Annotated in this window: 55 protein-coding genes and 2 pseudogenes (2 of these 57 only partly in view); 25 read left to right on the top strand and 32 right to left on the bottom strand. The window is 61.5% G+C overall.

Going from position 1 to position 56,374, the window contains the following annotated elements; all coding sequences use genetic code 11:
* From MBENS4_RS02800 to MBENS4_RS02785, 4 genes are all read right to left on the bottom strand, one after another.
* Positions 1-338: the beginning of a glutaredoxin family protein gene (locus MBENS4_RS02800; RefSeq protein ID WP_051051475.1), read on the bottom strand. The gene continues 394 nt to the left of window position 1, outside the view; only the first 338 of its 732 coding nucleotides appear in the window; its start codon is at positions 336-338; its stop codon lies off the left edge, out of view.
* A 130-nt stretch (positions 339-468) separates the two neighbouring features.
* Positions 469-1,821, bottom strand: coding sequence for an APC family permease (locus tag MBENS4_RS02795; RefSeq protein WP_009823996.1), 1,353 nt, complete (start codon positions 1,819-1,821; stop codon positions 469-471).
* 286 nt (positions 1,822-2,107) lie between these two features.
* Positions 2,108-2,572 (bottom strand): DUF411 domain-containing protein, encoded by a 465-nt coding sequence (locus MBENS4_RS02790; RefSeq protein ID WP_008603937.1) that lies wholly within the window; start codon positions 2,570-2,572, stop codon positions 2,108-2,110.
* A complete protein-coding gene (locus MBENS4_RS02785; RefSeq protein WP_039388616.1) occupies positions 2,569-3,273 on the bottom strand; it encodes a class I SAM-dependent methyltransferase in 705 nt (234 codons plus the stop codon). The genes MBENS4_RS02790 and MBENS4_RS02785 overlap by 4 nt, the downstream gene beginning before the upstream one ends.
* 133 nt (positions 3,274-3,406) lie before the next feature.
* On the opposite strand from MBENS4_RS02785, the gene MBENS4_RS02780 reads away from it, so the two are divergent.
* The 12 genes from MBENS4_RS02780 (at position 3,407) to MBENS4_RS02725 (ending at position 12,147) form a co-directional block, all read left to right on the top strand.
* Positions 3,407-3,703 (top strand): hypothetical protein, encoded by a 297-nt coding sequence (locus MBENS4_RS02780; protein WP_039388615.1) that lies wholly within the window; start codon positions 3,407-3,409, stop codon positions 3,701-3,703.
* Positions 3,704-3,706: 3 nt separating this feature from the next.
* A complete protein-coding gene (locus MBENS4_RS02775; RefSeq protein ID WP_008603940.1) occupies positions 3,707-4,141 on the top strand; it encodes a Spy/CpxP family protein refolding chaperone in 435 nt (144 codons plus the stop codon).
* A gap of 6 nt (positions 4,142-4,147) precedes the next feature.
* Positions 4,148-4,708: an RNA polymerase sigma factor gene (locus MBENS4_RS02770; protein WP_039388614.1), complete on the top strand. Its 561-nt coding sequence runs from the start codon at positions 4,148-4,150 to the stop codon at positions 4,706-4,708.
* Between the two features lie 55 nt (positions 4,709-4,763).
* Positions 4,764-6,572, top strand: coding sequence for a copper resistance system multicopper oxidase (locus MBENS4_RS02765; RefSeq protein WP_039388613.1), 1,809 nt, complete (start codon positions 4,764-4,766; stop codon positions 6,570-6,572).
* A complete protein-coding gene (locus tag MBENS4_RS02760) occupies positions 6,569-7,882 on the top strand; it encodes a copper resistance protein B (protein WP_039388611.1) in 1,314 nt (437 codons plus the stop codon). The genes MBENS4_RS02765 and MBENS4_RS02760 overlap by 4 nt, the downstream gene beginning before the upstream one ends.
* Before the next feature lie 24 nt (positions 7,883-7,906).
* A complete protein-coding gene (locus MBENS4_RS02755) occupies positions 7,907-8,425 on the top strand; it encodes a YybH family protein (RefSeq protein WP_082836112.1) in 519 nt (172 codons plus the stop codon).
* Positions 8,426-8,452: 27 nt separating this feature from the next.
* Positions 8,453-9,184 (top strand): PepSY domain-containing protein, encoded by a 732-nt coding sequence (locus tag MBENS4_RS02750; RefSeq protein ID WP_039388610.1) that lies wholly within the window; start codon positions 8,453-8,455, stop codon positions 9,182-9,184.
* A 223-nt stretch (positions 9,185-9,407) separates the two neighbouring features.
* Complete coding sequence (locus MBENS4_RS02745) at positions 9,408-10,079, top strand: DUF2231 domain-containing protein (protein WP_039388608.1); 672 nt, start codon at positions 9,408-9,410, stop codon at positions 10,077-10,079.
* 14 nt (positions 10,080-10,093) lie between these two features.
* Positions 10,094-10,501 (top strand): hypothetical protein, encoded by a 408-nt coding sequence (locus MBENS4_RS02740; RefSeq protein ID WP_039388607.1) that lies wholly within the window; start codon positions 10,094-10,096, stop codon positions 10,499-10,501.
* A 283-nt stretch (positions 10,502-10,784) separates the two neighbouring features.
* Positions 10,785-11,138, top strand: a complete 354-nt coding sequence (locus MBENS4_RS02735; protein WP_010240464.1) for a hypothetical protein — start codon at positions 10,785-10,787, stop codon at positions 11,136-11,138.
* A gap of 71 nt (positions 11,139-11,209) precedes the next feature.
* Positions 11,210-11,479 carry a hypothetical protein gene (locus MBENS4_RS02730; RefSeq protein WP_039388605.1) on the top strand — a complete coding sequence of 90 codons (270 nt, stop codon included), beginning with the start codon at positions 11,210-11,212 and terminating at the stop codon, positions 11,477-11,479.
* A gap of 269 nt (positions 11,480-11,748) precedes the next feature.
* A complete protein-coding gene (locus tag MBENS4_RS02725; protein ID WP_039388602.1) occupies positions 11,749-12,147 on the top strand; it encodes a single-stranded DNA-binding protein in 399 nt (132 codons plus the stop codon).
* 66 nt (positions 12,148-12,213) lie between these two features.
* On the opposite strand, the gene MBENS4_RS02720 is transcribed toward MBENS4_RS02725, so the two are convergent.
* Positions 12,214-12,612: a DUF6437 family protein gene (locus MBENS4_RS02720; protein ID WP_242404750.1), complete on the bottom strand. Its 399-nt coding sequence runs from the start codon at positions 12,610-12,612 to the stop codon at positions 12,214-12,216.
* Positions 12,613-12,825: 213 nt separating this feature from the next.
* On the opposite strand from MBENS4_RS02720, the gene MBENS4_RS02710 reads away from it, so the two are divergent.
* The 5 genes and pseudogenes from MBENS4_RS02710 to MBENS4_RS02690 all read left to right on the top strand — a co-directional run bounded on the left by MBENS4_RS02710 (position 12,826) and on the right by MBENS4_RS02690 (position 20,365).
* Positions 12,826-13,047, top strand: a complete 222-nt coding sequence (locus tag MBENS4_RS02710) for a hypothetical protein (protein ID WP_039388595.1) — start codon at positions 12,826-12,828, stop codon at positions 13,045-13,047.
* Between the two features lie 729 nt (positions 13,048-13,776).
* A complete protein-coding gene (locus tag MBENS4_RS02705) occupies positions 13,777-14,109 on the top strand; it encodes a hypothetical protein (protein WP_039388593.1) in 333 nt (110 codons plus the stop codon).
* Entirely contained in the window at positions 14,099-16,411 is a 2,313-nt protein-coding gene (locus tag MBENS4_RS02700) for a type IV secretion system DNA-binding domain-containing protein (protein WP_039388591.1), read from the top strand. The genes MBENS4_RS02705 and MBENS4_RS02700 overlap by 11 nt, the downstream gene beginning before the upstream one ends.
* Before the next feature lie 58 nt (positions 16,412-16,469).
* Positions 16,470-19,384, top strand: a pseudogene (gene mobF / locus MBENS4_RS02695) (MobF family relaxase).
* A gap of 72 nt (positions 19,385-19,456) precedes the next feature.
* Entirely contained in the window at positions 19,457-20,365 is a 909-nt protein-coding gene (locus MBENS4_RS02690) for an HNH endonuclease (RefSeq protein ID WP_039391634.1), read from the top strand.
* Between the two features lie 10 nt (positions 20,366-20,375).
* Here MBENS4_RS02690 and MBENS4_RS02685 read toward each other — a convergent pair whose 3' ends face one another.
* The gene (locus MBENS4_RS02685) at positions 20,376-21,011 is read right to left on the bottom strand and encodes a S24 family peptidase (protein ID WP_006832465.1); all 636 of its coding nucleotides are present in this window, start codon (positions 21,009-21,011) and stop codon (positions 20,376-20,378) included.
* A gap of 707 nt (positions 21,012-21,718) precedes the next feature.
* Here MBENS4_RS02685 and MBENS4_RS02680 point away from each other — a divergent pair.
* The 4 genes from MBENS4_RS02680 to MBENS4_RS02665 are packed head-to-tail and all read left to right on the top strand — an operon-like array spanning position 21,719 to position 26,563.
* The gene (locus MBENS4_RS02680) at positions 21,719-21,901 is read left to right on the top strand and encodes a hypothetical protein (RefSeq protein ID WP_039388589.1); all 183 of its coding nucleotides are present in this window, start codon (positions 21,719-21,721) and stop codon (positions 21,899-21,901) included.
* A 2-nt stretch (positions 21,902-21,903) separates the two neighbouring features.
* Complete coding sequence (locus MBENS4_RS02675; RefSeq protein ID WP_039388587.1) at positions 21,904-23,925, top strand: AAA family ATPase; 2,022 nt, start codon at positions 21,904-21,906, stop codon at positions 23,923-23,925.
* Positions 23,922-24,395: a DNA phosphorothioation-associated protein 4 gene (locus tag MBENS4_RS02670; RefSeq protein ID WP_052321967.1), complete on the top strand. Its 474-nt coding sequence runs from the start codon at positions 23,922-23,924 to the stop codon at positions 24,393-24,395. Before MBENS4_RS02675 ends, MBENS4_RS02670 begins: the two co-directional genes overlap by 4 nt.
* A gap of 8 nt (positions 24,396-24,403) precedes the next feature.
* Complete coding sequence (locus MBENS4_RS02665; RefSeq protein WP_052321966.1) at positions 24,404-26,563, top strand: DEAD/DEAH box helicase family protein; 2,160 nt, start codon at positions 24,404-24,406, stop codon at positions 26,561-26,563.
* Positions 26,564-26,612: 49 nt separating this feature from the next.
* Here MBENS4_RS02665 and MBENS4_RS02660 read toward each other — a convergent pair whose 3' ends face one another.
* From MBENS4_RS02660 to MBENS4_RS02650, 3 genes are read right to left on the bottom strand one after another with little or no spacing between them, the layout of a single operon-like run.
* Positions 26,613-27,446: a phosphoadenosine phosphosulfate reductase domain-containing protein gene (locus MBENS4_RS02660; RefSeq protein ID WP_039388585.1), complete on the bottom strand. Its 834-nt coding sequence runs from the start codon at positions 27,444-27,446 to the stop codon at positions 26,613-26,615.
* On the bottom strand, positions 27,443-30,784 hold the full coding sequence (locus MBENS4_RS02655) for a hypothetical protein (protein WP_039388583.1): 3,342 nt from the start codon (positions 30,782-30,784) through the stop codon (positions 27,443-27,445). Before MBENS4_RS02655 ends, MBENS4_RS02660 begins: the two co-directional genes overlap by 4 nt.
* Positions 30,781-31,749 (bottom strand): DUF4007 family protein, encoded by a 969-nt coding sequence (locus MBENS4_RS02650; RefSeq protein ID WP_205444464.1) that lies wholly within the window; start codon positions 31,747-31,749, stop codon positions 30,781-30,783. The genes MBENS4_RS02655 and MBENS4_RS02650 overlap by 4 nt, the downstream gene beginning before the upstream one ends.
* A gap of 137 nt (positions 31,750-31,886) precedes the next feature.
* On the opposite strand from MBENS4_RS02650, the gene MBENS4_RS02645 reads away from it, so the two are divergent.
* Entirely contained in the window at positions 31,887-33,029 is a 1,143-nt protein-coding gene (locus MBENS4_RS02645; protein ID WP_039391628.1) for a cysteine desulfurase family protein, read from the top strand.
* A gap of 168 nt (positions 33,030-33,197) precedes the next feature.
* On the opposite strand, the gene MBENS4_RS02640 is transcribed toward MBENS4_RS02645, so the two are convergent.
* Positions 33,198-34,493 (bottom strand): type II toxin-antitoxin system HipA family toxin, encoded by a 1,296-nt coding sequence (locus MBENS4_RS02640; RefSeq protein WP_039388581.1) that lies wholly within the window; start codon positions 34,491-34,493, stop codon positions 33,198-33,200.
* A complete protein-coding gene (locus MBENS4_RS02635) occupies positions 34,490-34,849 on the bottom strand; it encodes a helix-turn-helix domain-containing protein (RefSeq protein ID WP_034921371.1) in 360 nt (119 codons plus the stop codon). The genes MBENS4_RS02640 and MBENS4_RS02635 overlap by 4 nt, the downstream gene beginning before the upstream one ends.
* A gap of 149 nt (positions 34,850-34,998) precedes the next feature.
* Here MBENS4_RS02635 and MBENS4_RS02630 point away from each other — a divergent pair, with 149 nt between their 5' ends.
* Positions 34,999-35,202 (top strand): hypothetical protein, encoded by a 204-nt coding sequence (locus MBENS4_RS02630; protein ID WP_445321499.1) that lies wholly within the window; start codon positions 34,999-35,001, stop codon positions 35,200-35,202.
* On the opposite strand, the gene MBENS4_RS02625 is transcribed toward MBENS4_RS02630, so the two are convergent.
* The 18 genes and pseudogenes from MBENS4_RS02625 to MBENS4_RS02540 form a co-directional block, all read right to left on the bottom strand.
* Positions 35,199-37,910 carry a conjugal transfer protein TraG N-terminal domain-containing protein gene (locus tag MBENS4_RS02625; RefSeq protein ID WP_039388577.1) on the bottom strand — a complete coding sequence of 904 codons (2,712 nt, stop codon included), beginning with the start codon at positions 37,908-37,910 and terminating at the stop codon, positions 35,199-35,201. The two genes, MBENS4_RS02630 and MBENS4_RS02625, sit on opposite strands and share 4 nt — an antisense overlap.
* A 12-nt stretch (positions 37,911-37,922) precedes the next feature.
* On the bottom strand, positions 37,923-39,359 hold the full coding sequence (locus MBENS4_RS02620) for a conjugal transfer protein TraH (protein ID WP_039388575.1): 1,437 nt from the start codon (positions 39,357-39,359) through the stop codon (positions 37,923-37,925).
* Positions 39,349-40,179, bottom strand: a complete 831-nt coding sequence (locus MBENS4_RS02615) for a conjugal transfer protein TraF (protein ID WP_039388573.1) — start codon at positions 40,177-40,179, stop codon at positions 39,349-39,351. Before MBENS4_RS02615 ends, MBENS4_RS02620 begins: the two co-directional genes overlap by 11 nt.
* Positions 40,176-41,906 carry a conjugal transfer protein TraN gene (locus MBENS4_RS02610; protein WP_039388571.1) on the bottom strand — a complete coding sequence of 577 codons (1,731 nt, stop codon included), beginning with the start codon at positions 41,904-41,906 and terminating at the stop codon, positions 40,176-40,178. The genes MBENS4_RS02615 and MBENS4_RS02610 overlap by 4 nt, the downstream gene beginning before the upstream one ends.
* Positions 41,903-42,655, bottom strand: coding sequence for a type-F conjugative transfer system pilin assembly protein TrbC (gene trbC, locus MBENS4_RS02605; protein WP_039388569.1), 753 nt, complete (start codon positions 42,653-42,655; stop codon positions 41,903-41,905). The genes MBENS4_RS02610 and trbC overlap by 4 nt, the downstream gene beginning before the upstream one ends.
* Complete coding sequence (traU, locus tag MBENS4_RS02600) at positions 42,652-43,665, bottom strand: conjugal transfer pilus assembly protein TraU (RefSeq protein WP_039279362.1); 1,014 nt, start codon at positions 43,663-43,665, stop codon at positions 42,652-42,654. The genes trbC and traU overlap by 4 nt, the downstream gene beginning before the upstream one ends.
* Complete coding sequence (gene traW / locus MBENS4_RS02595) at positions 43,662-44,300, bottom strand: type-F conjugative transfer system protein TraW (protein ID WP_084591924.1); 639 nt, start codon at positions 44,298-44,300, stop codon at positions 43,662-43,664. The genes traU and traW overlap by 4 nt, the downstream gene beginning before the upstream one ends.
* Complete coding sequence (locus tag MBENS4_RS02590; RefSeq protein ID WP_039388566.1) at positions 44,297-44,818, bottom strand: S26 family signal peptidase; 522 nt, start codon at positions 44,816-44,818, stop codon at positions 44,297-44,299. The genes traW and MBENS4_RS02590 overlap by 4 nt, the downstream gene beginning before the upstream one ends.
* Positions 44,815-45,159, bottom strand: coding sequence for a TrbI F-type domain-containing protein (locus tag MBENS4_RS02585; protein WP_242404749.1), 345 nt, complete (start codon positions 45,157-45,159; stop codon positions 44,815-44,817). Before MBENS4_RS02585 ends, MBENS4_RS02590 begins: the two co-directional genes overlap by 4 nt.
* Positions 45,160-45,193: 34 nt before the next feature.
* Positions 45,194-45,574: a hypothetical protein gene (locus MBENS4_RS02580; protein WP_039388558.1), complete on the bottom strand. Its 381-nt coding sequence runs from the start codon at positions 45,572-45,574 to the stop codon at positions 45,194-45,196.
* A pseudogene (gene traC / locus MBENS4_RS02575) lies at positions 45,571-48,113 on the bottom strand (type IV secretion system protein TraC). Before traC ends, MBENS4_RS02580 begins: the two are co-directional and overlap by 4 nt.
* Positions 48,110-48,682: a hypothetical protein gene (locus MBENS4_RS02570; protein WP_052321964.1), complete on the bottom strand. Its 573-nt coding sequence runs from the start codon at positions 48,680-48,682 to the stop codon at positions 48,110-48,112. Before MBENS4_RS02570 ends, traC begins: the two are co-directional and overlap by 4 nt.
* Entirely contained in the window at positions 48,679-49,551 is an 873-nt protein-coding gene (locus MBENS4_RS02565) for a DsbC family protein (protein WP_039388554.1), read from the bottom strand. The genes MBENS4_RS02570 and MBENS4_RS02565 overlap by 4 nt, the downstream gene beginning before the upstream one ends.
* Positions 49,548-50,864 (bottom strand): TraB/VirB10 family protein, encoded by a 1,317-nt coding sequence (locus MBENS4_RS02560; protein ID WP_039388552.1) that lies wholly within the window; start codon positions 50,862-50,864, stop codon positions 49,548-49,550. The genes MBENS4_RS02565 and MBENS4_RS02560 overlap by 4 nt, the downstream gene beginning before the upstream one ends.
* The gene (locus MBENS4_RS02555; protein WP_039388550.1) at positions 50,864-51,679 is read right to left on the bottom strand and encodes a type-F conjugative transfer system secretin TraK; all 816 of its coding nucleotides are present in this window, start codon (positions 51,677-51,679) and stop codon (positions 50,864-50,866) included. The genes MBENS4_RS02560 and MBENS4_RS02555 overlap by 1 nt, the downstream gene beginning before the upstream one ends.
* Positions 51,676-52,245, bottom strand: a complete 570-nt coding sequence (locus tag MBENS4_RS02550) for a type IV conjugative transfer system protein TraE (protein WP_039388549.1) — start codon at positions 52,243-52,245, stop codon at positions 51,676-51,678. The genes MBENS4_RS02555 and MBENS4_RS02550 overlap by 4 nt, the downstream gene beginning before the upstream one ends.
* 12 nt (positions 52,246-52,257) lie before the next feature.
* Entirely contained in the window at positions 52,258-52,545 is a 288-nt protein-coding gene (gene traL, locus MBENS4_RS02545) for a type IV conjugative transfer system protein TraL (protein WP_006834208.1), read from the bottom strand.
* A gap of 34 nt (positions 52,546-52,579) precedes the next feature.
* Positions 52,580-52,912, bottom strand: coding sequence for a TrbC/VirB2 family protein (locus MBENS4_RS02540; protein WP_039388547.1), 333 nt, complete (start codon positions 52,910-52,912; stop codon positions 52,580-52,582).
* 376 nt (positions 52,913-53,288) lie between these two features.
* Here MBENS4_RS02540 and MBENS4_RS02535 point away from each other — a divergent pair, with 376 nt between their 5' ends.
* Together MBENS4_RS02535 and MBENS4_RS02530 are read left to right on the top strand one after the other, a co-directional pair.
* Positions 53,289-53,771 (top strand): hypothetical protein, encoded by a 483-nt coding sequence (locus MBENS4_RS02535; RefSeq protein WP_242404748.1) that lies wholly within the window; start codon positions 53,289-53,291, stop codon positions 53,769-53,771.
* The gene (locus tag MBENS4_RS02530; RefSeq protein ID WP_039388545.1) at positions 53,764-53,979 is read left to right on the top strand and encodes a helix-turn-helix transcriptional regulator; all 216 of its coding nucleotides are present in this window, start codon (positions 53,764-53,766) and stop codon (positions 53,977-53,979) included. The genes MBENS4_RS02535 and MBENS4_RS02530 overlap by 8 nt, the downstream gene beginning before the upstream one ends.
* A 186-nt stretch (positions 53,980-54,165) precedes the next feature.
* Here the strand turns inward: MBENS4_RS02530 and MBENS4_RS25210 are convergent, their stop codons facing one another.
* The 3 genes from MBENS4_RS25210 to MBENS4_RS02515 form a co-directional block, all read right to left on the bottom strand.
* Positions 54,166-54,636 carry a DUF7282 domain-containing protein gene (locus MBENS4_RS25210; RefSeq protein ID WP_120107341.1) on the bottom strand — a complete coding sequence of 157 codons (471 nt, stop codon included), beginning with the start codon at positions 54,634-54,636 and terminating at the stop codon, positions 54,166-54,168.
* 82 nt (positions 54,637-54,718) lie between these two features.
* Positions 54,719-56,146 (bottom strand): YncE family protein, encoded by a 1,428-nt coding sequence (locus MBENS4_RS02520; protein ID WP_240623684.1) that lies wholly within the window; start codon positions 56,144-56,146, stop codon positions 54,719-54,721.
* Between the two features lie 22 nt (positions 56,147-56,168).
* On the bottom strand, positions 56,169-56,374 hold the 3' portion of the coding sequence (locus MBENS4_RS02515; protein ID WP_039388542.1) for a DUF305 domain-containing protein. The gene runs 73 nt beyond the window's last position; only the last 206 of its 279 coding nucleotides appear in the window; its start codon lies beyond the right edge, outside the window — the gene reads right to left on this strand; the stop codon is at positions 56,169-56,171.

Genomic DNA, 56,374 nt, shown 5'->3' with positions numbered 1-56,374 from the left:
ACCGCTTCCACCGTGAAAATCGTGTCGAAAACGTACCAGCTAATTGCCAGACCCAGGAGGAAAGCGACGCCGAAAATGGCAATGACGGGCTGGTAGCTGGTCTCGTCATCACCGGCTTGCGTTCTTTTCTTGCCGACATGCTCACGGACATCGTCGTAACCTCCGATGCGCTTCCCGCCGATGAAGGTTTGGGGGGTGGTTTCTACCCCATGCTGCTCTTTGAACGCATCGGTCTCCTCGCGCGTTTTCAAATGGTGGTCGTCCACCTCGAAACCTTCGCGTTTGAGCAAATCGACCGTTTTCAATCCATACGGACAAACGTGGTCCGGCATGACCATTCGGTAAACGGTGGCAGTTTTAGTCGTCACGATATGCTCCGTCTTGAATTTCTTTTGATCCGCGAACTTGGCGCCTCGATCCTCGTCGGCTTTTGGTCGCTGCCTTTGCGCTCGTGTTCTACTAACGGGGTCACCGCCTCTCTTCCGCCGGTCTTTCTGAAGCGGAGTCCATCGCTTGCGAACGCCTGGACAAATAGAACCATTCGGCGATGAAAACGGCGGCAATGCCTGCGACCGCATAGGCGACGACCGCAGGGTCGGTTTTGAGCTTGGCGAAGGCAAAAGCTGTCAGGACTACGCTGTCCGCCACGAGTGCCGACCATAGCACCCAGGCACGCGCACCGATCTCTTCCCGCAAACCGCGCAGCACGCCCCAATGCACAAGCATGTCCATTACGAGATAGAAAAATGCTCCGAGCGAAGCGATCCGCGACAGATCGAACAGGACCGCGAGCGTGCCGGCAATCACTACGGTATAGACCAGCATGTGACTGCGGATCGGTCCGCTCATGCCGAAATGGCTATGCGGGATCATCTTCATCTCGGTCAGCATCGTCAGCATTCGCGAAACGGCGAAAACACTGGCGATGACACCCGAGGTCGTGGCTGCGATCGCGATTGCGACTGTGAAATAGAAGCCAAGCTCTCCGAGCGCGGGGCGCGCAGCTGCCGCAAGAGAGTAATCGCGCGCCTCGGCTATTTCTGAAGTGCTGAGGCTGGCGCCGACCGCCACCGCGACGAGAAGGTAGACGACCACGCATACTGCGATCGAAATGATAATGGTTCTGCCGACATTCCGATGCGGATCGATGATTTCGCCGCCGCTGTTGGTGATGGTGGTGAAACCCTTGAAAGCGAGGATCGAGAAAGCGACCGAAGCGAGCAACGCGTCGAGGCCCGAAAGCGCGACCGGCTCTGCGAAGGCACCGCCTGAAAATCCGGTGGCCCAGATCGCCGCAATTGCGAACAGGGCGATGCCGCCGATCTTGATTGCCGACATAATGAGCGAAAACCCGCTGACCGATTTGTTGCCGGCAGCATTCACGAAATAGGCGAAAACGATGAGGGCCAGTGCCGCGACGGAGACCAGAATGCCGCTGCTTTCGAGCCCAAAGGGCCGCAAGGCATAGGTCGCGAAGGTCCGAGCGACCAGGCTTTCGTTGATGACCATCGACAGCGCCATCAGGAGCGATGCCGATGCTGCAACGACGCCCGGTCCGTAAGCCTTCTGAAGGATCATCGCGATGCCGCCAGAGGAGGGCCAGCGGTTCGACATCTTGATGTAGCTGTAGGCGGCAAGCGAGGTAACCAGCGCGCCGACTATGAAAGAAAGCGGAAATAACGGTCCAGCCAGTTCGGCAATCTGGCCGGTCAGTGCGAAGATACCTGCGCCAATCATGACGCCGGTCCCCATCGCGACACCGCCCAGCAACGTTATCGAGCCCGCATTCTCGCTATGTTGATCGTCGCCATCTGTCTGCAAGTCTTTCCCCTGTCTATGTCATCCCGTCCGAGAAGCATCACGACAAGCAGTACGTTGGGCAGAGGTTCACCCCTTAAAAAGATCCAGCATTTCTGACCGAGCTTTTGACTATCGCATTTCTCCTATTTCGTGCGTGCTGCAATCATACAAATTGGAAGGGTCCGGGACTGTGGGGGCAGCCAGCCCGGACCCGGCGAGAAGTTCGACAGGCTTCTGTGTCGCTTCCCGCAATTAGTCCTCATCGCCTGCAACCTTTCATGCCGACGCATGGAGTGGCTTCACACCCTTACGGAAAGGACGCGAAGACGCTCTGTCCGGTTGGGCCAAAGGCGATGACGTCGTAAGGCTGGATCCGGTTTCCGGCCTCCATGCCGGGCGATCCCAGAGGCATTCCCGGAACCGCGAGGCCGGCAACGCCGGCGGGCCGTTCGCGCAAAAGCTTGGCGACGGCTTCTGCAGGCACGTGACCTTCGATGATGTATCCATCGACCTCCATCGTATGGCATGACCATAACTCTTGGGGTACGCCCCGCGCGGTCTTGATCGCCGCCATGTCGTTGCTGTCGACCGATGCCACCTTCGTGTTCATCCCGTCTTCGACATGGCCTGCCCAGTTGAGACAGCACCCACATCCTGGATCCCGGAACATCGTATAGGTCGCTGCCTGAGCCACGTTCGAACAGGCTGCCAGCACGAGCAAGGCCGCGCCGCTAATCGATCGCCGGAGCAGCGAAGGCTTTTTCAAATTCATTGTGCAATTCCTTTCTTGTATCCGCGCCATAGCGAGATCGTCCCGGTTGCCGTCGGGAACCGTTGGAGCAGGCATGGCTCGGTGAAGATTTCGGCGAACAGTTTTTCGACTTCGCCGTCGGCGCTGGGCTGCGTGTCGCTTATGCCGTCAAGAGACTGGACGGTCGCCCGGAAGAGGCTCCGCATGAGTGGGCTATCCTGCTTCATATAATCGGAGATCAACACGGTTCCGCCTGGCACGAGCAAGCTTTCGATGGTTTCCAGGATTGTCTGCTTCTTGCGCAAGGGGACCTGGTGCAGGACGAGGCTGCTGACGATCTTGTTCGGCTGCCACCCTGCGGGTAGCTTGAGGCTTTCGAGAAAGCCATTGTGCCATTTCACGAGATCGGCTCCCGCGCCAAACTTGCGCCGCGCAAGCGCGAGCGCATCCGGGTCGGGTTCGACACCGATCAGACCCGCTTCCGGACAATCCGTCATCAAGGCCTTGAGAAGAGTGCCGGTTCCGCTGCCAACATCGATCACCCGGTCGCCGGGGACAAGGTGCAGCTCTTCGACAATCCTTTGGCGCCAGAGATGTTCGCGGGTGAACAGACCGATCGCCCGGTCGTAAAGCGGCGTCAGAAAGCTCTTGCCAAGAAGAGGCGTAAATTCGCCGTGATCTTCAGGTGCGGTGATATTGCTCACGGGTTGGTTTCCATTCATCCCGGTTTCGACCCGATTCTGACAGACCCGTCTCGATTACGTATGGTGGTGGACATTCCCTCAAAAAAAGAAGTTTAAGGGATTGTGCAGGCGAGCGCGTATAGGACACGTGCAACCCACAGGAGTTTTTCGGATGCGTGACAATCACTCTCTTGATGCGGTGCTCGGAACCCTTTCCGCCACCGGCACCAGCGAGGTCCCCGCCGACTTCATGGATGGCGTTTGGCAGCGCGCCGGACAGCTTGGCGAAATCGCCGACCGACGCCGCCGGACGGCTCTGTTCGTCGGTCTGTTCGTCGTCGGGCTTGGAGCTGGCGCCGGAACGAGCGGTTGGCCCGGCGGCTATGGCACGTCTTCCGCGCCACTGGGCGAGAGTCTTATCCTCGGCGAACAGCTGTCCCCATCGGCACTCCTCCATGTGGAGCAATAGGGTTTGAAGACGACACATATCGTTCTCGCGGTGCTTCTCGCAGCGCTCGCAGGATGCCTCGGCGCGATTGCCGCGGACCGCTGGGCCAATCACGAGGCAGGCTCCGGCCTTCACGATTTCGTGCACGACGAGCTCACCCTGACGGCCGACCAGGAGCAGCGTCTCGATGCGCTCGAGGCCCGTTTCGCTGTCGAAAGGGCACGGCTCGAAGGATCGGCGCGCGCAGCCAATGCCCGGCTCGCCCAGGCGATGGAAAATGAGCACGAGTACGGTCCCGAGGTTTCGGCCGCGATCGACGAGGTGCATGCGCGTATGGGCGATCTGCAGAAAGCAACGGTACGGCATGTCTTCGACATGCGTGAAATTCTCGAACCCGAGCAGCAACGCCAGTTCGATCGCAAGGTCTCCGACGCCCTGACCCGCGACCCACGCGACTGAAGCGCCATGTCGGGGGCGGGCGACAATCCGGATGAGGCTCTTGTCTCGCAGGTGAGGGCCGGTAACAAGCGGGCTTTCAGCAAGCTCGTCGAGCATGAAACCGGTCGGCTTCTCGCGCTCGCGACACGCATGCTTTCCTCTCCTTCTCAGGCGGAGGACGTTGTTCAGGACAGCCTCGCTTCGGTGTGGCTGACGCGCCATCGGCTCGATCCGGACAAGCCGATCGGACCCTATCTGACAACCGTCGTCCTCAACCGCTGCCGGGACCGTTTGCGCAGGCGCAAGGTCGCGGGCTTTTTCGGACTGTCAGGCGATGCCGAACTCCATTCCATCGCCGACGATTTGCCGGGTCCTGAAACGTCGGCCGTTTCCAGGGAAGAGCTCAATCTCGTTCAGGCCGAGATCGCGCGAATGCCTGTAAGGCTGCGCGAAGCCATCGTGCTCGTGACCATCGAGGGGCGTAGCCAGGCCGAGGCGGCCGATCTTCTCGGAACGACCGAAAAGGCGATCGAAACCCGCGTATACCGCGCGCGCAACAGGCTGAAGGAGCGCTTCGAAAAACTTTGAGGGGTTGGGTGGGCGCGCGCGTAAGTAACGGTAAACGCCAAGTCAGGAGCCCTTTATGATCGCCGTCAATCGACGCAAGTTTCTCGGAGCCGGAGCAGGAGGAATGGGTCTGCTCGGCCTTGCCGGGGCGATGCCTGCTTGGGCACGCGGCGCGGACATCCTCGCAGGTAACGCCCGCAAGGGGCTGGACGAGGTATCCGGCCCCAATATCGACCTCACCGTTGCCCGATCGGCCTTCGCGACCGGTAACAGGCGCGGGGGAGCGATCGCCGTCAACGGCACTATCCCCGGTCCGCTGTTGCGATTGCAGGAAGGCACGACCGTCCGGCTCAATGTCCATAACCAGCTCGAGGAAGATACTTCGATCCACTGGCACGGTCTGCTCGTGCCGTTTCAGCTCGATGGAGTGCCCGGCGTGAGCTTCCCCGGTGTCAAACCGGGAGAGACCTTCACCGCCGAGTTTCCGGTTCGCCAATCGGGCACTTACTGGTGGCACTCGCATAGCGGCCTGCAGGAACAGGCCGGGCATTACGGCGCGATCGTGGTCGATCCCGCCGGACCCGATCCGGTTCAGGCCGACCGCGAATATATCGTGGTGCTGAGCGAATTCAGCGAAATGTCGCCCCACACGATTTTCGACAAGCTCAAGAAGGGCGAAGGCTACTTCAACTACAACCAGAACACCTGGACCGACGATTACCCGCTTTCGGGCGAGGATCGCCGGATGTGGGCGAAAATGCGCATGATGCCGACGGACATCCTCGACGTGTCGAGCGCGGCTTATACCTATCTTCTGAACGGCCATGGCCCGCTCGACAATCTGGAATACCTCTTCCGCCCGGGCGAACGCGTGCGGCTGCGCTTCATCAATGCCGGCGCCATGACCTTCTTCAATATTCGCATTCCCGGCCTGCCGATGACCATCGTTCAGGCGGACGGGCAGAACGTCGAGCCGGTGGAGGTCGACGAGTTCCAGATCGGTGTGGCCGAGACTTACGACGTCGTCGTGACGCCGGGCGCGCAACAAGCCTACACGCTGGTCGCGGAGTCGATGGACCGCTCGGGCATGGGTATTGCCACACTCGCGAGCGCACCCGGCGCTCGCGCCGCCATTCCGCCGCTGCGCGATCCGCCGCTTCTGACCATGGCCGACATGGGCATGAGCGGCATGGACCACGGCTCGTCTGGCGATGCCGGCATGTCGGGCATGGACCACGGAAGTGGCGGCGACATGGCGGGGATGGATCATGGTTCGTCCGGCCAATCCGAGATGGCAGGCATGGCCGGCATGTCGGGGATGCAGATGCGCGACACGTCGCTTCTGCCGCCCGATGTGAAGGTCGGGCCCGGTCTCGACATGGTCTCGATGAACCCGGTCGACCGCATGGGCGATCCCGGCATCGGTCTCGCCGATGTGCCGCATCGTACGCTCGACTATCGCAAGCTGCGCGCTCTGACTCCACACCGCGAGGGCCGCACGCCGTCCCGGCGAATGGAAATTCATCTGACCGGCAATATGGAGCGCTACATGTGGTCGTTCGACGGCAAGAAGTTCTCCGCCGTCTCAGACGAGCCGATCCGTTTCGCCTATAACGAGCGCGTGCGCGTGAAGCTCGTCAACGACACGATGATGGCGCACCCCATTCACTTGCACGGTCATTTCTTCGAGCTGGTCAATGGCGCGCCGGCCGATCGTCAACCGCTCAAGCACACGGTAATCCTGCAGCCGGGTGGCAGCGCGCAGTTCGACCTGACGGCGGACGAGCCGGGCGACTGGGCCTTCCACTGTCACCTTCTCTACCACATGCATGCCGGGATGTTTCAGATCGTCACGGTCGCCAATCCCGACGGGAGCGAAGCATGAAAATTCGTATTGTCAGCCTGCTCGCATCGGTCGCAGCCGGCTCAGTTCTCGCCTCCCCCGCGGCGGCGCAGCATGCCGGTCATTCGCCGGCGGAGCCGCAGCAAAGCGCCGAGGCGCAGGCTGACGCGAAGACAAAGTGCGAGCAAGAAGCCGAGCGCCATCGCGCGATGGGGCATCCGGTTGCAGATGGAGCATGCGAACCGGCTGCTCAACCTGAAGCCGCCATGGACCGCTCGCAGATGGATCACTCAACCATGGATCATGGTGCGATGACCGCTCAGGATGGCCATTCTGGCATGACAATGCCTGTGGACGCTGCCCGTCCACAGGCATCGCCCGAAAGTCATGAAGGAATGGATCACGGCTCGATGCCGCAGGGCAAGCCCGCCGAAGGCGCGATGGATCATTCGCAGATGAATCACGGCGAGATGGGTCAGGCGGAGGCCAGTTCGTCGATGGACCATGGGCAGATGGATCACAGCCAGATGAACCATGGGGAGACGCCTTCGCAGGACAGGCAGGGCATGGACCATTCGGCGATGCAGATGGGCGCGGACGATGATATCCCGCTGCTGCCGCCTCCTCCAGAAGCAGGGAGCGGCCCCGCGCGCGCGGCGGTCGCCATCTGGGGCGAGGAAGCCATGAACGAAGCGCGCCGCGAGCTTGTCCGCGAGACCGACGGAGGAATGCGCTTCTGGTTTCAGGGCGACCGGCTCGAATACCGCGCCCGCGAGGGGAAGGATGGATATCTGTGGGACATCCAGGGATATTATGGCGGCGACATCGACAAATTCTGGTTCAAGTCCGAGGGTGAGGGCAGCTTTGGCGAACCCATAGAAGGCGCCGAGGTCCAGGCGCTCTGGAGTCGCGCCATTGCGCCCTTCTTCGATTTCCAGGCGGGTGTTCGCCAGGACCTCACCGGTCCGGAGCGCACGCACGCGGTTATCGGTATCCAGGGTCTCATGCCGTACCGCTTCGAGGTCGATGCCGCGGCCTTCGTCTCCACCAAGGGCGATGTGACCGCGCGTATCGAGGGCGAACTCGATCAGCGCATCATGCAGCGGTTGATCCTCCAGCCCAGGGCCGAACTCGCGCTTTCTGCGCAGGACATTCCCGAGCTGGGCATCGGTGCCGGGCTCGATCGGATCGAGGCAGGTTTGCGTCTTCGCTACGAGTTCGCACGCGAATTCGCGCCCTATGTCGGCGTTTCCCAGGAATGGCGCATCGGCGACAGCGCGGATTTTGCGCGGGCCGCCGGAGAGGATCCGAGCGTCACCAATTATGTCGTCGGTGTGCGATTCTGGTTCTGAAATCTCAAAAAGGATAGAACTTCCATGACCAAGACTTTGACACGCATCGCGGCGACTGCGCTTGTTGCCACGCTGATACCGCTGCCAGCCTTCGCGCAGCAGATGGACCACTCTTCCCATGCGAACCATCAGATGCACGCGATGGACGCTTCGGCGGACGATGTCGCGGGCGCTGAAGAAACCCTCAAGGCCTATCGCACCGCTCTTGAAGCGCGCGACGCGCAGGCAATGCGCGCGCTCTTCGCCGAGGACTCGGCGATCTTCGAGAATGGCAAGGCCGAAGGAAGCTTTGCCAATTACATGGAGCATCATCTCGGACCCGAGCTCGACGCGATCGTGAGCTTCACCTTTACCGACCCCACGCTGACCGTCACCCGGATGGGGCATATGGCCCATGCCTATGAGACGTATGGATATCGTATCGAACTTACCGATGGCCGGGTGATCGAGCGCGACGGCGTGGCGACATCGGTGCTTGCTCACGATGCGGACGGGTGGAGAATCGTCCAGTACCATTCCTCGTCGCGCGCGCCGCGCAACTGATTACGGCTTTCGAAGAGGTAGCACCGGTTGGCAACGCCGTCGCTGAAGCTGCGCCTGCATGTGCTCGGCAGCAAGATCCACAAATGGCTGGCGATTTTCGTCGGTGTCCAGTTTCTCTTGTGGATGGGAACCGGCGCCCTCATGTCGTTTCTCGACCTGGAAGAAGTTCGCTCCGAACATGTCGTTTCGCGTGAACGAGAGGCGCTGCCCGCCGATGCCCCGCTCCCGGCCTGGGTCGCAAGCGACGGTACTCTTGCAGCGGTGACGACACGTTCGCTCGACGGCGATGCCGTGACCGAGGTCCGAAAGGTTGACGGTAGCGTGAGCCTTCACGATCCGGTGACAGGGCGCAAACTCTCCCCCATCTCGGCGGCGACGGCAAGATCCATCGCCTTGCGCGCATGGACCGGACCGCGCACGACGATCGAAGGCGCGCGGCTCGTTCACGAACCGGTGGGGACCGAGTTTCGCGGCCCTTTTCCGGCCTGGCAGGTCACCTATGCTGACGAGGCTTCGACGCGCCTCTACATCGATGCCGCCAGCGGCACGCTCGGGGCGGCGCGTAGTGATACATGGCGCCTGTTCGATTTCATCTGGGGCCTGCACATCATGGACTGGACCGAGCGTGATCGCATCAACAGTTGGTGGCTTCTGCTGTTCGGCATTGGCGGCACGATCATAGCCCTGTCGGGTTTCGTCCTGCTGGCGAACCGGATGCCGAGGCTGCGCCGCCGCGCAAAGAAGAGCAAGCTCGCCTGAGCCCATGGGGCTTATTCGCGTGGGCGCACTGGGCCAGGAGCCCCGAACGGGGCCAGGAGCCGAATGCGTTCGACGATCGCGATCGAGTCGTCAGCAGACGTGATACGGCGGACGCACATCTGTCGCACCAACACCATCAAATTAATGTGAGGGGCAGGCGGCTGCCGTGCGTATCAGGCACATAGGTCGCACTGCAACTGCCGGGCCGGGAGATATACGAGACATGAAAGCCCCCTCATTTTTGGCGCTGCTCGCCGCAAGCCTGCTCTTCGTCGGACCCGTTCAGGCTCATGGCGACGAAAAGCACGGCGAACAGGCGAGCGCCGCGCCTGCTGCCACCAATGGCGATGCGCACGACCAGGCGGCCATGGCGCAGATGGGCGAGACTGCGGATGCTGGCGAGTCGTCCGGCGCGCACGACGAAGCGGGCGGAGGTCATGACGAGGCCGGTGGCCATGCGGATGTGGGCGAGGCCGGACTCATGGCCGTACTGAAGAAGCTGCATCCGGCAACGATCCATTTCCCGATCGCCTTGTTTCTCATGGCTGCGGCCACCGAATTGTTCGTGATGCGCCGGAAAGGAGCGGGCCTGGAAAGTGCGGTGCGCGTGCTTGCCTACGGCGGGGCCATCGGCGCGGTGGTCGCAGTCCTGTTCGGATGGATTCACACCGGGCTGTGGTTCGGCGGCGACACTGTCATGCAGGTGCATCGATGGAACGGTATGCTGATCGCGGTTCTCGGTATTGCGATGGCCTATCTCGCGAGCAGGCCGAGCCAGAGCCGCGCCTGGTTGCGCGCGTCGATCTTCTCCATGGCGGCGCTCGTTCTCATCCAAGGCTTCCTTGGCGGCGAGCTCGCGCATGGGCCGAACCACCTCGGTATTTCCTGGCTCTGAAGGAGTTGAAGAGCATGCGTACTTCCAGATTGAATGTAGCGATCGGGTTTCTCGCGATCTCGCCCTTGATGTCCGCTCTTGCTGCCTGCGACGAGGCGCAGGAGAGCACACCGATCACCGAGGTTTCGACTATGGGCGAAGCTGCGGTGGTGGCTGGTACGGCACCTGAAGCGGGTCTTGCAGACCCGGCAGCCTCTCCCTCCGAAGGTGAGGCAGCGACCGCGCGGCAGGACGCTACTTCGGCAGATGATGCCGCCACGCCCGCCTCACGGCGCGCCGCCTCGCCCGCTTCACGCGCAACTGCCACACCCGCCGCGCCAGCAACGCGCCCGCAACCCGCGAGCGAGGCGACTCCGCCCGCCGATCCCCATACGGGCCATGACATGTCCTCGATGGCCGATCACGACATGGAAGGTATGTGATCGGACGCGTTTCCCGGTGACCCGGCAATTCAGGAGATATCCTCGGCAAGAAATCGCAACGAACAACACAAGATCAGGAAAGGACGGCCCCGCCTCCCCCCGAAGCCCTGCGGGTCGCAGGTGCCCCCAAGGGGTCGTTCAGGAACCCCGCGTGAAGACCAACCCGCGCGGGGTTCCGTTTGCCCGGCTTCGCTGTCGCCGTGCCAGGCGCATCCCGGTAGGGCTTTGTGCTATGTGAGCAGCGTGCAGACGATCGCCTCGTTGGCTATGAAAGGAACCGCATATGTCGGAAACGGGAAAAGCCGGGGCGCTGTCGCGCTGGGAAGACGAAGGCGGGGCATTGCCCTGCGGGCCGCAGGAAGCGCTCGCTGCCGATTGCGAGAAATGGGATATTCCGCCACTTTCCGATGCCGAGATCATCCAATTGCGCATCAGGGTGATCGCCCTTGAGAACATGGTGCTCGGCCTTCTGTCGAAGGCCAGCGCCGATCAGCTTGCAGCAATCGAAGAAATCGCGGAATTCATATCCCCGCGTGCCGATGCGAAGCCGCATCCGCTTACCCTGCATGCCGCCACCCAGATGGAGCATTTCGTCGAGCGCGCCCGGCGGCTTCGCGAGCAACCCACCGCTGATTGAGCGACGCATGACCGGGCCACGAATGCTGGCCTTCCTCGCTGCGGCCCGACCGATGATCCGAAAAGAGTGCGATGGACCTCGATACGCTTCTCATCCGCTATTTTGGCACTGCCGATCCTGGAGCGACTGGCGCAGAAACCTTGGCCTCGGGGATCGAGCGATGCCAGGTCGATCTCGGTCTGGAGCAGGACCGGGGAAAACGCTTTGCCCTGTGGGCCATGCTCTACCTGCTCGGGTCTGCCCCCGACCTCGACGTGGCCTTCGAGAACGAGGAGGACCGGGAGGCCGCGCGCAACTTCATGGATCTCCTGGCGGCATCGGAAGGCGATGGGGCAGGCTGATTGCAGCTGGGTCTTGGCACCTTCAGACCCACACCCGACACCCATCCGGCTTTCTTCGCGAACAGTCCTGAACCAGGTCAGCTGAGGACGGCAACCCGTTCCTTTCCGGCCGTGTGGTCGCGCTTCGCGCGCCTGCCCGCACCACCCGTCAGTAACAGGTTTCCCTTCGGCCCTTCAGGCCTTCGGTGCAGTCCTCTCATGCCCTGCTTCTTCTGGATGTTCGCAAGCCGGAGATGGTCTCCGGTTTGAGGAACTGAAGGAATATCACCATGACCAATATCGCAATCCTCACCGGCCGCATCGCCCGCGATCCGGAAACCCGCGAGACCAAGGGCGGCACCAACGTCACCGGGATCACCGTCGTCACCGATCGCCCCGCACGCGACAAGGACGGCAAGACCTACAAGGACGAGAACGGCTACACCGCCAAGGAAAGCGAGTTCCACCGGGTGACCTGCTTCAACGGCCTCGCCAAGACCGTCGGCCAGTACTGCTCCAAAGGCCAGCTGGTAAGTATCCAGGGCCGCATCCACTACACCCAGTGGGAGGACAAGGACGGGGTCACGCGCTACGGCACCGAGATCCTCGCCGACAAGGTCGACTTTCTTTCCCGCGGCAACGGGTCGAGCGACGACAACGACAACACCGACGCTCCCGAGATCGACTGACATCGATCCCGATCGTCCCCTTACGAAGAGGCTCTGCCGCAAGCGGCAGGGCCTCTTCTTCTGTGGTTACTGGGTTCCCGGCGCTGCATTCGAGGCACGGGTTGAACCGCGCGCCGTCAGTTTCTCGATCGCGGCATCCTCGCCGAGTTTCCCGAGTTCTTCGGCAACCTTCCTCAGGCCCTTCTTCGAGAAGCTTTCCAGGCCGCTTCCCAGGATGATTTCGCCGAGTTCCCTGGCCGCTTGTACTTCGAGTTCGCGTTGCTTGGCGTCGAGCGCCTCGCGGTCCGCTTCGAGTTTTTGCAGGGCTACAATCGCGCTCCTGTTTCGGGACATGTTACTTGTCCTTTTCTCCCCCTTCGATCCGCTCCCCGGTTGTTCCCATGCCCGTTTCACCGGGGTGTAGGAAAGGCAATTCGCACGCAGGAGATGTTTGATATTGGGCGGAGGTGGTGGGTTCTTGCTCACGGTTCTCCCAGCATGATGGCCTTGCGCCTCCCGCCCCAAGGACGGCGGGGCCCCACCATTTTGCCCGCCACCGGATTGGATCCGGCAGCGAACAAAATCGTTACCCCCGCCGCCGCTATCGCGGTCGCCCAGCCGGGCGATCCCTGACCCGGGATGCACAAGACCATCGCGCACGCCTCCTGTCGTCTCACGACAGAAATCAGGAGGATTATCATGACTTATTCGATGCATTGCGCCGTTGCGTCCCGGAGCTATTTTGAGGCTCTGGAAACAGCCGAGAAGAGAGCGTTGCACAGCTACTTCGATCAGCACGTTATCGAGGATGACGAACTCGGGTACTTTGCCCTCGACGAGGGTGACTACAACATATTGCCGGCGCATCTCGCAGCGCGGGTGGTCCACACAGTGCATGGCGGCATGCTCGACGAGTTTTGAGACTACCGACAGGGCGGGAACCGGGAACGGTTCCTGCCTTTTTTCTCGTTCGCCGGGTAGCCCAATCAAGCACAAAAACCCGGTTCGGCCGGTTGCTCTGACGGCCGCCCACCGCATTGCGGCGGCGCCCGATAAATAGAGCGGGGCTGTGGACGCACTCTGTCCCGCGCATCTTGCGATGCGCTCCTGAGGGTGCGGCGTGATTTGTTCTTGGGCCCCGCGCGCACTTGCGAACCGGCACCGGGTCGGGCGGCGGGAAGCTGGGCACGCGACATGCCCCGCTTGCCTTGCTTCCCACGCGCCCTTGGCCGCTGCCTCTTTCGCAGGTGCTGTCTTTGGCTGGAGGCGTCCAACTGCTTTCTATCTGCATGCGGTGAGCTGCCAGGCCCGGTTGCTCGCGCTCCAACGAGGAGGTCGGAAAAGGTCGTCCTTGATCAATCCCCCTCACTGTCTGGACCACCCCGCACACATGGGAACAAGGGAGCACACCGTACCCCGCGATTTCGGGATTTATCTCTCTGTTATTGCTGAAGAATATGGTTTTGGGCGAAATCAACCCGTCTGCGAGTAGAGCGGCTTTGCGCTGATCCGCTGACAACTCACATCCATCTATCACTCTGAAATATCGTCTGAATCTTTCGATTGACTGCGAGTTGTTCACGATTTATTCTCATCAGCACCTTCCGCAAGGTGAGCCAGGTTCCGTCGGCCCGACAAGGAACCTGTTTCATGACCCGACAAGATCGGCTTCAGACATTCGTATCTCTCTCCGTTGGTAACTGGGTTCGCCAGTGGGCCGCGGACCATGGCGTTAGTGTCAGCGTCTTTATTCGTGACCTCATCGTCGCAGCGTGGCAGCGCGATAACGAGGCGAAGGACAGGCCCGCAGGGCTTGATCCCGCGCGCCAGGCGATCTTCATTTCGGTAGCGCTCGATGCGCTTCTGGCCAGCCATTCTGATGCGAGTTTGCGCGATCGTACCCACGAGGCGTACCGGCGACGCCTCGAGCGTCTTGGCCTCCCCGTCAACGCGAGCATGGGAGGCCATTCCCATGAAGCATAATCTCCTGAACTTCACCCGCGGGAGCCAGCTGCTCGGCCACTTCGGTTTTATGTTTGCGGCGGGGCTGAAGGGTCCTCTGATTGTCACCGGCCTGGTTGCCGTCGGCACCTGCTATTGGGAAGTGCGGTCGGCTCTGAGCGATCACCAGATCTACCTGGTCTGGATGCATATCTACGCCAGTCTCTATGCCTTCATGGAGTTCGATCCGGCCAAACTGGTCAACCTTGAATTGCTTGACGGCGAAAGGGTCGGCCTCCCGTTTGGCATCGTTCGCGAGTTCCCGCCGATGCGCGAGGCGGTCGCGGCATTTCGTTCGGCAGTGAAGCAGGGATTGCTCGTCTCGGCGGTGCTGTTGATCCCCGCATTCGTGTTCTTCTGGTGGTTCGCCGAGCGCTTTGGCGGGCGGTCGAAGGAGCGCAAGCACGAGCGCGGCGCAATGCTTGTTTCGCTCGACGAACTCGAAGAGGAAATCGAGCGTCACAACAAGGCATTCCGGGCCGAGGAACTGGGACGCAAGTTCGGCTGGAAGTGGCGGCTTGCGAGCTCGTCGGCGCTCGCCGAAGCGGGCCACTACCAACCCGCACATCTCGCCGGTGTAAGCTGGCCGTGGCGGCTCGAGCAGAGCCACGCCATGCTTATTGGCACAACCGGAACCGGCAAGACCGTGGCGCTCACCGAACTAGTTGCCGAAGCGCGTGAACGCGGCCAGCGCGCGGTCATTTTCGACCTCACAGGGGCTTTCATTGAGGCCTTCTACGATCCCGCGCGCGACAACATTCTCAATCCTGTCGATGTTCGGTGTCCGCTATGGAGCGTGTTCAAAGACTGCACGACGGAAGCCGAGTTTCATGCCGCTGCCGAGGCGCTCGTGCCCCATGACGGGGGTGGTTCAGAACAGTTCTGGGTGCTCGCGGCACGCATGCTGTTCGTCGAGATGTGTCTCCATCTTGCCCGTACCGGCACTGCAACCAACGAGGCTTTGGCGCGGCGGCTGATGACCGCTGACCTGTCCGAAGTGCATAAGCTGATGCGAGGAACGATGGCCGATCCGCTGACCGCCCCGGAAGCGGCCCGCATGGCGGAATCGATCCGCGCGGTGTTCAATGCGAATGCGAAAGTGCTCAAGCTCTTGCCCTCATCCGGACCGCGTTTTTCGGTCCGTGACTGGGTCAAAGGCGACTGCCAGGCAGGCTCGATCCTGTTCCTCTCTGCCCGCTATGTCGACATGAGCATCTCCTCGCAATTGCTCACGCTGTGGCTCGACACGGCGATGAATACGCTGATGACGCTCGAGCGCACGCAGGACCTGCGGATGTGGTTTCTGATCGACGAACTCGGCGCCCTTCACCGACTACCGGCACTCGAAAAGGGGCTGCAAACCGCGCGCAATTTTGGCGGTGCGATCGTCACCGGGGTGCATGCGTTTGCCAAGCTCAAGGAAGTCTACGGCGAGAACATGGCCATGACATTGTCCTCACTTGCGCGAACCAAGCTCATCCTGGCGACGGCCGATCGAGAGACAGCGACCTGGTGCTCCGATTTCATCGGCCACCGGCAGGTGCGCGACATGGAAGAAGGCTACAGCTACGGGTACAACAATGCGCGCGACGCAGTCAGCCTGACGCCGAGGCGGCAGATCGAGCCATTGCTCCTGCCCGACCAGTTTATGAACCTTCCGAGGTTGTCGGCCTACATCAAATTTCCTGACGGATTCCCCGCTGCGCCGGTTTCGCTCATTCCGCAGACGCGTGGCCGTATTGCCGAAGGTTTCATCGCCCGCGAGAAACCGCTCATAAAGCCTGGCCAGGGTCCTGCGGCAACTAAGCTCCAGGCAAAACCGGGTTCGAAACCGAATGACGAGCATCCCGCTTCGAACGATGACGGTGCTGGTAGGCCTGTCGATTCAAAGCAGCTCAAACTTGACCTGGAGGGGCGGCGCCGTGTCGCCGATGGGCCGCAGGATCGACAGGAGCCTGTGCCGCTTGAAAAGCTGAATGCAGGGCGCGCTGCTGGTGATCTCGGTGCCGAAACCCGGTCCGATACGCATCTGGATGCAGGTCCAACGCTACCTCTGGCTGCCGTGCAAACCGGTGAGGATGCACCAGCAATGGGCGCGGAACAGCATCCGTCCGAACCAGGAACCGCCGGCGATGACGCAGCTGGAAAGGGCGGTTCGACGCCCCAAGCTCGCGCAGTGACCAGTGGGCACCAATCTCTCACGCCGGTCGAGAAAGACCTGCGTGAAGGTGCGGTCGCAGATCCTCCGGAAAAGGATTTCGGCGAGTTCGAACCCGACATGTGAAAGGCAAATGGGGAGGGATTACCTGGCCGCGAGGGGAGCCCGACGAGGATTAGACTGGATGCTTTCCGTCGCCAATGTGCGCTCCCCTTCGGCTGCTGCGAGCTATTTCGCGGCAGACAATTACTACACCGGCGCCGATGCCGATCGTTCCGGAACCTGGGTCGGGAAGGGAGCGGAACGACTTGGTCTCGAGGGCCGCGTCAGCGCCGCGCAGTTCGATGCCTTGCTGCGGGGAGAACTTCCCGGTGGTATCCAGGTCGCAACGCGGGCCAGGCCCACAGGCCGGGAACAGACCTCACATTCTCACTGCCGAAAAGCTGGTCGTTGCTTGCGCTGGTGGGTGGCGACCAGCGGATAATCGATGCCTATCGCGAGGCCGTCAGCGAGACCTTGCGCTGGGCAGAAAAGAACGCGGCGCAAACCCGGATGGGCAGTCAGGCTGGCTACGGGAAGGTCGCGACAGATAACCTGACGATTGGTCTCTTCCAGCACGACACCAACCGCAACCAGGAGCCGAACCTGCATTTTCATGCGGTCGTGGCAAATGTCACGCAAGGTAGCGACGGAAAGTGGCGCGCGCTTCGCAATGACAAACTTTGGTCGTTCAACACGCTGCTCAACTCGATGACCATGGCTCGCTTTCGTCTGGCAGTCGAGAAAATGGGCTACGAGGCTGGGCCGGTTGGAAAGCATGGCAACTTCGAAGCAGCGGGCATTGCCCGCCAGCAAGTTATGGCCTTTTCAACGCGGCGCGAAGAAGTCCTCGCAGCCAGGCGCGGGAGCGGACTGGAGGCAGGGATTGTCGCAACGCTGGAAACACGCAAAGGCAAAGAGCCAGTGCGCGATCGCGAGGGCCTTCTTGCGTCCTGGCGCCAGCGAGCCGAAGAGGTCGGTCTCGATCTCGGTGGTCTGATTGACGCATCCCAGATGCGTGCCGCGGCAAAGGTCGCCGGAGGCTCGAAAGAGCAAAACCTCCTTCAGCGCGGGATTGCGAAGCTGAGGGAGTTTGCGCAGCGGATCAAGGGCGATCCGGCTGATCCACTGATCCCTGCCCATGTCCTCAAGCAGGATGCGCCGACCATTGCGGCTGCACAGGCCGTGGCCTCTGCGGTGCGTCATCTCTCGCAGCGCGAGGCAGCCTTTCCCCGTGAGGGATTGCTGAAGGCGGCGCTCGATTTTGGGCTGCCGACGACGGTGGGCCACGTCGAAACCCGTGTGAACGCATTGGTCAGAAGCGGCGCACTTGAGCCCGGCAAAGGCGAACACAAAGGCTGGTTGGCGAGCCGCGAGGCGCTTGAACTTGAAAGCACCATTCTCGCGAACGTCGACCAGGGACGAGGTGCAGTGTCGCCCATCCTGGATCGGAAAGACGCAGCAGAACGGGTTCAGGCAGTTGCCGCGATCAACCACGGAATTTCGCTCAACGAAGGGCAGGAGGATGCGGCGGGCCTTGTGCTCTCATCGCGTGACCGGATCGTAGCGATCCAGGGCATAGCCGGGGCGGGCAAAAGCAGCGTGATGAAGCCGGTCGCCCAGCTGCTCCGCGAGGAAGGCAAGCAGGTGCTGGGGCTCGCCGTGCAGAACACGCTCGTCCAGATGCTCGAACGCGACACCGGCATCCGTTCGATGACCATTGCCCGCTTTCTCGCCCAATGGGGCAGGCTTCTGCACGAGCCGGGAAATGCCACCTTGCTGAGTGAGGCTCGGAGCGCGCTCGGAGACCATGTCCTGGTGCTCGACGAGGCCTCGATGGTGTCGAACGAGGACAAGGCCAAGCTGGTACGGCTGGCGAACCTTGCCGAAGTCCATCGTCTGGTTCTCGTCGGTGACAAGCGACAGCTAGGCGCCGTCGATGCCGGTAAGCCCTTCGACCTCGTCCAACAGGCCGGGATCGAGCGCGCCAACATGGATGTGAATTTGCGCGGCCGCGATCCCGTCCTGCGGCGAGCCCAGGCCGCCGCGCAGGAGGGACGCATCGACGATGCGCTCCAGGCTCTTGCGCCTTCGACCATCGAGGCTTGCGGGGACAGTGCGATTGTTGCTGCCGAAAAGTGGCTTTCGCTCAGCCCGGCGGATCGGGATCGGACGTCGATCTACGTGTCGGGACGGGCCTTACGGTCTGCGGTTAACGAGGCTGTCCAGCGCGGACTCAAGGCCAACGGCGAGCTCGGCCCACGATCGGGCCGGCTGACCGTTCATTCTCGGGTGAATGTGACGCACGAGGAGTTGCGATACCTTCGCACATACCAACCGGGCATGGTTCTCAACTTCCGCTCGCGGGACAGCACCCAGGAACTCTCCAAGGGCGACTACACCGTCAAAACCATCGACCAAGCGCGCAAGCAGCTCGTGCTTGAGGACAGGAAGGGGCGTCTGCGCAAGTTCAATCCTGCGCGTTTGCGGCCGGGTGCAGTCGATAGCCGGCTGTCGCTCTTTGACCGCAAATCGCTATCCATCATCGAGGGTGACAAGATCCGTTGGACCGACAACGACCACAAGCGCGGGCTGTTCAACGCCGACCAGGCGAGGATCGTGGCCATCGACACAAAGGGCGTCTTGGTGGAGACATCAGCGGGCAAGGAGCTCCGCCTGAGCCGCGGCGACCCCATGCTCAAACGCATGGACCTCGCTTATGCCCTCAATGCGCATATGGCGCAGGGACTGACCTCCGATCGCGGGATCGCGGTGATGGACAGCCGCGAACGTAATCTCGCCAATCGGCAGACCTTCCTGGTCACGGTCACCCGGCTTCGCGACGGCCTTACGCTGATTGCAGATAATGCCGAGAAACTTGGCCGGGCCATCAAGTCCAACAGCGGCGAGAAAGCGTCGGCCCTCGAAGTAACGCAAAGGCTCAAGGCGGCAGCTGCCAAGGGCCTTTCGCAAGACAAGGATGTTGGCAACGCTTCGCCTGCAAGTGACAAACCCGAACTCACCAAGGAAAGGGTAAAGCCTTTCGAAATCGGCATTTGATAACCGACAGCCTGGACGATTTTCGCGTTACCAGGCACGATGCCTGTTCGAGAGAAGTGCGGAGCGTTGCCGGTGAAGGGTGTATTCGAGATCAGCGGCAATTCGCGCTACGACGACCTCATCACAGAGCGGTATCATTTCCCCTCGCAATATCTTCCTCAAGCCCGCCAGCTTGAAAACGACTGGATCATTTACCGCGAAACCCGCGTATCGGGCGGTCGGATGGCCTACATCGCGACCGCTTTTGTTGAGCGGATCGATCCCGATGAGGCTGATCCAACCCACTACTATGCGCGCGTCAGGGACTATCTACCCTTCGATGATGCGGTGTCCTACCGCGATAAGGGCGGACGCTTTGCCGAACGCTTCCTGCGCGAGATGGCCCGTCCTGGCGATGCCGGAAGGACGCTGCGCGGCAAATCGGTGCGCACGCTCGATGGCGATGATTTTGTCGCCATCGTCAATCAGGGGCTGAGCGAGACGCTCGACCCGGACAACCGGATCAGGCTCGAGCTAGACGAGCGGTACATCGACGATGCAACCGCCGCGCTGCTGGCCGATGATTTTGGCGAACGCCGGATCGAGCAGATCTTGGTGAACAAGAAGATCCGTGCCGCCAGTTTCCGCAATCAGGTGCTCGACGCTTATGACAGCACCTGCGCCGTCACGGGATTGCGGATCATCAATGGTGGCGGGAAAGCCGAGGCACAGGCGGCCCATATCTGGTCCGTCGCCGATGGCGGACCCGACGTCGTACCCAACGGCGTGGCGCTCTCGGCTACGGCCCATTGGCTGTTCGACCGGCATCTCATCACATTCGACGATAACCTTTGCCTGCTCGTATCGCACAACAAGGTGCCGTCCGACCTGTTGAAGCTCTTCCCCCCTTCAGGACAGAAGATCAGGCTTCCGGTCGATCCGAGGGATCACCCCCGTCCGGACTTCGTTGCCAAGCATCGCGCGCGTTTTGCGGGGTTCTGATTTGGTAGGATCAGACCGCGCGTCCGAACCAGATGACACGGCCGACCACCTGGATCTCGGACCGGTCGACATCATCCCAGCTGGGATAGGCCGAATTGTCGCTGCTGATGGTGATCTTGCGGCCACCAGGCTTGAGCGTCACGCGCTTGACCACCAGCGCGTCGTCGGCGCGCAAGACGTAGATACCGTCGCGTAGCCGCGAGCCCTGGTCTGACGCATCGACCAGCACCTCGTCGCCATCGCTGAGTGTCGGCTCCATGGAATCGCCCAGGACGTGGATGATCGAGAGACTGGCGCTCTTTGCCCGGGTCAGCCGGGCAAGCCAGCGTTCGTCGAAACCGAAGCGGGTATGGGCGGTCTCGCTTTCGGCAATCGCTCCAAAGCCCGCCGATGCATCGACATTGAGCACGGGTATTTCAATCAACCCGTCACGCATGGGGGCGGGCGGTCCGCCAAGCACTTGCTCGTCGACCCCGAAGAAGCTGGCAAGCGTGCGCCGGTCATCGTCATCCAGCTTTCGCGGCGAGCCACGCTTGATGAATTGCTGAATGTAGGACGAGTTTCGTCCGATCATCCGCGAGATCGAGGAATATCCGAGCCGTCGCTGCTGGATCAGGCGATCGAGCTCCTCTCTGACGTGTTCCATCGTGTCGTTCCTTCTGACGGTCTCAGGAGAGAAGGAAATCTCCTAGACTCGATGGAACCTTCCTACTAAGAACAAAACAAGAACACAAGTGCTGAGTGAGTCGAGGAAGGCTATGAAATTGCTGGATCGCATTGAGCGACACCTGAAAGAATCGCACATGTCGGCGACACGGTTTGGTCGTCGCGCGGTTGGCGATCCGCGCTTCGTGCTTGACCTACGAGCTGGCCGCAGGCCGCGTCGCCGAACGGTAGAGAAGGTGGAGCGCTACTTGGCTGATCGGCCAACTTGCTAACGCGGCGCTTGCGCTCATACCCTCGGGCTATGATGGTTGGCAGTTGTCATTGTCTATCAGGCCGAGAACTACCACGTTCTCTAGAACTTTCAGTGCTTTGGATCGATCAAAGACGTCCAGTACTTCCGTATCAATCTCAAGCTTCGACACGACCTCACTGCCTCAGATGCTCGTAAGCTGCTCGACGATGACTGCGACGCGATCAGATGGATGTCACGGACCAGTCGGTTCGAAGAGATCAGAGCCGTTCCGTTGAAACGCGAACGAAGGACAACCGGCACTTTGAGCATGAAGGAGATCGGGACCGCGATCGTATTTGCCCTTCAAGTGTTGAGCGGCTGTATTTCCCTATTTACCAGATCGATAGATTGGTGACACATGTAGCGCTAAGACCGCTTCTGGGGGATGACGAGAAATGCAGGATGGCGACGCGGCCGAGACGCAATCGGATGGAAGCGAAGAACTAGAGAACCGCGTGATCGCGGAAATCGTAGAGCTGCAGCGCGAATTCTACTTCGAAAACCGGAATAAGGACAGCGAGCGCCGCCGGCGCCTTCGTGACATTATCGATCGCGCCACTCCGTTGGGAGGAGACTAATCATGTGGCTCGATGAAATCACTCTGAAGGATTTTCGCTGCTTCCATGGCGAGCATACCATCGAATTCTCGATGGATCCGGATGAAAACGTTACTCTGATTCACGCGGAAAACGGCGTCGGAAAGACCACGCTTCTAAACGCGATGCTTTGGTGCTTCTACGGCACGACCACTGCCAAGTTTGAACGCAAGCAGGACCTGGTTAACCACGACGCTAAGGCCGTAGGGAGAGATTCCTGCTATGTAGAAGTCCTCTTCGAGCACAACGACAAGCGTTATCGTGCCCGTCGCTTCCACGGCAACGGCACCATGGGCGGTCGTGAGTTCTCAATCATGCGGATCGATGATGGCCACAGCGTTTCGATCGACAACCCCGATAGCTTCATCAACACGGTCATACCGAAGACCATGGCGGGACACTTTCTTTTCGACGGTGAACATGCAGAGGTCTTCCTCGGCGAGGAGAACCGGCGCGGAATCCGCAAGGCAGTCCAGGATATTCTCGGATGCAATCTAATCGAGACAGCGATCGAGGACCTTGAAGAGACGGCTGCGTACTATCGGCGGCAAATGCCTAAAGCCAAAGCGACCGACCAGATCGAAGTCCTCTCGAATGAGATCGACCGGCTTACGGACCAGCTCAAGAGCGGCAGGGAAGCACTCGACGGTCTGAAAGGGCAAGCGGAACAGAAGCAACAGCAGATTGCCGACATTGAAGCCAAATTGCGTAACTCGGCCGCTGCGCGAGAACTCCAGGCCAGCCGCGACCGGGCGAACAACTCGCTCAAGCGTGCTATCACCAGAGCAGCGAGCGCACAGGACGAGTTGCTGAAGTGGCTCGGCGACAATGGCCGCTTCCTCGTCTCCTCTCGCATTACCGAAAAGACATTCGATCATCTCGAGGCTCAGGATGTGAAGGGCCGCATCCCTTCGCCCTACAACGAAGAGTTCGTTCAGGACATTTTGGAGATGGAAGAATGCATCTGCGGGACGGAGCTGAAAAAGGGTTCCACCGAATATGAGAAGGTTCGGAGTCTCCTACAGAAGGCAGCGAACAAGACGTTGCGCAGTCGACTTTCGAGCGTTCGCTCCACCCTTAAAGAACTCAAGCGAGAAAGGGAAAAAGCGCCAGGCCGGTTGGACGCAGCTAACAAGCGACTAGCCGAAGCTCGACACGAGATCAGCGCCATCGAAGCAGAACTTGGGGAGATCTCCGACAAGCTCTCTGGTATCGATTTCGATGAGATCGCCGAACGCGAGCGGCGCCGGAATGAGCTGCGAGGCGAACTCGATGGGATAAACCGGCAGATCGGCGCCCTGGAAAACAATCTCCGCAGTTCCGAGGCGTCCAAGGCGAACAAGGAGCGCGAACTCAACAAGCTGCTCGAGAACGACGAGGATGCGAGAATTTTCGTCCGACGTCACGAACTGTGCGAACGGCTCAAGGAGCGGCTCGAAGCTGAACTCGTCGAAGAAGAAGAGGATGCTCGAAAGATACTTCGCTCGCAGATCAGCAAAGTCCTTCAGGCTACCACCCGGAAGAGCTTTAAGCTGAGACTGACCGACGAATACGCAGTGGCTCTCGTCAATGAAGAGGGAACGCAGCTCCCCAAATCCAGTGGCGAAAACCAGCTACTCGGTCTCGCATTCACGGCTGCGCTGGTCGAGTACGCCCGACTTCGTCAGAACGCGCAGGATCACCGACTGCTGCGTGGCACGGTCGCCCCCCTCGTTCTGGACTCTCCCTTCGGCCAGCTCGATGACAGCTATCGCGAGACGACGGGCGAGCATGTGCCACGCATGGCCAGTCAGGTGGTACTGATGGTCTCGGGTTCGCAGGCCAACAACGCTGTGATTGACGTGCTGCGTGCAAGAGTAGGGAAGGAATACGTCCTCGTCCGGACCAACCGTGCTTCCGGAGAAGGGAAGAAAGGCGAGACCCGTCAGTTTAACGGGAAAGACTATGCCGTTGCTCTGTTCGATCAAGAGGCCGATGGCACCCGGATCGAGGAGATCGTTCGATGACCGCCAGAGCACCAAACATCAACCGGTCCAAGATCTACGAGGAGTATGTCCAGAAACTGGCAGCCATACCGCTTCCGGGTTCCGAAAGGAGGCTCTTCCCGACTATCCGTGAGTTGCTCTGCTTCGCAGCTCTTCTTGGATTTTCGGAGAAGCGGCGTCTCCCGCTCGATCGCTCGCAGGGTGTCGAGGATGTCTCCTATCAACAGTTCGAGCGCGGTGACGCAGAGAATCTCATCTACCTGATCGCGCTTGCCGAGACCGAGGATCCCGACATCCTTCGCGAGGGGGAAGAGGGGCGCTGCGCCGAGATCTTCGAAGAATATGCTAACGGGGGTCTTGCCATCATCAAAGACCACCTTCTGCGTGAAGGCGGGGAATATCCTGACAGGGCCTTGATGAGCATGCTTCGGGAAAGAGGCTATCTCGTGCCCGCGCAGGCGGAGCCGGATTTAGCTGCAATATCATTCTGAGGCGCTCGATGGCGCTAAGGAACATCCAGGCCAAGGGGGTCTACAAATCCGACCGGGACAACATCCTGGAGGATTTCTATTTCCCTGCGCTGTCTGCCGCGGTTCGCTACGACCGGGCCGTGGGCTTTTTCTCGAGCTCAACGATCACATACGCTGCCCAAGCGCTCAGCACCTTCACCGCGAACGGTGGAAGAATGCGCCTCATCGTCGGGGCGTTTACCGATGCTCGCGACATAGCCGCTATAAAGCGGGGCGAAGACCAGAAGCGGATCTCTGAGGAGATCGGCGAGCAGTTCCTCGCCGCGATCGAGGATGCGCAAGGGGAGGTATTCGAACAGCGTTTCCAGACCTTGGCGTGGCTTGTGGCCGAGGGAAGGCTGGACATACGCGTGGCGCTCCGGCCACACGGAATGTATCACGACAAGGTCGGGATTATCACCGACGAGGCGGGCGATGCATTCGTCTTCGCGGGGTCAGCGAACGAAAGCGCTCAGGCCCTGCTCCCGACCCACAACTACGAATCCATAGACGTCTTCCCCACCTGGAAGCTCGAACTCGAACCCTACTTCTCCGAACACCGGGCGGCATTCGAGCGCCTCTGGGAGAACAAAAGTCGCGGTACGGCGGTCATCGACGTTCCCACCGCGCTCGAAGACCGCCTTCTCGAAGTCGCCGAGCGAATGGATGCTCCACCAGATCCTGCGCGTGAACTCGCCATTCTGAAACGGCTCAAAAGTCAGGAAGACGAATTAGACGTAACTCCCAAGGAAAGAGGACCGAGGCTCCCCGAGACGATCGGCGGCAACAAGTTCGAGATACGCGCCCACCAAAGGGACGCACTCAATGCCTGGCGCGAGAAAGGCGCGTTCGTAGGCGTCTTCGATCTAGCCACCGGTGCAGGCAAGACCATTACCGCTTGCTACGCCGTAGTACAGTTGGCCAAGAGCATTCCCGGTCTGACCGTTGTAATCGCCGTGCCCTACCAGAACCTCGCCGACCAATGGTGCGAGATACTGGAAATCTTTGGGATCGAGCCGATCCGCTGCTACGTCTCAAAGACGGAATGGGAAGACGATCTTCGCCAGACCATCCACGATGTCGAAATGGCGGCGATCAACTTTGCAGCGATCGTGGTCGTGAACCGGACGATGAAATCTCCGGAGTTCCAGAGCGCAATCTCAAGAATACCGGAAAACCGGTTCCTATGGATCGGGGACGAGTGTCACCACCATTCGTCCGAAAGCTATGCCGGTTTCCTGCCGCAAAACGCAAAGTATAGGATCGGCCTTTCGGCCACTCCTCACCACTATCTCGATGAGGAGCGTAACCGGCGCCTCACAGAATACTATGGAGACATAGTCTTCAGCTACACATTACGGCAGGCGATCGAGGACGAGGTTCTTACGCCGTATGAGTACCACCCGCACATCGTGGAGCTCACGCTCGACGAAGCGAACGAATTCGCCGATCTCTCCAATGAAATTGCCAGACATTTCGCTCGGGAGAAGTCGGCTGGTTCCAAGCCAAGCCAAGGCCTGACGGCCCTTTTGATGCGGAGGGCCCGCGTCATAGCGTCGGCGGTGAACAAGCTGCCTGCTCTTGAAAGCGTGCTGGCGGGTAAGCGGCCACAGAACCATACGCTGTTCTATTGCGGGGATGGCACGGTCGAGACCGATCCCTCCGATGAAGAGGACGAGATTCTCGAGGGGCGACAGATCGAAGTCGTGAGTCAGCAACTCGACCGGCTTGGCTGGCGCATCTCGCGTTTCACATCGAGAGAGCCGCGTCGGGAGCGGGACTCGATTCTCACCAATTTCAAGTTTGGCCTGATCGATGCAATGGTCGCTATCAAGTGCCTCGACGAGGGCATCGATGTACCGGCATGCAGCACCGCGTACATCCTTGCGAGTTCCCGAGACCCCCGGCAGTTCATCCAGCGGCGTGGGCGCATCCTGCGCAAGTCACCCGGCAAGGACAGCGCTACCATCCATGATTTCATCGTAGTCCTGCCCGAGGGCTACGAAGATGCGGCGGGGCATGCACGTAAGCTGGTAAAATCCGAACTCAAGCGGGTCGCCGAATTTTCAAACCTCTCCCTGAACAGCGCAGAAGCTTATCAGATCCTGCGGCCGATCCTTACGGCCTACGATCTCGAGCACGTGATCTGAACCTCGGCTTCGTTTCGCGATACGCGAAGCGGCTTGTTCTCGGGTCTTCTTACTTGTGGCAGGCCAGGCAAACCTTCGCCTGCCCGTAGAGCTCGTCGAGATCAATCTCGCTATCGTCTGATCGCAGCGGATTGCGGACTCGCTTAGCCTTCGCTCTTTCCAGACGCTTGCGGTGTTCTTCCCGAATCTGTTCCACGCGCTCTGGCCGCGCGAGATCTTCCAGGGATTCCCCCTGGCTCCAAGTGAAGGGCGAACCGTGTTCGATCGCATTCTTCTCGTAGGATTTCGCCTCTTCGAAGCTCTCGGGGTGACGCTCCATCAGACGGACCCATTCGATCTTCTGTTGGAAGAAGCAGAAGGTACAGCCCGAACGTGACCGCCACTCGTAGTAGCTAGGAAGTCCGAGACCGCTCGCCTCGAGGATGTCAATCACACCCGCCTTGTCGACTCCTTCCTCCCTGAAAGGAAGCAACACCGAGAGGTTGGGGTGAGTGGAGGAATAGCCCTCACGGTAGTTCTCGTCGGATCTTATCGCGACGTAGCTCACGACCTCGTCGCCGTCATCCAGGGCAGGCCAGAGCCATTGTTCGAAAGGACGGATCTTCAACTGCCTTGTGCACCACCGGGTCCGCGGGCTCGGTAGGAATGACTTGTATTGGCGGAGCCAAAAATCGAAGTCGCGGTCGGGATTAAGCCGCTCGATCGGCTTCCCTAGAAAACCCTCTAGGCGACCGAGGTACTCATACACCTCGGGCAGCTCCTTGCCCGTGTCCGTGAAAAAGTACTCCAGCTCGATGTCCGGCCGCGTCTGGGCCATGTGGACAGCAAGTGCGGCGCTATCTCGGCCTCCCGAGAGGCCCAGGACGTGTCGTTGCCTACTCACGAAACTCCTCCCGTCGCCACGATCGGAGAACTCGACTCCGGCTCAGCAACCTTGTCTTCCTGCGCCAAAAGTGAAGCCAGTTCGGCAGCAGCAGCTATCGCCACATCCCGGGAAACGCCCGCAGAGATTCTTTCGCGGAGGCTATTGGCGATCGCCCGCGCTTGATCGAGCTCTCCTGCGTCAAGTTCGACCTCCGGTCTTAAGACGCCGGCGCCCTTTGGGTCCGACATAAAGATGGCGAGCGCAAAGCGCGATTGCTCGCGACCAGCAACATGGGCTAGCCCTTCCGCCCGCAGGAAATCACGGGCCAGAGCAGCCAGTTCGATCCGCGCGGCATCCACATCTCGATCGACCCAATCCCGCGGCGGCTTGTTCGCCGCTAGACTGGCGAGACCTTCGAGAACGTCCATACTGCCGTCGAATGAGGAAAGGCGGGTCGCGAACGCATCCAACCGGAAGTTGCCTGTGATCCCTGTGACCCTTTCCGCCCTGGCGCGCAGGTTTGCGAGACCCTGCTTCCCCTGGACGCGCAGTTCCCTCAGCAGATCTTTCTCCAATGAGGCTAGCATTTCAGGATAGGCCTCGGAGATTTCGTTGAGCCCTTCCTTCAATATCCGAGCAACCTGCTCTGGCTTTCCTGCCGAACTCACTAGCGACGGAATGTCATCGAGCATAAATTTGTTCGGATCGTGTGCTGTCATGGCGAGATCGCGGACCTTTCGGGCGGAAGGAGAAAGGCGCGCAGTCCGCCTTACCCAGCCCGGCGTCTCCATGACCAGGGAAACGAGTTTCCTGCCAACCAATAGCGGCTCAGCCGCTACAATCTCATCGCCTGTCAGTCCTTCGAGAACACCGGCCACTTCCTTCAGGATGGCTGCGTCGCGCTTGGATATCTCGCTGTACCGCAAACGAATGCTCGAGGCTTCCTGGAGCAGCCTGTCTACGAACAGATCGCTTATGTCCGAGCAGAAGCTTTCATCGAGGTAGAGTGCGAGGGTGTCGCGCCGCGTGAGCAGATAGGCGAGCCCAAGAATGGGCAGGAGGCCATCTTTCGTGCCGAAGGGTCGGGCCTGCCAACCATCGAACAGTTTCTCCAAACCGAGACCGTCTGGTCCCGCCTTCTCTACGAGCTGATCGGCCTCATCCCAAAGGGCGTGAAGATTGGCGGAATCGTTCTTCGGTTCGCGCAAGGACAGCGCGCCACTTCGATCTGCGGCGTGGAGTCCTGTGGTTTCGAGAAGCGAGACATATAGTCCCTTCTCAGGCGGATACTTCTGGATCCCGAGGCTGGGCTCGTCCGCTGCCGAGATCATCGCGTTCATCAAAGCTCTCGTGGCCGCGACCGCGTTCGAAGATGGCTTCGTGCGGTTAACGAGTTCGTTGCGGATGCGCGGAGCCTTCGAATACAGCTCGGCTGCCAGGCGAGATGCGATGACGGAGAGATCCTTGACCTTTCCAGCAATGCCGATCTCGTCCGAAGCAAGCGCCGGTATCCGCCAGGAGATGGTCGAGAAGCCATGGCGGATCCGGTCCTCGAGTTCTCCGGCAACCCGTACGAGTCTACTCGCGACCTCTCTGCGTGCGACAGCATCTCCCTTCAGTTCGGGGCGTGACGCTTGGACCCGTTCGAGAGCGATTAGCTCTCGGCTCAGTTCGCGAAGCATATAGCTGTCACTCGACAGGCCAATTGCGATGGGCCGGTCGCCAACTTCCTTCTCCAGCCCGTCAAGCACCCGCCGCACTTGAGCCGGACTTTCGCCATCCTCATTAACGAGGAGTAGAAACAATCCAGAGGAGCCTCGTCCCTCCTGGTAACTTGAAATCCGCTTCTGCGCATCGGCTAACGTTGCAATGTCCACCTCGAACCAGCGCATTGCACCAGTCTCGTGATATTCGCGCTTGGCCAGAATGGGGGCCAAAACACCGCTTCCGCCAAGCTTGGAAAAATCGCATCCAACGACTTCGCCGAGTGCCTCTTCCAGTGCTTGCTCGACGTCGAAATCAGAGCCGGCATAGAGGGTGAAGCCGCCGAGGTGCCTGCGGAAGATCACAACCGACCTTCTCTTTAGCTCCTCGAGCGCAGCAACGATTTCCTCTTCCTTCAGATCGGGAAGAGCGGCAGCAAGAATCTCGGTGGATGCAACCAGTCCCGAGCGATCTCGGAAAAGGTCCAAGAGTGCGACTGCTCGCAAGACGGAGAGTTCGGGCTTGCTTGCGCCGGCGACTTCCGAACGTTCGATGGCGTCGAGCGCAAGCGACCACCTATGTGAGTCCGGAGACGCCATGATCGATGGCTCGAGATTGGCTCTGAGATAGCCCCACAACCAGTCGCAGTCGTAGGCCGCCCCTCCCTTCACAGGTGTCGAGCTGAGGAAGTCCTGAAATCCACACGGTTCGGCGGATCCGAGGAAGCCGAAGAGACTTCGTTGGTTCTGTCCGAACCGGCGCCTCGACAGCGGCCCGAGCAGGCACGCGACCACCGGCCCGAGCGGCCAGCATGACGCGAGACGGCGCTCCGCCGCATCAGAACCGCCGCGCGCCCCACCAATCGCTTTGGCGACTTCCGATATGCCCGCTATTGCTTTTGGCGGCGTGTCGCACTCTATCGCACGGGAAAGCAATTCGATCTGCTCTTCGCCAGTCGGATTGAGCGGCACATCAACATATCGACCCTGTATCTTGAGCCAGTCCTCGCGGGTCTCGCGTGCAAGCCGATAGGCGTAGTCATCGAAAGCCTGATGCAGCACACCGACCACCACCAGATGGCCATCCGAGCGCGACGCTGCTTCGGCCAATTCCTGGAAAAAGAATGCGTCACCCCCTTCGGAGGCAGCATGTTCGAGCAATTTGCCCATCTCATCGATGACAAGCAGGGTGCCGATTCCGCGCTTGGCTTCGGCGACGAGGCGCTCGATCGGTCCACGCCCCTTCTTGATGCCCGCTTCATCGAGCGCGGAAGTAAGGACCGAAGACGCATCTGAGCGCGAGCCGACGATCGAGAGAGTGGTCCAACCTTGCGGTTCCCATCCCATTTTCGTGACTATCTGCTCGCGGAGTTCTGCGGGGAGCACTTCAAGCGCTTCGTCGCGAGAAGGCCCAGTTGGCCCGAGCAGAGCGGCAAGTACAACCGCTAGACTCGACTTTCCGCAACCATAGGGGCCGGTCCAAGTGAAGGCCCCATGACCGAGCGCGGAGACATGCTCGATGGTGGTTTCGAGCGCCTGCGCTGCGGTAGCAGTACAGATGAAGCCCTCAGCAACACCAGCATCATCACCCACACGGATGGAGCGTTGGAAACGGCGACGGACACGAGTGATATCAGAGAGAGTCTTGCTCATGCCGCCTTCTCCAGGATGTCAAAAAGCGGGTTGAGGAGGCCGTCTGCATCAATTCGGTCGAGTTCCTTGCGACGAGACACCTGCCGCAATCCGCCGCCTTCGTCCCACACCAGCGAAGCGGACGTGAATTCTTCAATCCGCTCTAGACGCTCGACTAGGGAATCCTCGTCGAGAAGGAATGCTCGTCCGGGTGAGCCAGGGTCATGGGCGATGGTCTCCAGGGAGAGCGAACCGCGCGTGGAAAACTGCGAACGCCAAAACTCTACAAGAGCGAATGCGAAGACTTCATCGGGCAGCGAAGGCTTCGGTCCCCGGCGGAACTGCAACGCGCCTCCCGCCATCGAGGCAATGAGCCCAAGCTCGGCGAACGGGCTTTCGAGACCATCCTCGATCGTTCCTCGCCGCGAAGTCTTGGTCACATAGGTTCGAACAAAGCATTCGGCGTCCCTATCGACCGTGTTCTTCGCTATCCGGCTGTTCGCCAGCCGACCAACCTCTCGCAGTTCCTCCAGTCTCGCCCAGAGACGGGCAGCAAGGGTATCCTTGGTGAATATCGCATCGTTAAATTCGTTAAAGGCGTAATACCAAGTCGTGGCCCGCCCAGGGCTTGCAACGAGCCGCCAGTGAAGAAGCCAGAGAGAAGCCGGAAGCTCGAGATAGGGGTCACCTCCACCGAAGATTCTATGGCCTAGTGCTGTAGGCTCTAGCAATTCGAGCCGTCCCACCCGCTCCCCCTGTGGCACAAGTACTCCGCAGGCGAGTGACCAATGCCGCATCGAAGCGACCATGTTCTTGCCAACACCGAACTTTCCTATCCCTACATTTGGGGAAAAAGCATGCTGTTGCTGTTCATCTTCGACTGCCAATTCCTCACAAACGGCGTCGTAAGACTTCTTTAGCCACCCATATCGGCAGGGAAAGGTCTCATGTCCGGCCACCTGCAGCTTGATGTCGTCGCGGTCCAAAAGGCTTCGCATCCCACCCATTTCCCTATCACTGGACAAATTCACCAGTGATGATAGCGAGTAGGGTCACTGGTGACAATCACCAGTGCTAGTGTCTTGTGCATTTTGTTCGCGGAACGCAAAGGGAACAACGGGAGGTGAGCGTGATCTATCTGGACCATCAGGCATCCACGCCGACCCATCCCCAGGTCGTCGCTGCGATGCAGCCCTATTACACCGAGCACTATGCAAATCCTCACGCCGCGGACCATGCGGCAGGCTGGACTGCTGCCGATGCGATCGAAGCGTCTCGCAATAATGTGGCGCATGCTGTCGACGCAGATGCCGATGAGATCATATTCACTTCCGGCGCCACGGAGGCGAACAATCTCGCGATACGGGGGCTGACGCGATCTGACCCGAATCGGAAAAAAGTTATCGTAAGCGCCATTGAGCACAAGGCTGTCCTTGCGCCGGCAAGAGAGGTGGCTCGCGAGGGAGCTGAACTGGTGGTTGCTCCTGTCGATCGTGAAGGACGGGTCGATCTCGACAGGCTTTCCAAGTTGGTAAACGATGAAACCCTGCTTGTGTCCATAATGCTCGTGAACAACGAGATGGGTGTTGTCCAGCCAATCAAGGAGATATCTCAGCTATGTCGGTCCGCCGGAGCACTATTACATACTGATGCTGCGCAGGCGCTTTATTGGCTGCCGATCGATGTTTTGGAGCTTGGTGTCGATTTCCTCAGTCTGTCAGGGCACAAGGCTTCTGGCCCCAAAGGTATCGGCGCTCTCTATGTTAGTCGCGAGGTGAGGTCCCGGCTTCAACCATTGATACATGGCGGTGATCAGGAAGGTGGTCTGCGCGCTGGAACCCTTCCGACCCCATTGTGCGCGGGCCTCGGCGAAGCATGCCGGCTGCTACCCGATGATCGTGCTGTTGCCGAATGGCGATCCCTGACGCTGGAACTGGAAGCGGGGCTGCAAAGCCTGTTCCCTCAAATGGAGACGATCGGTAATCGCGAAGACCGCCACCCTGGCAACCTTTGCGTCAGGATACCTGGTGTTGATGCGGAGAGGCTCGTTGCTCTTCTGCAGCCTGACGTGGCCTTGGCGCGCGGTTCGGCCTGTACTTCCGGAATTCCCGAACCAAGCCACGTTCTCCGTGCGATGGGACTCGATGCGAATGAGGCCGCCGAGGTCGTTCGTCTTAGTACGGCACCGACGACCTGCAAGAGCGAGATCGCGATGGCGCTACAGTGCATCGCTGAAGCTGCTGACCGAATGAAGGTCATCGCATGAGTCGCAGGTTTCGATGGGCGGATCGCCATGACCGAAGAGCAATTCTCGCACCGATGCTTTTCGTACGCTTTCGGCGGGGATCGGGGTTGGTCCGATAGTTTCCCAAATCTCCTGAAGCTGTTGACGGCCAAGGAGTTACAGACTTCTGCTCGCCTGCCTATTGGCCTGCTAGAATGATCTGAATCCTCGCTTTGCCTTTTGTGCCATGGCGCCTGGCACTCCGGCGTCTCGTGCAAATTGAGACCAGCGGTCTACTGCGGCACCGATCTCGGATATGATCGCTTTTGTCTCAATCGTTTTAAGGTCAGCGAACTTTCCGAATTCCAGCAAGTCATCGAGTTCGAAACCGTCGGTTTTGCCGGCCAGAGACATCTGGTGCTCGTTGGTCCAGTCCCCGTCAGGATTGTAGGCATAGACGACATCGAATGCGGGCGAGAGGCTCCAGCGACCCGCGCTATTCATGAGGAAGGCGATGTTCTTGGTGTGGTCGTCCTGGTTGCGAATGAAGACATTGAGCAGCGCGCGGCGTACCTGCTCTTTGATCGCCTCGCGGCCGAGACCGAGCATGCGGATTGTCTCGATCGCCTGCTCGTAGCTGTAGGCGCGGGCCAAGTTGAAATCGAAATGGCGCATCGCGCAAAGCGACTGCATGTGGAGCTTCTTACCGTCAGGCGTGCGATCGAAGCGCTGGGTCATGAAATGTGCCCGCCCACCTTCTTCGTGCAGACGAGAGCGAGCCATGTCGATGCCGGCCTCTCGGGCTAGCAGATAGCAGGCGTACTCAAGCCGGCCGAAGCCCATCGGGTCGGCAATTTCCTTGTCAGCATTGCCCGACACGCCGTCGAACTTGACCAGCCATTGCGTGTATCCGGGCCCTGCAGTCAGCTGCCCTGAATGGAATTCTCCGGTCGCCTCGTTCCAGGCGAGGACGGCCTTGGCCCGGGCACCACCAGCAGAGGTGCCGACGCGCAGGATCTCTTGAAGTGCGCGGCGGTCATCCTCTCCCTTGAGCACACCGGCCAGTTCTTCGCGCGCGGCAATGACCCTATTGGCGAGCTCGACAAGCGGCGCGATATCGACCGGCTGCCCCTTTTCGCGGCGCTCGCCGGTGGCAGGTTCGAATTCGAGCGCGCCCATGCCTCGGCGACCGGTATAGCAAAGGCGCTCGACCGGATCGAAGCTGTCGGCTGTGCGGCCCTGCTCGGCAAGCCAACGGTTGATCAGGGCGTTACCAAACTTGTCGGGTAGGCTGTCGGCCAGCATGCCCGGAAGCCCTTTGAAGGTCTCGTAATTCAGCGCGGGAAAGTCGTAGACGCCACTTCGCAGGGGCATTGTGAGCGGGGCGACTTCGATACCGCTGCGGCTGAATTCCCGAGTGTATTCGAAAACCCCGACATCGCGATCCTCATCCCACAGGACGGCGCCGATCTGACGGCCCCAGAGATTGACTACGGCACGCGTCATGGAGCCTCGTCACCCCAGCTCCATTCCTCGCCAGCCTCACCTTCAGAAGACTTGCGCACCCTTTGCCGCGCCTTGCCAGTATCGGACCGGGGATCGAGCGGGCTCAGCTTGGCGTCCGGCATGACATCCAGCAGGCGGTCTTCAATTTCGAGCGCACGCATTATCCTGGCAAGGCTATCGATGGTCCCGCCATTGCCGGCTTCCAGGCGGGCGAGCGTTGAACGCGAGATGCCAGCCATTTCCGCAAGCTCGGCCTGCTTGAGATTGCGTGATATGCGATACGCTTCGATCTGCTTCCCGAGGTCGGATAGCAGCACCGAGAGAGGGCGCAGATCTGGTGAATCATAATGTGGCATTATCGAGACATTATCTTCAATATGGAGCGTTGTGTAGCGATTTTGCGTCTTTACATCAAGGTGCTTAATGTGTCAATATCGAGACGTAAATTGGCACATCAGCGATAATGCATCAAATTTGCTACTTTATGTAGGTCGGAGTGATGAAAATGAAAGACGAGAAAGGTCACAATGACAAGAGTGACTGGGAAGGCTTGCGAGAGATCGACCGTGCCATCTCCGAAAATCGCATCACATCATACTCTTGGAAGAAGGCCTGGGCCGACCCGTGGGGCAGGATCAAGCTCATCGCAATCTTCGTGGCGCTGGCTGCTTTTGTTGCGTTCGTAATCGTCAACGATGTGATCCTTTAAGGGCGCCGCCACTCCTTTATTGCATCTGCCGCCTCCTCGCTCGCGCCTGTGGCGCCTTCTGTTTGGCCATCCAAGTAGCCTCTCACTGATCCGATCCGCCCGCGACCTTGCCGACGCACCCGCTCGACTTCATCCGTGATGCCAGACCGATCCGGAGCATCGGGCATTGAGGAACCACCCGAAGAGCTCACGGCTCCTCTTCCGCGTACCTGCCCAGCGCTTCCGATTCCGGGGCGGCTGACCGGAGCGAAGTCGGGCAGCGAAAGGTCGGCTTGGATGTCGTCCTGAAGCCGATCAGCATAGCTATCGACAAACCGTGATTGCAGCTGCTGACCCCGCGCGCTCATCTGGAACTCGATGTCATCGAAGCGCACCGGCCCGTAGTAGTCGCGATTGGCTTCGATCTCGGCCATGCCCCATTCGCGATAGGCCTGGCTCAGGTTCAGCGTGCCTGCGGCGCTGTTGGCCTCGTACCAGCTGGCCTGGTTCTCGAGGCGGCTGGCCATCTCTTCGGCGCGGCGCGCCTCTCGCGTGTAGCTTTCGGCTTCGGTCAGCGATCGGCTGAGACCCGACGAGCTGGTCGACACTTGCGATACCGAGCTCGAGCTCGTCTCGCGCAGGAAGCCTTCACGCGTGTTCGACCAGTTGCGACTGTCGGAAAGCTGGCGCAGCGTTCCCATGATCCTGCCGCGGTCTTCCGAGGCGATCCCGATATCGCTGTCCGTCCAGCTCTGATTTCGGCCTCCCCTGACGCCAAGTTGAGCAGTGCCAGGGCCTCTTTCTCCCTTGAGACCCAAAGAAGCATCGCCGTTGAGAAACCATGAAACCGTGATGTCGTCAGACGCGCGCCGGGACAGGCCAAACTGCTGCTGGAGCGTCCTTGAGGCATTGTCGACTTCGCTGAATGCCGTGCCGATGCTGTCGTTCGTGCCGACGCCGCTGACCGTGTCGGAGCTTTGACCCTGGCTGTAGGCGTTGCGGATCTCGCTGAACCGGGTGAGCGCAGAGCTCGTCGATTGCTGGGCGAGGTTGGCATAGGTCTCGCTCTGCGTCCGGCTCTGGCTCGCCATCGTTCCGAGGCGGCCGGTAAAGTCCTGCCCCAGTGTCGGCGTGAACGGATAGCTTGAATTCGGGACAGCAGCGAACTCTCCATCGGGGAAGCTGGTGGTCTGCGTGCCGCTGTCGCTGAAACCACGCGTCTGTGCCGCGCCATAGGCGATGTTGGGTGCAAGATTACCCTGCGCAAACTGGCGGGAAAACACTGTCGAATTGTCGATGTTCGAATTGCCGAGCGAGACATTGCCGGTGCTCGCTTCGCGCGAGGCTTCCTCGGCCGCGTTCTGACTCGGGTTGAGATAACTCGTTGCCTGGCCCGAAATCGCCAGCGCACCACGTGCCACCCCACCGGCAAGGAACGGGATCGAGGCGACAAGATAGCCCGCCAAGATGCCGATATCGCTGTTGACGTCGCTCATGCCGGCAAAGGTCGCGAGGCTGAGGCCTGTGCTGCCGCCAGCGGCGGTGACATCGCCCGCGCCTTTGAACATCAGGATCATGTGCAGGATGACGAAGAGCGGTCCCGACGCCGCAAGGTAGAAGAAGCCGGTGACGTAACCTCTCAATGCAACGGGTCCGGTCCGCGGCATCAGGAACAGCGGAAACAGGACAGGGAACAGCGCGTAGAACACCACCGTCAGCACGACATTGAGGATCGGGACCCATTTCATCGCGTTGTGCGCGATCGAGGAATAGGTCCGCTCGGTCTGAATATCGGCCCGGGTCTGCGCGAAGACGTCGATGCTGCCGGTGCCGCTAGCCCCTGCAAAGCCGTGCATGGCCTGGTTCATGGCATTGATCGTCAGCACCTGGCGGAAGATGTCGCTCGCGCTGCGCGAGATGCCGGTGAGATACTGATAAGCAATCGGGAGGTCGGCCATGAGCTTGGCCTTGGCGAGGGCTTCGGTCTGGCGCGGATAGAGTTGGCGTCCCGCGACAAGCGTCATCTCGTCGATAAGGCTCGCCCATTGCCCCGACAGCGCGGTGTAGGCTTCGCGGCAGGTGATGATCGAGGCCGTCACGCTGTCGTCGGCCTGCCGGGTCAGGAATTTCTGCGCGCGCGCCGCGCTGCCCGGCGCGATCGTCGCCCAGATGTCATCGCTCTCGGACAGCTCCTTCATCGAGTAGCGGCCGAGCAGCAGATCGTAGAACACACACTGCCGGACATGCTCGTCGAAGTTCGCAGCAAACTCCGGATCGGAAATGCGCAGGCTGCGCGTCGATTCGAGTAGCCGCGCGCCATAGATCATGCCGTTCTTCGAGTAGTTGAGGTCGTCCGGCAGGCCGAAGACGAGCTCGGCCGAGCGGGTCAGATAGTCTCCCGCCTGGCTGGTGAAGCTTGCCATCAGAGCGAGCCCGAGCGGGACATTGGCCACCGTTGCCGGTGCAAGGCTGGGATTGACCCGGTCGGTCACATGGACGTCCATGCGCGGCACCATCAGGCACATGTAGATGAGCGTCGCACCGAGGAACCAATTGAGCCAGGCACGCCAGTCCTGGTTGAACGCGACCACTAAGACCGCGAGCACCATGCCCATCACCAGCGCGACCTGGATCAAGCTTTTGTAGCCGCCCGCGCCAGTCCAGGCGGCAACGGCGTTGAGGACATTGACGATGTACTCGCCGCCGCCGACCGTGAAAATCTCGACCATGCTGCCTGACCCTTATGGAACGATGGAGCGGGACTGCATCCCGCGCGACCAGTCGAGCGCGGCGGCCATCGACGGTGACATCGAGGCAGCGAGCATATTCTCGATCATCGCCGTCTTTTCGATGATCTGCATGATCGCCGAGACCCGCGCCTGTCCGGTCGCTTGCCGCTGGGCGAGGCTCGATCGCACCTCGGCAACCTGAGTGCGCCAGATCGCGAGCTTGGCTTCGTCGGCCGCAATGAAACTCGCCATCGAGCGTCCAGCCTCTGCGGTGATGCGTTCTAGAATGGCATAGAGGAGATCGATGCTGGCGATCTCGGCCAGCGTGTCGCGGTCGTCGGTTGCCATCCCGCGACCATAGGCCGCCTGAACGGTGAGGATCTTATAGAGCGGCACCGATGCCACCTGGAGCAGCTCCTTCTCCTCGTCGCCGATCGCTGTGTCGCTGCGGATGGCCTCGACCATGCTGCCGATGAGCCGGGCAACGCGCGGCCGGATCGCCTTTGCGCTCGAGAGGCTCATCTGCTGGAAGGTGGGGTTGAGGCACTGGTCGGGCTCGTCGCACTGGAACACCCGCACCGATTGGCCCTGTGTCCCGTCGAGCAGTGCGGTCACCAGCGTCGAGGAGGCGTCGCCTGCGAAAGGCACGAACTTGCCCGGCTCGTCGTCGCGGGGCGGCACGTAGATCACCGTTCCGATGAGCGTCATCGCATACTCGGCAAGATCGCGGTCGAAGGTGCCATCCGGGTTAAAGAAGGCGCTCTGCTTGAGGACGTGCCAGGTGTAATTGCGCGGCACACTGGGATTGACGTCGGCATAGTCGTCGCCGGCGCCCTCGTTGGTCGAGGCGCGCTGACCCCTGGTGCCGCAACCGTGTTTGGCGGCAGCATAGTCGGTGAAGATACCTTCGGAATTGCCGATTGCTTCGCAGATCGCCTTGTCGGCGAGATCGCCCTTGGGCCACACGCCGCCGACCAGTCCCTGCGCCATCTCGCAGGAGTTGATCGAGAGATTGTTCATGAGCTGCGCCTTCTGGCTGAACTCCTGCATGATCTTCGAGCATTCGGGGCAGACGGTGTCGATCGCGAGGCTGAAGGCGAACCCCACCGCATTGTTGGCGACGGCCTTGAGCAATGCGACCATCTCGCTCGCGTTGATGAAGGAGAAGGACCCGGCGAAGATATCGATACCGCCGCAACCAGCGCGGGCACGCGGAAGCTGGAGATTGGCGATGTTGGTCGTCTTTTGCGGGAAGCGCGTCCAGACATTGCCGAGGCTGTAATAGCCCGCCGACTGGCCTTCGAACGCGCTCGGCCCGGTGACATTGGCCGCCGCGCCCATGTCGTCCATGAAACGGTCCATGCTGTCGCCGACGTTTGCGGCGACGGGGGACGCGACCATGCCGGCGGCAGCTATGGTGAGCGCCGCATTGCGGATGCTAGTAATCATGTCCGGCTTCCTTCGAGGTGAGGAGGTAGATGCGGTCCTGCAGCTCGTCGGCCGAAAGCACGCCGTACCCGATCGGGATCGGGCGCCTGGCCACGCTATCCCACAGCACGAGTGCCGGGGTAATGCCGGGTTCGAGCCCCATGCGCGGCCGCTGGCCGCTTTCGACCTTGTAGTCGGGGAAGTGCCGGGACGGTCCGCCATCGGTCGAGATCGCCCGGACAGTGATATGCCAGCGGTCCGCCACCGAGCGCACGATCGGGCTCATCACTTCGCAGGCGCCGCAGGTCTGGGCGAAGAAGTAGAACAGTCCATAGCGCTCGGAGAGCCTGGCCATCACCGCATCGCGGTCGGCAGCGCGCGCGTCCTGCCATTGCTTCTTGGCGAGCGCGCCAACCGGTCTCTCGAGCGTGTAGTCGAGCTCGGGATCCTGCCAGATCGCGCGCTGCCAGACATCGGAGAACAACGAAGCCCGGTCGAGCTGGGCTCGCTGGAAACGGATATAGGCGGTGACGTTTTCCGGCGTCGGATAGAGGATCGCGCGCGCCTTGAGTTCGCGCAGTTCCCCCGTGACCGCGTCGAGTTCTTGCGTCGCAGTTACCTGGGCCAGTGGCTGCGCCATCTCCGGCTCCTCTGCCGGCACCGGCTTTACGCAATAGAACCAGTAGCCGAGCCTGCGCTGCTCGCAGTAGAGGCTATCTGTAGACGTAGCTGGCTCAACTTGGCGCGCTCCCTGGGCAACTGCCCGAACGGGAAGCAGTGCAGCGAGACACATGGCCCATACTGGGAGGGCCAGCATCGGCAGTGATTGGCGGCGCGTCATTGGCCACTCCTTGCGTAATAGTCTTCGATTTTCTGCTGGATGAGGATGCTGGTCTCGAGCTCGTCGGGGAGCCGTGCAGCTTCGGTGAACTCGGCATAGACCTCGCTGAAATCCATCTGGCTGAGGTCGAGCCGGGCGAACTCGTCGAGCGTGAAACCCTCGCACTGCTCTTCCTTGGGCTTGTCCCACGGCTTGGGCAGCTGGCGGCGGCCCTGTTCCTGCAGGATCCGCGAGAGCTTGCTCTCGAAGCAGCAGTAGACCTTCTTCTTGGTCAGGCAGACGCCGAGGAACTTGTCCGAACAATAGGTCCCGACATAAGCGCACAGTCCCTGCGCATCGCGTTCGTGGAGCAGCACTTCCTCGCGGTTGCAGCCGAGCGCGACGAGCAGGCTGATGCCGGGGATGAGCGGGAAGCCCTTGCCCTTGCAGCAGTTGAGCACGCCGAAGACCTTGGAGGAGCAGGTGTTGCGGGTGCCGCGGAACAGCGTCAGCGTCTCGGGATCGAACTGGCCGCGGGCCTCGTCCATCGCATGGAGCGCGGTGACGGCATCCTTGAACTCGTCGTTCGCAGTGCGCTCGATCGTCTCGCAGCTGCCGTCGATGCAATAGACATCGCTGTCGCAAACATACTGGGTGGAGCTGTCGGAACCGGGAAGCGGGCACTCGTAGATGCGCTCCCAGGTCTCGCAGGGGTCTTCGTCGGTAAGGCATTCCTCGCGGACAAAGCGGCAGGTGCCCTGGCTTTCGATGTCGGAGCAGTCGCTCGCCGCTTCGCGCGCGATACAGGTGTAGCTGCGTTGCCATTCCCAGCAAGACTTGGTGACCGAGACGCCGTCGATCACGCGGGTCTGCGGATCGGCATCCGTGCAAATCTCGACGTCCAGCGTGCAATCGCTATTGCCCGCGAGACCCGTGCACTGGCTTTCGTCAGGGGTCGTGGTGACGGTGGTCGCTGTCGTGATCATGTAGGGTGTTTGCCCCGGCACCTGATCGTCGCAGGTTAGTTCGGTGATCGGATCTCCCGGTTCGGAACACCAGGGCCGTCCGCCCGACGAACTCCATTGCAGGCAGGTGTCGCGCCGTCCTGTCACGCGGCAGGAATAGCCGTCGAAGCCGGCGCATTCGGGCTCGCCCGAGCCGTTGAAATCGCCGAAGCGGTTGCAGAGGTAATGAAACTGCGGTCGCTGGCTGACAGCGGCGACGAGCGGGACCGTGCATTGGCCAACCGACTGATCGATCCGTGTACCCGTATTGCAGGTCGCGGTATAGGTGCCCGCCGACCCCGAACCAGGCGGCAGCGGAACGCACGATCCCTGGCTGCCCGAAATTGCCATGCCGCTCGTGTAGTCGAGCGGCGTCTCGTTGATCGCGAGGCTGCGGGCGATCACGTCCTCGATCTCGTTCGGCTCGAACCTTGCGCGATTGGCCATGCTGTCGCGGATGGTCCGCATCGGCGTGCTGGTCGTGGCGGCGCTGCGTCCGCGGGCCTCGATCTGGTCGGGATCGCGCGCAAGATCCTGCAGGTCGCGCGTCGCTTGCGGATCGAAATTGGGAACGCGCGCTGCGTCAGGATTGGTCGTTGCGGCATCGCGCGCTTCGCCCAGTAGCTCAGTGGCAAAGTCCTTCCCGTCGGCCCTTGCCGCATCGTGGGTCTGAGCGTGAATGGAAGCCGCGCTTGTGAGGGCGACGAGTGCGGCAAGGAGATTGGCGAGGGTTCTGCCGATCATGGTCGTTCCTCCCTCGAGAGCTGGCGCAGATGGAGGCGAGCAAGCTCGGCGCCCGGACCCTTGCCCGAGGCAAAGGTCTCGAGGACTTCGCCCACGCTGATGTTGCCGGCGATGCGGTCGTGCGGCGGCACCTCGCTGGTGCAATCGAACCCGTCGCAGGGACTGAATTCGGTGCTGAGCATGACGAAGCTCGGCGCGATCTCGATGTTGAACGCGCGAAACAGCCGCGGATCGATGCCGAGCGAACCGGCCGCGTCGCGGCTGCTCCAGATGGCGGCGAGCCGCTTCTTGAACGCCTCGCTGTTTCCTTGCGGGAAACCGCGCAGCACGGTGACGCCTCCCGCCCTGGTCATGTCGTGAACCAGTTCTTTCAGCGCCTCGGGCGGCATCGACAGGCTGGCAAAGGCAATGAAGCGCGGGGCTCCCCCGAGCGATGCCTTCTCGGTGGCGGCTTGCCCCGCGATCATCGCGTCGAAGTCGAGGGCGGCGTCGGTCTCGATTGCCTCGATGCTGTCCGCATAGGCTGCGCGATTGGCCCGCGCTTGCGCCTGGATAGTCTGTGCGTCTTCGGTCAGCGCCTCGGCGCGTTGGCGGACATTGGTGCTGAGCGCCTGCGCATCGTCGGCGTGTTCGGCCGCCCGCTCGCGGATCGCTTCGAGGTCGATGCCTTCGGGCGCGCTCTGGGCGAGAGCGAGACCACCGAGGGTGACGGCAAGGCCGACGGGCAAAAGGACGAGGTGCTTTTTCATAGCGCGCAGCAGTTCCGCTTGCGCCAGACGAGGTATCCCATGTCTTCGCCGATGGCGGGGATGACCTGTCCGGCCGATTGAAAGGTGGTGGAGGCGCCGATAGGCGGGCAGGCGTAACGGCCCGAGGTCGCCGGGTTGGGGTTGGTGGCCTGGAAGCGGTATTGCTGCTTGCGCATCACCGGCATCAGGTATTTGCCGCACAGGCCCTTGGATCCCATCGTCCCCCACGAGACGAGTTCGCGGTGGAGCTTGTAGGCGAAGCGCGAAAGCACGAGCCGCGAGGCCTGGACGTGCCCGATGGAGGCCGAAACGTTGCCGTTCATCGGATACATCGACCCCTGGCAGCCCGCGCACCAGAACATCTCGTCGATCGGCAGCTTCGCGGTCGAGGCGACGCAGTCGGCTGCACAGGCGGCGAGCGCCAACGGGTTGGCGAAGAGCACGGCCTCGGGGTTGATGATCGCGGTGAGCTCGGAATCCTGCCACAGCGGATCGATTTCGGAGATGTAGAGAATGTCGATCGAGCCCGATTCCAGGCACAGGAAATCGGCAACTATCTCCATCCAGTAGATCAGCGGATAGGCATACCAGTGGACATGCCAGCTCGAATAATACTGGCTCGCGCCGCCCACCGCCGAAGGACCCGAGATCGAGCGGAAGCCGATATCGAAGCCCGGATCGAGTTTCATGCCGCCGAGGTTCACGAAGCACCAGGGCTTCATGCTGACATCGGCAAGCCGCACCGGTTCCCAGAAGCCCATCGCGATCCCGGGCCTCAGACCGCACAGGCACACCGGCAGGTCGGGGTTGTCGGGATCGGGCCGGCTCGACGGCCAGATGTCCAGCCCGCCGATCGAGATCGGGAACAGGCACGACCAGCAGATGTCGGTGATCGGGTTGACGAAGCTCCCGGTGCAGCGGCCGGGACCGGCATCGGCCATGGCAGGCGTCGCGGTCGCGAGACCAAGAATGGCGGCCAGAACGAGCGCCAGCTTTCTTAAGTGCGTCATTGGGCTGCCCTCCTTTTCGGTGGCAGCGCGATTTCGCTGATCTCGAGCAGGCGGCCCTGCTGGCGCACGCGTGCGGGCACCGACCTGATCCCGAACCTCTCCGTGAGCTTGCCACCCTGGTCGAAATAGAAGCGGCGCTGGCGGGCCTTCATCAGCTCGAGCGGCGCGCCCTTCACCAGGATCAGCTTGGAATTGGCGTCCTGCTTGAGCGCCCAGATGAGCTGGTCTGGATCGTCGCCGTCGAGGAACAGGAGATCGGCGCGAAGGCCGACGCTGTCGAGCGGATTGACCCTCGTGCCAGCGGCATGGATCAGCTCGCCTTTTGCCCCGCGGATATCGGCAGCGAGCGTGATCGTCGGATCGAATTGCCAGCGCCGCGCTTCGCTGGCCCGGACGATCCCGGCGACAGGATCGGGCCGGTTGACCCGCGCGATCGTGCGGCGCTTCAGTTCGTCATTGAGTCGCGCGGTCTCGCCCGAACGTTCCATCTGCGTCAGGCGCGAATGGATCTGTTCGAGCAGATCGCGCTCGATCACGGGAAACACCGTTCCGCGCTGGCCATAGTCGCGCGCCAGCACCTCGGCAGGGCAGAGCAGGACTGCAAGCAGGGCCGCAGGGAGGATGAGCTTGCTCACAGGATCGCCCTCCCGCTGCCGAGGATCTGGCCGCGGCAGACGAAGCCGATCTCGGCGTAGCGGCTGTCGAGGCCGCGGGAATGGCCGGTCCCGGTGTAGAAGCAGCCGTAGGGGATCGCTCCTTCGGGGCCTTTGTGGAGCGTAATGCCGAGACGGGTCTCATCGAGCCGCGCGGCGATCTTGCGACCGTTGATGAAGACCTCGTGGCCATGGTGGCTCACGACATCGCCCGGCACGCCGAGCACCCGTTTGCCGAAGAGCTGCGCGCCTTTTCCGAAATGCGCTTCGACGAGCCTGCTTGCTGGCGGCTCGAAGAAGATCAGGCTGCCGCGCTCGATCCGCGCATGCTTGTCGAGCCAGAAAGCCCAGTTGGGCAGGCTCGGGCTGGCGTTGATGAGAAAGGCATGGTCTTTCGCAAAGGCGTCGACCGCGCCCCATCCGAGCGGCAGCAGCACCAGACCGGTCAGGACGAGCGGCCGTTTGATCGTGCGGATAAGACGAGAGGCAAAGTGCGTCACTGACCGCCTCCCTTCCCAAGCTGGCGGACGATCCGCACGCGCAGTTCCTCGGTCGCATCGGGGGCATCGCCCGCGAGCACCGCTTCGCCGACCAGCACCACGCGGCCATCGCGCCCCATTTCGGCAACGGCGCGCTCGGACGCCTGGAGGAAGGCGAGCACGCGCGCCTGGCTGACTTCAGGATCCTGCTCTGCGCGCGCTTCGGCATCGACGAAACCCGCGATGGTCTCGGCAAGCCGGACAGTGACGATCTGCTGGCGCGGCTCGGACAGCTCGCGGCTGACCCAGGCTGCCCAGAGCAGCGCGGCCACGAGCGCGAGCACGCCAAGAATTCTGAGCAAGAGCGGTCGATTAAAAGATTGTAATCTGCGCGTGTCAGTCACGGTTTGCCTCCCGGGCCGGATGGTTTTCGAGATCGACCGCGAGCCGCTTCAGGAAGCGCGGCATGCGAAACAGCGTCACCGCACCTGTCAGGATGAGGAAGCCGCCCTTGAGGTCCTGGCTGAACAGGCTGCGGCGCAGGCCGTCGGCTTCGAGATATCGATCCGACAGATTGGCGAGTTGGGTGAAGAGGGCGCCAAGGTCCCAGCCCGCAACGAACAGGAACAGCGCAAGCGGCAATCCCAGCACGATCAGCAGCGATGTCGCGGCAAAGCGCGCGGTTTCGATGAGGACGAAACAGCTCCCTTGCAGGAACGGCAGCAGGCTGCGGAGGTTGGCCGGAGGCGTCCGGTCGGCAAGATGCGAGACCATCATTGTCCACCTCCCGCCACGATGCGGATGGCATCGGCGAGGCTGTGTCCGCGCCGCTCGCAGTCCTGGATCGCGGCATAAGTGTCGGGATCGGAGGAATAGATCGTCGCCGAGAAGGGATCGAGCACGAGCCGGCCGACGGCCTCGGTCTCGGGGCCCTTGATGAAGACCTCGCTGTATTCGGTGCCCGAACGCTTGAGGCTGCGGATCAGGGTCTCGGTGCGGTCGTCCATGTCGAGCCGCGCGTTCGCCCTGAAATCGGCAATCGTCTCGGCCTTCTGCTGGAGAACCAGCATCCAGTCGCTGTTCTCGAGCGCGGCGCGCGCGCCATCGGACTTGTAATAGTCATTGAGAGACTGGGTCGCGGTCGCGAGCGCGCCGCCATATTTGCGGGCGGTGCGAGCGTAGGTCTCGACGAACTCGCCCATCGACCCGCCCTTGAGCATGGCCCAGGCCTCGTCGATCAGCAGCAGTTTCTTGGTTGCTCGCGACGAGCGCGTCATCGCCTGGCTGGTCATGAACATGATTGCCGAAAGGACGACGCTGCGCAGTTCTTCGCGGGACGCGAGATCGCTCATCTCGAAGACGGTGAAATCATCGTCGAGCGCGAAGCTCGCCTTGCCTGCAAAGAACCCGCCGTAGCTGCCGCCGCGGCAGAAGGGCGCGATTGCGGTGGGGAGATCGCGGCCCGCCTCGCTTTCCGAACCGTGGAGAGCGTGCGCGACATCATCGACCGATGCGCCGCTTCCCAGTGCCTCCCAGGTCGCGGTTACGGCCCGGTCGATGAGCCCGCGTTCGGTGTCACTCGGTGCAGTGCCCGGTCGCGCCATCTGGCCAATGATCGCCTTGATCATGGCAAAGCAGTCGAGGCGGTAATCCTCGTCTTCGTGCGCACGGGCATCGTCGACCATCGAGAAGGGGTTGAGCGAGAAGCCCGAGGCGAGCGTGAACTCGACGAAGCGTCCGCCCTGCAGTTTGACCGAATGCTCGAAACTGCGCCCGTCGTCGATCACCACGACCTTGGCGCCCGCGCCGCGCAGGGCGGCGCAAAGCTCCTGCAGCAGCACCGACTTGCCCGAGCCCGACTTGCCGCAGATCGCGATATTGTGGTTGCCGGCAGAGTTTTCGAAGGGCGACCACCAGAAGGGCTGGCCGCGCCGACCGACGAGCAGGAGGTGCGGGATCACGCCGCCGAGATATTCCCCCTGCATCGGCGCGATATGCGCCGCTGTCGTCGAGAGCATGGTCTTGAGGCGCTTCAACCGCGCCATGTCGTCGGCGAGGCCATCGGCAAGGCTCAAGGGAAAGGCAGCGACGAGGCCCTGCAGCTGGAGGAAGCGCTCGTCGGCCAGATCCCAGCCCGCTGCCTTGTAGATCGCCTTGATGATGCGTTCGTGCGCGTCGCCCTGGCCGAGCGGCGAGATGCTGGTGAGCCCGTAGAACAGCTTGACGAGCTTCTTGCCGGCCTGGAGTTCGGCCTGGACGTGGCGCCATTCGGCCGACTGTTCGGCGAGCTTCGGGAGAAAGCGCGCGCTCTTGGTCTGGCTGAGGCTGGTCGTGCGCATGAACTTGAAGCCAGCGCGCGCCGAGGCGGCTTCCTGGTCGGGGTAGACGAGGCACAGCATGGTCGCCGTCGGACAGGGGAAACGCAGCTTGTCGGTGAACATGTCGCCGATGAGCCGCGCACATTCCCAGGGCGCCCAGCGTTCAGGGGTAGAACGCACGGCATAGTGCCGCACGTCGAAATGGTCGGGATAGCATTCGCCGACTTCGGGATTGCCCTCCTCGTCGCGGCCGGTCTCGCGAAAGCGCTCGGTCCTGAGGATCAGGCGATCGTCTTCGACCTCGAGCTCGATGTCGCGGCGGATGGCCTGGACATCAAGCGTATCATGCGGGTTCCACGCATGGATATCGGTCTCGTGCGCGGTGGTCGGCGAGGTGAGCTCGTCGATCAGCGCCAGCAATCCGCCCGGGCGCAGCTCTTGCGCGTGGAGTCCGAGCGAATGGAGCATGCCCATCAGCCCTTCGCGGCATTCGGAGAGTTCGGCATCGGTTACGCTGCCGGGCACCGGCACGCCGAGCGAGACGATCAGCCGGACGTTGCGGGCATGGAAGGGCGCATGCGCCGAGCCCGAGCTCCAGACGAGATCGTAAAGGCGCCTGGTGCGCGCCCTGGCAATGGCCTCGTAGATGCCGCCTTGCTCATAGCGCGGAGCGAACCAGGGGCCGACCACGCTGCCGATCCGCGGAGATGCGAAGTTCAGGACCTGGAGGCAGGCGCCCTGCGGCAGGCCTTCGGAGAAGAACTGGCCGAGGATCTCGCCGGTCCGTTCGTCGGCCCCGATCAGCGGGGTGACTTCGAGCACGAAGCCCTTCGAGCGGGCGTTGCGGTAGAGCTTCGCCCCCTCGTCATAAACCCGGTAGGCAGCCAGTCCGAGAGCATGTCGAGCCCGAAATGCGCCTGGGGCTTCTCAGGCCGAGCCGTGTCGGCAAACAGGCCCCGCGAGAGTGCGTCGCGCGCGGCGGCAAGGGATAGCGTCACCGGCTCTCTCCTTCGGTTATGTCAGGGTGGGGGACCGGCTCGCGGGGAGGGGAAAACGAGCCAGGTCCCCCGGGTTCCGGCGCGTCAGCGCCGGGCATCGCCGGAACGGGCTGCGAGGGGATGAACAGCTGTTCCGGCAATGTGTCTGTTGGTTGGAAATCAGGTGCGGGGTTGCCATCGCGCGTCGCGGCAATGGTCGATGCCAGCGAGCGCAGGACTTCGCGGCGGCCCTGCGGCGCGCGCCAGCCTGTCCCTGCCTGTTCGGGCAGCGTCAGGTGAACGACGCGCGCCTCATGGTCGCGGCCTGCCGCGTCACGGTAGGGCGTCAGCACGACCTGCAGGCGGCGAACCGCTTCTCCGGTCAGGGTCACCGTCCGATGCGCGTCAGACGTGTCGGACTTTTCGATGCCGGTCGCCCCGGCATCGATCGCGGAGGTCGGCGCGCAGGTCCCTTCGGGAGCGCGGCAGGCAAAGCTGCCTTTGACGTTGCCGCCAAGGCTGGCGCAGCCACTGGCGAAGAGGAGCGGCGCAGCGAGCACCACGGCGCGAAGGATCGGAAGCCGGCTCATTGCGCCTCTCCCTTGCCTTCGGCCACGAAGCGGCGGATCGCCGGGGCATCGCGGTAGCCATGAAGCACCGCCCCATCGCGGGCGCGCACGATGACCGGGGTTCCGGCAAACCCGTTGGCCTTTGCGAAGGCTTCGTTGGCATCGAGCGCCTTGGCGTCCTTGCAGGTCTTGGCACTCGCCGGAGCCTGCCCGGCGTAGGCTGCATGCAGCGCCTTTGCCGGATCCTTGGCGCACAGCACCGCCTCGGAAATCTTGCGGCTCGCCGCGCCAAAGATCGAGATCGGTCGCTCTTCGATCATAACCTTGGCATTGGCGAGTTCGCCCGCCAGGCGCTGGCAATACCCGCATTGGAAGTCCGAGAAGACGACCAGCCTTTCGCCCTTGGGGTTGCCCCAGTGGATCGCGCCCGCAGCCGGAAGCGACGAGAGGTCGACATGGCTGGCGGCCGCCTGGACAGGCGCTTCGTCGCGTCCCGCCGGCGCGTCGCTGGCTACGCGTGCCGCACCGGCCGCAAGCAGGTCGGGATTGAGTTCGAGCAAGCGGGCGGCGGTGACGTCGCGCCGCTCTTCCATGTCGTAGAGACGGCCCACGAAGAGATAGCGGGCGGTCTCGTCGATGTAGAACAGCGTGTCGCCCGAGACGACTTCGCACCAGGGGCCAAGCGTGTCGCAGCTGATCGCATCGATCGGGGTCTTGGGCAGCCGCAGCTTCAGTGCTTGCGCGACATCGCTGGCCATGCCGGCAGCGCTCGCAGGCATAGCGGTGACGGCAGAGACTCCGAGCGTCAGGACGGCGGCGGCGCTCGAAAGGGCAAGGGCAAGGTGGGCGGCGCGGGCCTTCAAGGCCGGCCGGTGGTCATTGTAGTTCATTTGGAGGGGCTCCTGACGTGGACGCCGTCGAGAAAGACGATCTCGACCTCGATGCCGGTCGGCATCTCGACGACGGGTTGGTATTGTTCGGCGCGTTCGATGAGGTATCGGCTGACGGTGTCGGCAGCCTCGCCGGCACCCTGGCCGAAGCCACCGGCGAGAATGTCGGTCGGCGACAGCGCCTCGCGCTGACCGTTGGCGCCGACAGGCTGCGTGAAGATGCCGTTGGCGTTGGCGGAAAATCCGCGCCCGAAGCCGCCAACGATCCCGGCGAGCAGCGCCTGGCTGACCAAGCTGCCTTCGCGGCTGACCACGCGGCCGCGTACGCCCGACTTTCCGGCGAAGGAGATGAACCCCTTGACCTCGCTCACCGCGAAGCGCCCACCGGGTTGCGCGCAGGTCATGCGCACCAGCTTGACGTAGACCTTCTCCGCCGAGAGATCGCCGCGCGCCGCGCCATTGACGAGGCAGCCGGTGATATCGGTGGTGAGCAGCTTGTTGCCGCGCATCACCGAGCGGGCCGGTCCGGTGATCCGGAGCACCACGGGAAGCGGATCGCTCTGGCTGGCAACGCCGGTCGAGGCATCGACACCCACGATGACCGTTGCCGGTGCGTAGCTGTTGGGCGGCAGGTAATCGCGGCTCGCTTCGAGCAGCAAGGCTGGCGCAGTCTCTGCCGCACGCGGCTTGCCGTCCTTGCCCGGCTCAGCGCTGAAACTCATCAGGCTGAGCTGTCCGCCCTGCGTTTCCGGCGCTCCTTGCGGTGGCTGGACAGATCCGCCGGTGCCGACGCCGGGACCATAGGCCGGTGGTGGTGGCAGCGGCGGCGCGGTTGCAGGCGCCTTCGCAGCGTCGCTGAGCTGTGAACGCAGATTGGCATTCTCGGTCGAGATCGCGTCGATCGCCGCCTGGCCGTCGGAGCGCATCTGCGCGTTCTCGCTGCGCAGCGCTTCGAGCTCTTGCTCGATCTCGGGTCGCGGTAGCTGCGATTGCTGCAGATCCTTGATCGCGCGGCCCTGTGCATCGAGCCGGTTACCGTAGCTCGCGACGAATTCGCGCTGCGAGAGGTTGCGATTGACGAGGCCGCCGGTGTCGATCGTCGCCGCACCACTGGCATCACTGCCGCCCTCGTCGCCGTCGCCGCCGAAGATGAACATCCCGCCGCCGATGAGCGCGATGGCCCCGATCCCGGCGAGCAGCATCTTCTGGCGCTGCGCGATCTGCGAATTGAGGTTGCGCCGTCCGCTTTCGCGCGCTTCCGGCGAGCCCGGCAGAGGCCTCTTTTCGGCATCCTTCTGTGTTGCCTCGGCCATCAGTCGAGCCCTCCTTTGGCAAAGACAAGGAAGGCACTGGTCGCTTCGCCGGGAGCGAGTGCATCGCGGCCATAGGCGAAGGCGAGCGCGCCTGCGGGACCTTCGCGCTCGGAGCCAAGCGCAAGGCTTTCCTGGCCGAGGTTGCGCACGAGGAAGCGCTGTCCGGTAAGTTCATCGCCCTGGTATTCGGCGACCAGTTGGACCTCGATCCCGCCGGTGCGGCGCGGCGCCGACAGTTCAGCGCGGGCAGTGAACCCGGGCAGGACGGCATCGCTCGCCATCGCCTCGATCAGGCGGATCGCGGCGTCCTCGAGGCCGGTCTCGGTCTCCCATTCGGTAGCCGCGGCTTTAGCGAGCGCGGGATTGGTGATGAAGAGCTGGGTCGCTTCCTCTCCGCCGAGGCGGCAGGCGAACTTGTAGACATAGCCCGCCTTGCTGGTCGCAAAGAAGCTGACCCGGGCAGCGGCAAATTGCGGGGGCACGGAGATATAGATGTCTCCACGCACCGGCTCGTGCGTCACCTGGATGTCGTTGTAGGGAAAGCCGCTCGCGATCTTCGAGACATTGGCAAAGCCATCATCGATGAGCGCGATCCGGGTGAGTTCGCCGCGGGCGAGCTCGCAGTCGATGGTCGCGTTGTCGGCCGCTTCGACGAACTGGTCGGCATGTGCCGGGACCGGCGCGAGCGCGAAGGCGAATACGGCGAGGCCAGTCAGCTTGAGGCCGGGATCGGGGCGCCGTGTCGCGCCGATCGCGAAACAGGCAAGGCCGGTTCCGGCAATTGCGGCAGCGAGGGGAGATGGGAGAAGGCTCATTGGCCGGGTTCCTCCTTGTCGGTGGGAAGTTGCTCGAAGCCGGCGAGCGCGAGGCTGAGGCCACGCTTCGACCAGCGGAAACGGAAGGAGCGGCTCTGGCTCGCGATCACCTGCGCGCCGACAAAGGTCTTGAGCGTGCCGGTGACGGTCGAGGTCAGGGCCTTGGGGTCGACGTGCATTTCCGCGATCACGAAGGCCTGGCTGATGTCCGAGCCGCGCTGTTCCTCGACGATTCTGACGAGCTCGGCCTTGAGCCGGCCGTGCGCGGCGGGATCGGCGAGCTTCAGGATGTTCGCCATCCAGTAATCGAGGCTTTCCGGTGCCCGGTTGAGGAGCATCAGTGCCGTGTCGCGGGTGACGAGCTCGAGATAGGGCGCGTCGATCCCGCCGCTCGAGACGGTGATCCGCTCGGCGGTGATCGGCACCAGCACCACCTGTTCGTCGCGGGTCACTGCGGCGCCGAGGCTGACCAGCGTAGTCAGACCAAGGACACCTGCCAGCACGGCAAAGCGATTGCGTTGCCGGAGGTAGGTCTGCGCCTGTTCGTGCGCGAATTCTGCTCGCATGGGTCGCCTCCCTCAGCCCGCCAACAGGCGGCAGTGGGAGGGCGGCGTGGCTTTCAGCCCGAGAAAGCTCCCGGGCAGGTACCAGTACGCAGCATGCACCAGTGCCGAACCGGCGCCGCGTGCCTTTGCCTTCCGCAAGGCGAGCCAGGCCCCGGCGGCCAGGCCGATACCGATGAAGATATGCTGCGAGAGAATGCCCCAGGCGAAGGGAATGAGAATCCCTGCAAACTCGTCGATGGTCCAGAAGCCGATGAGCTCCGGGTCGTCGAGCCGCCGTGGAACGAGGTACCTGTCGGCCATGATGCCGCCCTCCTGTCGTGACCGGATCCGCTGATCAGATGACCGCGGTCACGACCGAGGTGACGATCGGCACGCCGGTGCCGACACCGATCCCGACGCCGACCGGCACCGCGACCTGGCCGAGCGAAAAGCGCCCTGAGGCGAGACCGATCAGACCGCCCGCAAGGCTGAGCACGGTGATGATCTTGCCGCCCGAGCCTTCGAGGAAATCGGTGAACTTCTGCAGCGCGGGATCGAAGGTCGTGTCGGCACCGGCAAAGGCGGCACCGGCGCAGGCCAGCGCCACGCAGGCGGGAAGAATGTAGTCGCGGCCACGGGCACGGTTGAGCGTGCGCTGCTGGGCCGGAAGGGCAGTCTTGGTGGTCATGGATGGAACCTTTCGAGGGATTGAGCATCAGCCAGCGATGTGTTCGCTGTATGTTCTTTCCTCTCCCCGAAGCCGGGCTGTAGGAAATCAGGAACTGGATTTTGGGGCTGCCGACCAAGCAAAAAGCGACATCGGAAGGTGCGATGGCCGGGATTCGCGCAGGCTGATCGCGCAGCAGCGCCGCCTGTGCCGACTTTAGCGCGAAGGGTGCTGCGATACGCGCGAGCGCGGCCGGAATTCGCGCGAATTGTCGAAGGAAGCTGATTCGTTCCTTCCTCCATGTTCTCTAGATGTTCTTTTCTTTTTCCTACAGGCTTCCTTCGCGGTTAGCGGTGAGTCGTTCACTTCTAGAGATAAGGATTCGTCGATGACCAACATGGCGCTCTTTGCCGAACAACAGGTTCGCGCCGACCTCGCCCGGCTGCTTTTGGCGGCCGTCGAAGCCAGCGGTCGTGCCCGCTGCGACATCGCGCGCGACGCGCAGATCCATAAGGATGCCTTGCGCCGGGTCCTTGCAGGCGAGCGTTCGGCCAGCCTCGGCGAAGCCTTGCGCATTCTTGCCGCGAGCGGAGTTGCGCCGCACGCACACCTGCTCCTCTTCCTCGTCAGCAGCGGCGATCACGCGATTGCGTGGTTGCAATCGGACCTCGCGCAATTCTTCGAGGACTTTTCCGGGGAGCTGCCTTCAGCACTCGAGCGTGTCTTGGGCAACCAGGTTCATGACGTGAAGCCGCGTTGGGCCAAAGGCACCGCGCACCGGGTTGCGCGCTTGCTTTCCGACCACATCGATGAGCTTGAACGAAAGGATGCGCTACTCGGCGATGTCTTTGCCGGTGTCGAAGGAGGCCATCGTGGGTGAAGAGATCGACAAAGGAGCGACGGAAGCCCGCAGGGTCACTCGCCTCATTCGTTTGCCGGAAGTGCAGCATCGTGTCGGGCTGGGCCGATCGACGATCTATCGCTGGATGGCCGAGGGCAAGTTTCCGAGACCAGTGCAACTCGGTGGATATGCCGTTGCGTGGGCCGAGCACGAGATCGAGAATTGGATCGATGACAGACTCGGATGAACGCAATGGGGCCGGTAGCGTAAAGGCCGGATCCAAGCGGCGAAATATGAGAGCGGCGTCTCTGTACGACTTCGCCTGAACTTCATAGCGGCAGAAATGCCCATCCCAATTTCGGGAAAGATGAATAAATCACTCGGAACTCAGCACCAGAGGCCGGCACGAGTGAAATCGACTCAGGATGGTGTCCTATTGAACCGAGAACTTGGCGACCACGGGATTTCCGTCCTTCATGACCGGCTTGTCATAGTCCGTTGTGCCTGGCCCGAACTGGTATACGCTCGGCTCGCCATCATCGACATGCAGCATCGCGATTAGTTCGTTGCCTTCGGGAGCATCGAGAAGATCGACTTTGACATCGCTGTTGTCGCCCTGCTTGACGTAGGTGTGTCCGATCGAAGCGGGGACAACAGGTTTGCCGTCCTGGACGCGGTGGATCACCACCCAACCGTTCTGGGCTGCAGAAACCGACTGGACCGTTACGGACGAACCGGCAGGCTGGTCCTGAACGCTAAGTGCGTTGGCAGGCGCCGCGCTTGTCAACTCCGGTCCGGGGGATACCATGTCGTTCTGATCTGCCTTCTGCTCTTGTTGCGAACCGCATCCGGCGAGGGAGAGGGCAGTCATTGCAACTGCCGCGATGTTAAATGGTTTGAACATTGGTAGATACTCTTTCCTAATCCAGATTAGCCTAGCGGCTTTCTGGCATTTTCTAACGGTCCGACCTGTTATTTTGACACCTTCAATCCTGCTGAGTCTGCACGACAGTACCCGGCTGTCCGTCTGCCATTTCACGGATCGCGAGATACCTCCGGGTTGCCGTTTCGTTGCCTCGAACTATCTGACGAATTGGTCCGGTGGTGTTGACAATCGCACCTCCAGCAGGATTGGCCTTGAACTTAGCAATCGCCTCGACTTCGCCCGTACCATCGGGATGACTGGCAAGAATGAGCTGATATTCCTGTCCGGGCTTCAATCCGGCGACGCCCGCTTCCAGAATCTGTACGAGCCCCTGGTCGAACAGCGCGATCGACGTCATGCCTGTGCCAGTAAGGTTGAGCCGCGTCAGGTTCCCGGCGTCACCTAGTGGCATGAGATTCGCTTTTCCATTGCCGCTCACGGCACCGGGGACGTAGGCAATCGCCTGGGGAGCGTGACCAGTGGGCCATGAGCCAACAACCCTCTGAGATGCCGTATCGATGACGTCGACGCGGTTGTCGTTTTCTAGACCCACGTAGACGCGGCGACCATCTCCGGACGGCCAGACGCCGTGCGGCAATCGACCCACGGGAATTGTGGCGATCTGGCGAAAATCGTCCGTCCGGAACACCTTGACCTGGTTCAATCCGCCAATCGTCACATAGGCCATTAGACCGCGGTCGGTATTTGCGAAGTTGACGTGATTGCTGATTGCCCCGGTGTCGATCACCTTTATCGTATCGAAGGGCGGTTTCGCGTTTATCACGGCCACTTTGCCGATGTCTTTCAGAGTGTACCAGAGCTGTTTTCCATCGGGGCTCGCCGCAAGGTTTGGACAGAAAGGGCTGGGCTGCTCAAGTCGCGCAACCTCCTTATGTGAAGCCACGTCATATACGACGAGCTCGGGTGTAAAGGACGAACAAACGAAGCCGTATTTTCCATCGATGGAGAAGATCTGCATGCCTGGACCTTCAGGTGTATCGATCCGTTTTTTTACCTCGAAAGTCTTGGCATCGAGGACGGCGATGTGGCTTTCGCCGCGAACCGTGACCCAGACTTCTTTCCCGTCGCGCGTATAGAAAGCTTCATGCGGACTGCGTCCAAGATAGGTCGTATGCTTGACGGTATTGGTTGCCGTATCGATGAATGTCACCGAGTTCGATCCGACAGAAACCACCGCCAGCGTCTTTCCGTCGGGGGAAAATCCAAGGCCGTGGACGAGCAGCTGTCCCTTGTAGAGCGCGCCGAAATTGGCGGGCTGCAATTCACCCAGTTTGATGATCCCCAGCGTCTTGCCTTCGACGGGATCGATGACAGTGACGGTATTGGAGAACTGGTCGGCAGTATAGAGGCGATCCGCGCCGGTCTGAGCTTCACTCTCGCCCCACGGAATTTGGGGTCGATCCTGGGCATTTGCAGAGGAGGCAAGGAGAGACGCTGTGCCGATCATGGCGGCGATGATTGTTTTCACGGATAGTACCCCTTCACTGGTTTCACGGGTTCGATTTTCGCTGCTGCGTCGGCACGGGATTGGATGGCGGCAGCGGATCGCCCACGGCCATTTTCATCACGTCGATTTCCTGGCGTTGCTCGATAATGATTTCCTGTGCGATGCGCTTGAGCACGGGGTCCTTGCCGTATTTCAGCTGAGCAACGGCCATCTCTATTGCACCCTGGTGATGCGGGACCATCATCCGGA

Origin of the sequence: Novosphingobium sp. MBES04 (assembly GCF_000813185.1) — a bacterium.
GTDB classification, from domain to species: Bacteria; Pseudomonadota; Alphaproteobacteria; order Sphingomonadales; family Sphingomonadaceae; genus Novosphingobium; species Novosphingobium decolorationis.
This window is presented reverse-complemented; position numbering and strand designations above follow the sequence as displayed.

Excerpts from the sequence above, each read along its gene's own strand:
- MBENS4_RS02540 (WP_039388547.1), bottom strand. The coding sequence starts at position 52,912 with ATGACCACCAAGACTGCCCTTCCGGCCCAGCAGCGCACGCTCAACCGT.
- MBENS4_RS02790 (WP_008603937.1), bottom strand. The coding sequence starts at position 2,572 with ATGAATTTGAAAAAGCCTTCGCTGCTCCGGCGATCGATTAGCGGCGCG.
- MBENS4_RS02675 (WP_039388587.1), top strand. The coding sequence starts at position 21,904 with ATGTGGCTCGATGAAATCACTCTGAAGGATTTTCGCTGCTTCCATGGC.
- MBENS4_RS02680 (WP_039388589.1), top strand. The coding sequence starts at position 21,719 with ATGCAGGATGGCGACGCGGCCGAGACGCAATCGGATGGAAGCGAAGAA.
- MBENS4_RS02710 (WP_039388595.1), top strand. The coding sequence starts at position 12,826 with ATGACTTATTCGATGCATTGCGCCGTTGCGTCCCGGAGCTATTTTGAG.
- traL (WP_006834208.1), bottom strand. The coding sequence starts at position 52,545 with ATGGCCGACAGGTACCTCGTTCCACGGCGGCTCGACGACCCGGAGCTC.
- MBENS4_RS02685 (WP_006832465.1), bottom strand. The coding sequence starts at position 21,011 with ATGGAACACGTCAGAGAGGAGCTCGATCGCCTGATCCAGCAGCGACGG.
- trbC (WP_039388569.1), bottom strand. The coding sequence starts at position 42,655 with ATGAAAAAGCACCTCGTCCTTTTGCCCGTCGGCCTTGCCGTCACCCTC.
- MBENS4_RS02700 (WP_039388591.1), top strand. The coding sequence starts at position 14,099 with ATGAAGCATAATCTCCTGAACTTCACCCGCGGGAGCCAGCTGCTCGGC.
- MBENS4_RS02580 (WP_039388558.1), bottom strand. The coding sequence starts at position 45,574 with ATGATGGTCTCGCATCTTGCCGACCGGACGCCTCCGGCCAACCTCCGC.
- traU (WP_039279362.1), bottom strand. The coding sequence starts at position 43,665 with ATGACGCACTTAAGAAAGCTGGCGCTCGTTCTGGCCGCCATTCTTGGT.
- MBENS4_RS02610 (WP_039388571.1), bottom strand. The coding sequence starts at position 41,906 with ATGATCGGCAGAACCCTCGCCAATCTCCTTGCCGCACTCGTCGCCCTC.
- MBENS4_RS02670 (WP_052321967.1), top strand. The coding sequence starts at position 23,922 with ATGACCGCCAGAGCACCAAACATCAACCGGTCCAAGATCTACGAGGAG.
- MBENS4_RS02725 (WP_039388602.1), top strand. The coding sequence starts at position 11,749 with ATGACCAATATCGCAATCCTCACCGGCCGCATCGCCCGCGATCCGGAA.
- MBENS4_RS02560 (WP_039388552.1), bottom strand. The coding sequence starts at position 50,864 with ATGGCCGAGGCAACACAGAAGGATGCCGAAAAGAGGCCTCTGCCGGGC.
- MBENS4_RS02535 (WP_242404748.1), top strand. The coding sequence starts at position 53,289 with ATGGCGCTCTTTGCCGAACAACAGGTTCGCGCCGACCTCGCCCGGCTG.
- MBENS4_RS02570 (WP_052321964.1), bottom strand. The coding sequence starts at position 48,682 with ATGAGCCGGCTTCCGATCCTTCGCGCCGTGGTGCTCGCTGCGCCGCTC.
- MBENS4_RS02760 (WP_039388611.1), top strand. The coding sequence starts at position 6,569 with ATGAAAATTCGTATTGTCAGCCTGCTCGCATCGGTCGCAGCCGGCTCA.
- MBENS4_RS02735 (WP_010240464.1), top strand. The coding sequence starts at position 10,785 with ATGTCGGAAACGGGAAAAGCCGGGGCGCTGTCGCGCTGGGAAGACGAA.
- MBENS4_RS02770 (WP_039388614.1), top strand. The coding sequence starts at position 4,148 with ATGTCGGGGGCGGGCGACAATCCGGATGAGGCTCTTGTCTCGCAGGTG.
- MBENS4_RS02615 (WP_039388573.1), bottom strand. The coding sequence starts at position 40,179 with ATGACGCGCCGCCAATCACTGCCGATGCTGGCCCTCCCAGTATGGGCC.
- MBENS4_RS25210 (WP_120107341.1), bottom strand. The coding sequence starts at position 54,636 with ATGTTCAAACCATTTAACATCGCGGCAGTTGCAATGACTGCCCTCTCC.
- MBENS4_RS02745 (WP_039388608.1), top strand. The coding sequence starts at position 9,408 with ATGAAAGCCCCCTCATTTTTGGCGCTGCTCGCCGCAAGCCTGCTCTTC.
- MBENS4_RS02625 (WP_039388577.1), bottom strand. The coding sequence starts at position 37,910 with ATGGTCGAGATTTTCACGGTCGGCGGCGGCGAGTACATCGTCAATGTC.
- MBENS4_RS02550 (WP_039388549.1), bottom strand. The coding sequence starts at position 52,245 with ATGCGAGCAGAATTCGCGCACGAACAGGCGCAGACCTACCTCCGGCAA.
- MBENS4_RS02780 (WP_039388615.1), top strand. The coding sequence starts at position 3,407 with ATGCGTGACAATCACTCTCTTGATGCGGTGCTCGGAACCCTTTCCGCC.
- MBENS4_RS02765 (WP_039388613.1), top strand. The coding sequence starts at position 4,764 with ATGATCGCCGTCAATCGACGCAAGTTTCTCGGAGCCGGAGCAGGAGGA.
- MBENS4_RS02740 (WP_039388607.1), top strand. The coding sequence starts at position 10,094 with ATGCGTACTTCCAGATTGAATGTAGCGATCGGGTTTCTCGCGATCTCG.
- MBENS4_RS02705 (WP_039388593.1), top strand. The coding sequence starts at position 13,777 with ATGACCCGACAAGATCGGCTTCAGACATTCGTATCTCTCTCCGTTGGT.
- MBENS4_RS02755 (WP_082836112.1), top strand. The coding sequence starts at position 7,907 with ATGACCAAGACTTTGACACGCATCGCGGCGACTGCGCTTGTTGCCACG.
- MBENS4_RS02630 (WP_445321499.1), top strand. The coding sequence starts at position 34,999 with ATGAAAGACGAGAAAGGTCACAATGACAAGAGTGACTGGGAAGGCTTG.
- MBENS4_RS02665 (WP_052321966.1), top strand. The coding sequence starts at position 24,404 with ATGGCGCTAAGGAACATCCAGGCCAAGGGGGTCTACAAATCCGACCGG.
- MBENS4_RS02635 (WP_034921371.1), bottom strand. The coding sequence starts at position 34,849 with ATGCCACATTATGATTCACCAGATCTGCGCCCTCTCTCGGTGCTGCTA.
- MBENS4_RS02785 (WP_039388616.1), bottom strand. The coding sequence starts at position 3,273 with ATGAATGGAAACCAACCCGTGAGCAATATCACCGCACCTGAAGATCAC.
- MBENS4_RS02640 (WP_039388581.1), bottom strand. The coding sequence starts at position 34,493 with ATGACGCGTGCCGTAGTCAATCTCTGGGGCCGTCAGATCGGCGCCGTC.
- MBENS4_RS02555 (WP_039388550.1), bottom strand. The coding sequence starts at position 51,679 with ATGAGCCTTCTCCCATCTCCCCTCGCTGCCGCAATTGCCGGAACCGGC.
- MBENS4_RS02565 (WP_039388554.1), bottom strand. The coding sequence starts at position 49,551 with ATGAACTACAATGACCACCGGCCGGCCTTGAAGGCCCGCGCCGCCCAC.
- MBENS4_RS02730 (WP_039388605.1), top strand. The coding sequence starts at position 11,210 with ATGGACCTCGATACGCTTCTCATCCGCTATTTTGGCACTGCCGATCCT.
- MBENS4_RS02655 (WP_039388583.1), bottom strand. The coding sequence starts at position 30,784 with ATGAGCAAGACTCTCTCTGATATCACTCGTGTCCGTCGCCGTTTCCAA.
- MBENS4_RS02620 (WP_039388575.1), bottom strand. The coding sequence starts at position 39,359 with ATGATTACTAGCATCCGCAATGCGGCGCTCACCATAGCTGCCGCCGGC.